The organism is Streptomyces sp. Isolate_45 (assembly GCF_024721315.2).
Lineage (GTDB): Bacteria > Actinomycetota > Actinomycetes > Streptomycetales > Streptomycetaceae > Streptomyces.
In genome coordinates this window covers 1-42,183 of record NZ_JANFAK020000069.1, presented here as the reverse complement: position 1 = coordinate 42,183, position 42,183 = coordinate 1, and the positions used below count along the sequence as shown (strand labels likewise).

Annotated in this window: 37 protein-coding genes; 9 read left to right on the top strand and 28 right to left on the bottom strand. The window is 73.9% G+C overall.

Translation table 11 applies throughout. The features are described from left to right. Positions 1-98: 98 nt before the first annotated feature. Both NOD94_RS22250 and NOD94_RS22245 read right to left on the bottom strand, forming a co-directional pair. A complete protein-coding gene (locus NOD94_RS22250) occupies positions 99-467 on the bottom strand; it encodes a hypothetical protein (RefSeq protein WP_281207798.1) in 369 nt (122 codons plus the stop codon). 262 nt (positions 468-729) lie between these two features. Then, positions 730-1,836, bottom strand: coding sequence for a mechanosensitive ion channel domain-containing protein (locus NOD94_RS22245; protein WP_281207797.1), 1,107 nt, complete (start codon positions 1,834-1,836; stop codon positions 730-732). Between the two features lie 481 nt (positions 1,837-2,317). Between NOD94_RS22245 and NOD94_RS22240 the strand changes: the two genes are divergently transcribed. Both NOD94_RS22240 and NOD94_RS22235 read left to right on the top strand, forming a co-directional pair. Further along, complete coding sequence (locus NOD94_RS22240; protein ID WP_281207796.1) at positions 2,318-2,773, top strand: SRPBCC family protein; 456 nt, start codon at positions 2,318-2,320, stop codon at positions 2,771-2,773. Next, entirely contained in the window at positions 2,773-3,594 is an 822-nt protein-coding gene (locus NOD94_RS22235) for a DUF1206 domain-containing protein (protein ID WP_281207795.1), read from the top strand. The genes NOD94_RS22240 and NOD94_RS22235 overlap by 1 nt, the downstream gene beginning before the upstream one ends. Before the next feature lie 173 nt (positions 3,595-3,767). Here NOD94_RS22235 and NOD94_RS22230 read toward each other — a convergent pair whose 3' ends face one another. From NOD94_RS22230 to NOD94_RS22170, 13 genes are all read right to left on the bottom strand, one after another. Then, positions 3,768-4,217, bottom strand: a complete 450-nt coding sequence (locus NOD94_RS22230) for a MoaF N-terminal domain-containing protein (RefSeq protein WP_281207794.1) — start codon at positions 4,215-4,217, stop codon at positions 3,768-3,770. 86 nt (positions 4,218-4,303) lie between these two features. Beyond that, the gene (locus NOD94_RS22225) at positions 4,304-5,170 is read right to left on the bottom strand and encodes a tyrosinase family protein (RefSeq protein WP_281207793.1); all 867 of its coding nucleotides are present in this window, start codon (positions 5,168-5,170) and stop codon (positions 4,304-4,306) included. A 19-nt stretch (positions 5,171-5,189) separates the two neighbouring features. Further along, positions 5,190-5,627, bottom strand: coding sequence for a tyrosinase family oxidase copper chaperone (locus NOD94_RS22220; RefSeq protein WP_281207792.1), 438 nt, complete (start codon positions 5,625-5,627; stop codon positions 5,190-5,192). After that, positions 5,624-7,156, bottom strand: a complete 1,533-nt coding sequence (locus NOD94_RS22215) for an FAD/NAD(P)-binding protein (protein WP_281207791.1) — start codon at positions 7,154-7,156, stop codon at positions 5,624-5,626. Before NOD94_RS22215 ends, NOD94_RS22220 begins: the two co-directional genes overlap by 4 nt. A 57-nt stretch (positions 7,157-7,213) precedes the next feature. Then, a complete protein-coding gene (locus tag NOD94_RS22210; protein WP_281207790.1) occupies positions 7,214-8,230 on the bottom strand; it encodes an ABC transporter permease in 1,017 nt (338 codons plus the stop codon). 54 nt (positions 8,231-8,284) lie between these two features. Next, positions 8,285-9,085: a class II aldolase/adducin family protein gene (locus tag NOD94_RS22205; protein WP_281207789.1), complete on the bottom strand. Its 801-nt coding sequence runs from the start codon at positions 9,083-9,085 to the stop codon at positions 8,285-8,287. Between the two features lie 346 nt (positions 9,086-9,431). Further along, positions 9,432-9,962 carry a chloramphenicol phosphotransferase CPT gene (gene cpt / locus NOD94_RS22200; RefSeq protein WP_281207801.1) on the bottom strand — a complete coding sequence of 177 codons (531 nt, stop codon included), beginning with the start codon at positions 9,960-9,962 and terminating at the stop codon, positions 9,432-9,434. A gap of 62 nt (positions 9,963-10,024) precedes the next feature. Beyond that, positions 10,025-11,215 (bottom strand): acyl-CoA dehydrogenase family protein, encoded by a 1,191-nt coding sequence (locus tag NOD94_RS22195; protein WP_281207788.1) that lies wholly within the window; start codon positions 11,213-11,215, stop codon positions 10,025-10,027. 177 nt (positions 11,216-11,392) lie between these two features. Next, positions 11,393-12,202, bottom strand: coding sequence for an ATP-grasp domain-containing protein (locus NOD94_RS22190; RefSeq protein ID WP_281207787.1), 810 nt, complete (start codon positions 12,200-12,202; stop codon positions 11,393-11,395). Between the two features lie 325 nt (positions 12,203-12,527). Then, a complete protein-coding gene (locus tag NOD94_RS22185; protein ID WP_281207786.1) occupies positions 12,528-12,926 on the bottom strand; it encodes an LLM class flavin-dependent oxidoreductase in 399 nt (132 codons plus the stop codon). Between the two features lie 116 nt (positions 12,927-13,042). Then, positions 13,043-13,585 carry a hypothetical protein gene (locus NOD94_RS22180; protein WP_281207785.1) on the bottom strand — a complete coding sequence of 181 codons (543 nt, stop codon included), beginning with the start codon at positions 13,583-13,585 and terminating at the stop codon, positions 13,043-13,045. Between the two features lie 74 nt (positions 13,586-13,659). After that, positions 13,660-14,496: a class II fructose-bisphosphate aldolase gene (locus tag NOD94_RS22175; protein ID WP_281207784.1), complete on the bottom strand. Its 837-nt coding sequence runs from the start codon at positions 14,494-14,496 to the stop codon at positions 13,660-13,662. Next, entirely contained in the window at positions 14,493-15,395 is a 903-nt protein-coding gene (locus NOD94_RS22170; RefSeq protein WP_281207783.1) for an SIS domain-containing protein, read from the bottom strand. The genes NOD94_RS22175 and NOD94_RS22170 overlap by 4 nt, the downstream gene beginning before the upstream one ends. A gap of 143 nt (positions 15,396-15,538) precedes the next feature. Here NOD94_RS22170 and NOD94_RS22165 point away from each other — a divergent pair, with 143 nt between their 5' ends. Both NOD94_RS22165 and NOD94_RS22160 read left to right on the top strand, forming a co-directional pair. Continuing rightward, the gene (locus NOD94_RS22165; RefSeq protein WP_281207782.1) at positions 15,539-16,318 is read left to right on the top strand and encodes a DeoR/GlpR family DNA-binding transcription regulator; all 780 of its coding nucleotides are present in this window, start codon (positions 15,539-15,541) and stop codon (positions 16,316-16,318) included. A 138-nt stretch (positions 16,319-16,456) separates the two neighbouring features. Continuing rightward, a complete protein-coding gene (locus NOD94_RS22160; RefSeq protein ID WP_281207781.1) occupies positions 16,457-19,852 on the top strand; it encodes a hypothetical protein in 3,396 nt (1,131 codons plus the stop codon). A 129-nt stretch (positions 19,853-19,981) separates the two neighbouring features. Here NOD94_RS22160 and NOD94_RS22155 read toward each other — a convergent pair whose 3' ends face one another. From NOD94_RS22155 to tdh, 3 genes are all read right to left on the bottom strand, one after another. Then, positions 19,982-20,896, bottom strand: a complete 915-nt coding sequence (locus NOD94_RS22155) for a LysR family transcriptional regulator (RefSeq protein ID WP_281207780.1) — start codon at positions 20,894-20,896, stop codon at positions 19,982-19,984. Between the two features lie 12 nt (positions 20,897-20,908). Beyond that, complete coding sequence (locus NOD94_RS22150) at positions 20,909-22,117, bottom strand: glycine C-acetyltransferase (RefSeq protein WP_281207779.1); 1,209 nt, start codon at positions 22,115-22,117, stop codon at positions 20,909-20,911. Between the two features lie 103 nt (positions 22,118-22,220). Next, complete coding sequence (gene tdh, locus NOD94_RS22145; protein ID WP_281207778.1) at positions 22,221-23,249, bottom strand: L-threonine 3-dehydrogenase; 1,029 nt, start codon at positions 23,247-23,249, stop codon at positions 22,221-22,223. A 214-nt stretch (positions 23,250-23,463) separates the two neighbouring features. Between tdh and NOD94_RS22140 the strand changes: the two genes are divergently transcribed. Continuing rightward, the gene (locus NOD94_RS22140; protein WP_281207777.1) at positions 23,464-24,381 is read left to right on the top strand and encodes an alpha/beta hydrolase; all 918 of its coding nucleotides are present in this window, start codon (positions 23,464-23,466) and stop codon (positions 24,379-24,381) included. 61 nt (positions 24,382-24,442) lie between these two features. Here NOD94_RS22140 and NOD94_RS22135 read toward each other — a convergent pair whose 3' ends face one another. Continuing rightward, positions 24,443-25,171 (bottom strand): class I SAM-dependent methyltransferase, encoded by a 729-nt coding sequence (locus tag NOD94_RS22135; RefSeq protein WP_281207776.1) that lies wholly within the window; start codon positions 25,169-25,171, stop codon positions 24,443-24,445. A 125-nt stretch (positions 25,172-25,296) separates the two neighbouring features. Between NOD94_RS22135 and NOD94_RS22130 the strand changes: the two genes are divergently transcribed. Continuing rightward, a complete protein-coding gene (locus NOD94_RS22130) occupies positions 25,297-27,465 on the top strand; it encodes a SpoIIE family protein phosphatase (RefSeq protein ID WP_281207800.1) in 2,169 nt (722 codons plus the stop codon). A 10-nt stretch (positions 27,466-27,475) separates the two neighbouring features. Here NOD94_RS22130 and NOD94_RS22125 read toward each other — a convergent pair whose 3' ends face one another. The 3 genes from NOD94_RS22125 to NOD94_RS22115 form a co-directional block, all read right to left on the bottom strand. Then, entirely contained in the window at positions 27,476-28,840 is a 1,365-nt protein-coding gene (locus tag NOD94_RS22125; RefSeq protein WP_281207775.1) for a serine hydrolase domain-containing protein, read from the bottom strand. 264 nt (positions 28,841-29,104) lie between these two features. Then, entirely contained in the window at positions 29,105-30,907 is a 1,803-nt protein-coding gene (locus NOD94_RS22120) for a glycoside hydrolase family 15 protein (protein ID WP_281207774.1), read from the bottom strand. A gap of 46 nt (positions 30,908-30,953) precedes the next feature. Beyond that, positions 30,954-31,529, bottom strand: coding sequence for a DoxX family membrane protein (locus NOD94_RS22115; RefSeq protein ID WP_281207773.1), 576 nt, complete (start codon positions 31,527-31,529; stop codon positions 30,954-30,956). A 110-nt stretch (positions 31,530-31,639) separates the two neighbouring features. Between NOD94_RS22115 and NOD94_RS22110 the strand changes: the two genes are divergently transcribed. Together NOD94_RS22110 and NOD94_RS22105 are read left to right on the top strand one after the other, a co-directional pair. Continuing rightward, positions 31,640-32,104 (top strand): MarR family transcriptional regulator, encoded by a 465-nt coding sequence (locus tag NOD94_RS22110; RefSeq protein ID WP_281207772.1) that lies wholly within the window; start codon positions 31,640-31,642, stop codon positions 32,102-32,104. A 17-nt stretch (positions 32,105-32,121) separates the two neighbouring features. After that, a complete protein-coding gene (locus NOD94_RS22105) occupies positions 32,122-32,412 on the top strand; it encodes a YkvA family protein (protein ID WP_281207771.1) in 291 nt (96 codons plus the stop codon). Between the two features lie 123 nt (positions 32,413-32,535). On the opposite strand, the gene NOD94_RS22100 is transcribed toward NOD94_RS22105, so the two are convergent. The 6 genes from NOD94_RS22100 to NOD94_RS22075 all read right to left on the bottom strand — a co-directional run bounded on the left by NOD94_RS22100 (position 32,536) and on the right by NOD94_RS22075 (position 40,102). Next, entirely contained in the window at positions 32,536-33,174 is a 639-nt protein-coding gene (locus tag NOD94_RS22100) for a fasciclin domain-containing protein (RefSeq protein ID WP_281207770.1), read from the bottom strand. Between the two features lie 117 nt (positions 33,175-33,291). Further along, a complete protein-coding gene (locus NOD94_RS22095) occupies positions 33,292-34,860 on the bottom strand; it encodes a molybdopterin-dependent oxidoreductase (protein ID WP_281207769.1) in 1,569 nt (522 codons plus the stop codon). Between the two features lie 367 nt (positions 34,861-35,227). Further along, a complete protein-coding gene (locus NOD94_RS22090) occupies positions 35,228-35,863 on the bottom strand; it encodes a hypothetical protein (RefSeq protein ID WP_281207768.1) in 636 nt (211 codons plus the stop codon). A gap of 51 nt (positions 35,864-35,914) precedes the next feature. After that, positions 35,915-37,048: a hypothetical protein gene (locus NOD94_RS22085; protein WP_348652345.1), complete on the bottom strand. Its 1,134-nt coding sequence runs from the start codon at positions 37,046-37,048 to the stop codon at positions 35,915-35,917. Positions 37,049-37,193: 145 nt separating this feature from the next. Next, a complete protein-coding gene (locus NOD94_RS22080; RefSeq protein ID WP_281207767.1) occupies positions 37,194-38,642 on the bottom strand; it encodes an NADH-quinone oxidoreductase subunit NuoF family protein in 1,449 nt (482 codons plus the stop codon). Next, complete coding sequence (locus NOD94_RS22075; RefSeq protein WP_281207766.1) at positions 38,639-40,102, bottom strand: hypothetical protein; 1,464 nt, start codon at positions 40,100-40,102, stop codon at positions 38,639-38,641. The genes NOD94_RS22080 and NOD94_RS22075 overlap by 4 nt, the downstream gene beginning before the upstream one ends. A 580-nt stretch (positions 40,103-40,682) precedes the next feature. Here NOD94_RS22075 and NOD94_RS22070 point away from each other — a divergent pair. Next, positions 40,683-41,969: a PucR family transcriptional regulator gene (locus NOD94_RS22070; RefSeq protein ID WP_281207765.1), complete on the top strand. Its 1,287-nt coding sequence runs from the start codon at positions 40,683-40,685 to the stop codon at positions 41,967-41,969. The last annotated feature ends 214 nt before the right edge of the window (positions 41,970-42,183 follow it).

Below are 42,183 nucleotides of genomic sequence, written 5' to 3'. Positions count from 1 at the left end.
GTCGGGCCGGCCGCCGTGACCGGCACGGCTCTGTGCCCGTGACCGTCGGCGCGCCGCGGGACAGGCCGCCACGGGCCCGTCCCCCACGGCCCGGCCGGTCAGGAGCGGACGCGCAGTCCGATCTCCTGTTCCTGGTCGCCCGAGACGGCGCCCGTGTCCTCGACCGTGAAGTGACCGGCGAGTGCCGCCTTCACCCGCTCGACCGCGCGGGGTCCTCCTTGGAGGGTGACGCTGACGGTGTCCGTGAGCCGAACGGGGTTTGCCTGTCCCGCCGTCGGCTTCGCCGCGTCGAGGGTCGCGCTCCACACGGTCGCGCTGCGACCGGATCCGGCGGACCGGCCGGCGCCGGACTCCGCGGAGAAGGAGTGTTCGAGCAGGTCGAGGACGGTGTGCGCGTCCTCCGGAGAACAGTCGCCGACCGTCACTCCCACTTCGGCCACGGGGTTGTCCTTGTCCTGGCTGGTCATCGGGTGCCACCTCTCGTGTCGCGTCGCGTCGTGCTGTGCTGTGCTGTGCTGTGTCGTGCCGTGTCATGTCGTTCTCGGGCGGAACCTCGCCGGGCTCGGAACCTGTTCGTCCCGAACGTGCGGCAGTGGCAGGGGTCCGGTCGGGCCGTGCCGCCCGCCGGACCCCTGCCACACGCGCGGGGGTTCGCCCCCGCTCCTGGACCGGGCACCTCCACGCTCACACAGAGGGCCCCTCCGTGCACCACGTGGTGGACGGAGCCGGTCAAGCCGGCCCGCCCTTCGTACCGCGCGGGGCCGCCCCGCCGAACGGCCCGTCGAGTGACGGGCCCGCGGCCTCGGGTGCCGCGGCGAGGACCAGCCGGGGCAGGGCGTCCGGGTGCTTCTCCGTGAGCCAGGCGATCAGCTGTTCCCGTACCGCGCAGCGGACGGTCCACAGGTCGTCGGCGTCCTTGGCCGTGACGATCGCGCGCACCACCATGGTGGAGGGGGTCGTCTCGGTGACGGCGACGTCCCAGCCCCGGCCGTCCCACTCCGGGCAGTGGTGCAGGATCTCGTGCACCTTGTCGCGCATGAGGTCCACCGGTGCGGAGTGGTCGCAGTGGAAGAAGACGGTGCCGGTCATCTGGACGCCGCCCCGGGACCAGTTCTCGAAGGGCCGGGTGGTGAAGTACGAGACGGGCATCGTGATCCGGCGTTCGTCCCAGGTCCGTACGGCGAGGAACGTGAGGGTGACGTCCTCGACCACTCCCCACTCACCGGCCACCACGACCGTGTCCCCGATGCGGACCATGTCTCCGAACGCGATCTGGAATCCGGCGAAGAGGTTGCCGAGGGTGGACTGGGCGGCGACGCCGGCCACGATTCCGATGATTCCGGCGGAGGCGAGCATCGAGGTGCCGAGCGCGCGGAAGCTCGGGAAGGTGAGGAGCATCGCGGCGATGGCGACGACGGCCACGACGACCGTCACGACCCGCATGATCAGCGTCACCTGGGTGCGGACACGGCGCACCCGGGCCGGGTCGCGGGTGCTGGTCGCGTAGCGGGCGTACGCCGACTCGACGACGGCGGAGGTCACGGCCACGATCAGCCAGGCCCCCGCGCCTATCAGGGTGAGCGAGAGGATCCGGCCCACGGTGGCGGCGTTGTCCTGCAGCGGTGGCCAGGCGATCTGCCGGTACGCGCCCCGCAGCAGGGCGGCGAGCAGCACGATCTGCAGGGCACGGCGGCAGCGGCGCAGCAGGTTCCACAGGGGCGTTTCGGGGTGGCGCGCGTCGGCCCGGCGCAGGAGCAGGTCGACGGCCCAGCCGGCCACGAAGGTCAGCAGGAGCGAGCCCCCCAGGACGGTCAGCAAGCGAAGAGCGCTGTTCATATCTCCTCAGCGGATGTAGGCGGCATGGACTTCACGCGCTTGCCCCGCCGGGTGGAGCCGACACCGGGGGTCCGGCCCCGGGGTGGGCGCGACAGCGGCGCGGAGGCCGGGGCGGGGGCTGCGGCGGGGGCTTGGGTCGGCCACCGTCAGGAGATTTTTCGCGGGCTCCTGTTTCGGCCTCCGGATCCGGGCCATACGGGTGAGTGTCGGCGAGTCACCGTTCGAGCGGGGCGGTGAGTCGCCGAGATCGGCGGTCGCACGCCGGTGTCCCGTCCCCCCGGGCACCGCGTGCGGCCGCCGTCCTGCTTTACCGGTGCTCGTACGACCGCCGGTACGCCTGACCTGGCCCGGCGCCCGACAACCCGCGCATGCGGCGCATGCGGCCGGGTAGCCGAGTAGTCGGGCCCTGAAAGGCCCTCGGATCGGCGCTCCGCACCGCACCGCCGGGGTGCGGGCAGCCGACGACACGGAAGGGGTGCGCATGTCGCACGTCGAGGAGTACGTGGAGGTCAACGTCCCCGTACGCACGGCCTACAACCAGTGGACGCGGTTCGACGCGTTCCCGGCCTTCATGGAAGGCGTCGAACGGGTCGACCAGCACACCGACACCCTCACCCACTGGGTGACGAACGTGAACGGGGTGCACCGGGAGTTCGACGCGCAGATCACCGACCGGCACCCGGACCGGCGCGTCGCGTGGATGACGGTGGACGGTGAACCGCGTCAGGCCGGCATGGTCACCTTCCAACCGATCGACGCGAGCACCACCAAGGTTGTCCTGCACATGACTTGGATACCGGACGGGGTGGCCGAGACCGTCGCCGACAAGCTCGGCATCGTCAAGCGCCAGGTCGCCGGCGATCTGAAGCGGTTCAAGGTGTTCATCGAGTCGCGCGGAACCGAAACCGGCGCCGGCCGGGGCGAGGTCCGGCCGTGATGAACAACGTGATCGCGAACAAGGGCGTGCGGACCGCTTCTCGTGGCGGCGACGGCCGGGAGGTCACCGCCCGCAGCGGACTCGTGGCACGCGGGGTGCTCTACGCGCTGATCGGGCTGCTGGCCCTGCGCGTGGCCTTCGGTGGCGGGGGCCAGGAAGCCGACCGGCAGGGCGCCCTCCAGGAACTCGCGGGCAAGCCCTTCGGCGTCGTCCTCATCTGGGCCGTCGGCATCGGGCTCGTCGGAATGATGCTGTGGCGCCTGTCGGAGGCGGTCTTCGGCGCGGCCGGACCCGACGGCGGCAAGCCGACGAAGCGGCTGGCCTCGGCCGGCCGGACGGTCTTCTACGCGGCGGTCGCGTTCTCCGTCCTGTCGTTCGCGGCGGGCGGTGGCGGGAGTTCCGGGGACCAGCAGTCCCGCGATGTGACGGCGAAGGCGCTGGACCTGCCCGCCGGTCAGTGGCTCGTGGGTGCGGCCGGCCTCGGGATCGCCGTCGCGGGTGTGGTCATCGCCGTGCAGGCGATCAGGCGCAGCTTCCTCAAGCACCTCTCCATGAACGGTGTGTCGCAGGGGTTGCGCAAGGCCGTCACCTTCATCGGGGTGGCCGGTGGGGCGGCCCGGGGCGCCGTGTTCACCGCGGTCGGGGGCTTCATCGTGTACGCGGCGGTGCGCTACGACCCGGCGCAGGCCAAGGGCACGGACGACACGCTGAGGGCGTTCACCCAGACCGCTGCGGGGCCGTGGCTGCTGGTCGTGGTCGCCGTCGGGCTGATGCTCTTCGGAGTGTTCTCCTGGGCGATGGCCCGGTGGCGCGAGGTCTGATCCCGAGCGGGCGGCACGGGCCGCGGCCGGGAGCTCCCCCGGCCGACGGCGGCCGCGAAGCGCCGCGCCGCGCCCGACGGGACGCTCCCCGCGGCGCGGGATCCGTCCCGGGCGGGGGGGGGGGGGGGGCGCCCCGGGGGGGGGGGGCCCCCCCCCCCCCCTCACCGTGCCGGTCAAGAAGAGGCGCGCTGGAGCGTCGCCGTGTGCAGTTCGCCGACGCGGCCGCCGTCGGGGGTCCCGTACGTCCAGTAGACGCTGACGGTGCCGCGGCCGAGGTCCATGACGTGGCTGACGGTCATGCCGGAGGCTTCGACCCAGTTGACGAAGTACAGGCCCTCGCCGACGGCCCGGACGGAGAGCCGCTCCTGCCCGCTGTGCCCGGCCATCGGGCCGGCCAGTGCGGTCCAGTCGAGGGTGGAGCCGTCGGCGGAGTACGTGTTGCGCAGGACGGCGCCGTTGTCGAGCGTCAGGACGTACGTGTGGCCCGCGAACGCCGGGACCTCGGCGCGGACACCCGCGCCGGAGGCGGCGGGCGCCGGAGCGGTGGCGGCCTGTGCGGCCGGGGTCCCGGCCAGGGCGATCAGGGCGGCGGCGAGGGCCGGGACGGTGTGACGGATGCGCATGACGGTTCCTCCGTGTGTGCGGCCGTTGGTGGGGCCGTTGTGGTTTCCGGTGGGGTGCGCGGCCGGGGTTCGGACCCGGTCGCGCGTCATTCGGCGTACTGGTAGAAGCGGGTGTGGTCGAGGAGCGCGGAGGGCCGCACCTGCCAGGGCGACATCGGCTCGTCGAGGCTGATGACCCGGCCGTGCTGGGGGTCGCCGGCGGGTACGGGCCGGCTCGGCTCGTAGCCCGCGCCCGGGTGGCGGCGCTGCCAGCGCGCCCAGATCAGGTCGATGAAGGTGTGGTGGAGCCAGAAGACCGGGTCGTTGGGCGAGGTTCCGCCCGTCATCTGGCCGCCGACCCACAGGTGGACGCGGTTGTGGTTGTGCCAGCCCTCCGCCTCCCCGACCGTCCAGCCCTCGACCTTGTTGCGGAAGCCCGCGGTGGTGGAGGTGGAGTCCCAGGGGGAGGTGTCGTACACCGGGTCGTCGACGGCCAGGGCCAGTTCGGCGGGGGTGGGGAGCGCGACCGGGTCGGCCGGCCGGCCGAAGTCGCGCATCAGGTACTTCTCCTCCGTGACCCCCACGTTCACGGACCAGCGGCCCGCGTCGTGGGCGAAGGGCCCGGTCATGACCCGGCGGTCGCCCGCGCGGCCGTTGCCGCCGAGGAAGTCGTCGGCCCACAGTCCCGAGGTCGTCGACCGGTCGACCGTCCAGTCCCAGTAGGGCAGCGTCACCTTCGGGTCGACCTGTTGGAGGGCCCGTTCGAACTCCAACAGGTACTGGCGGTGCCACGGGAAGAACGACGGGGACATGTGTCCCACCCGCTGTCCGCCCTCGCCGTCGGACACGAAGTACTGGCCGTGCAGCCGCACGAACTCGTCGTAGACCCCCCGCCGTTTGATCTCCAGGACCGCGTTGACGAAGGCCGCGCGCTCGTCCGCGGTGAGGTCCTTCTGGTTCTTGCGCGTGTACACGTGTGCTCGTTCCTCGACTTCATGCCGTGTGCTGGTGGAGTCGCGCCGTCGACAGTTGCGCGGTGCCGATCTCGTCGACCGCCGCCCGGGCCACCTCCAGGGGGGTCGCGAAGGACTGGTAGTGGTTGACCAGGCTGAGGTAGGTGCCGTCGGCCCGCCGCATCACGTGCAGGGGGCGGCCGTCGATGCTGACCTCGATGCCGGGTCCGGTCGCCGGGGCGCCGCTGCGGGAGGAGGCGTACCGAACGGGCGTCGGCCCGCCCTGGATGCGACGGCCGCGGTACACCTCGTCGAAGGTTTTGGCGGGCGGCACCGGATCGGCTCCGCCGTCGGGGCGGGTTCCGCTGCCGGGGGCCGGGTCGGCCAGGACGATGGGCGCGACGGCCGCGCTGGTTCCGAGGACGACGGCCGTGGTCATGGCGGCCCTCACCACGTCCCTGCGGGTAATCGTGTTCACGCGGCCTCCTCCCCCGTCCTCGTCGCGGTGATGTCCTCGACGACCGCCCGGACGATGTCGTCCGCCCGTTCGAGTACCGAGGGCATGCCGGAGGTGAAGAACAGCGTCCCGGCGCCCATGTCGCCGATCGCGTGCATCCGCCGGTGGGCCCGGCCCGCGCCCACCGCGCGGCTGGTCGACGGCTCGATGTGCAGGCCGCCGTGCGGGTGGTACTCGCCGATGCCGTCCTCGACGAGCGAGTCGACGAACGGTCGGGCCTGGGCCGGCACCCGGTGGGAGGGGGCGCTGACGGCGTTGATGACGACGTCGGTGCGGTAGTCGTCGCCCTCGGCCCCGACGTGGAACCCGGAGTCGGACAGCGCCTTGACGTTCCACAGGCCGCGCAGGACCCGCAGCCGGCCGGCCTCGCGCAGTTCCAGCAGCTTGCGCGCGTTGGCGGGCGGCATCGGGCAGCACAGGCTCATCACGGCCCGGTAGTGGGTCTCCCGGATGAACTCCTGGTCCTCGGGGCGCAGCAGGGTCCACGCGTCGGGGCCGCTCTCCGGGACGACGTGCTGCATGACCCGCATGCCGGTATCGGCCGCGTCGATGCAGTCGTACTGGCGGCTCAGCCGGTCCAGCGGTGCCTCCACGCCGAGGGAGAACAGTTCGGCGAGGACGACGGACGGGTCGGACCCGTGTTCCGCCAATTCCCTTACCAGGAGGTCCAGTACGTCGCCCAGGCCGATCCGCCCGTCGTCGCCGCGGGCCGCGGCGGCGTGCAGGGCAGCGGGGGTGAAGTGCGCGATCTCCGGGTGGACGGGCCGCTGGCGGACGGCCGGCAGGGCGCCGTTGCGGGACGCCATGGTGACGCGGCCGCGGTGCCCGTGGGCCTGGAGGGTGACGACGGCGTCCACCGCGGCCAGTCCGGTGCCCAGGACGGTGACGTCGGCGCCGCGCGGAATGCCGGCGACCGTCGTGTTCAGCGGGTACGGGTCGCCGAAGTAGCCGGGGCTGCCCGCCAGTTCGTAGTGGTCGGCGGGGCGGCCGGCGCCGACGGCGCAGATCACGTAGTCGAAGGTGTGCGTACGGCCGTCACCGCTGGTCAGGACCACCTCGTCGGCCGCCTCCCGGGCGGCGACGACGGTGTCGCGGACGATCCGGACGGGCCGGCCGCCCAGGGAGAGTTCACCGATGGCGTTCTCGGCGGTGCGCTCCAGGTAGTCGCCGAAGACGTGACGCGGCGGGAAGTAGCCCTCGGCCGCGTAGTCGCCCTCCCCGTGGGGGAGCCCGGACGCGTCGAGCCAGCGCCGGAAGTCGTCGGGGGCCCCGGTGCGGGCGCTCATCTCGGCCGGGATGATGTTGGCGAGGACCGAGTCGGCGTCGTGCTGGTAGGCGCGGCCGCGCCACAGGTTCCGCGAGGGTTCGAAGACGGTGATCGGTCCGAGGCCGCGGCCCGGGGTGCGGGAGAGCCGGTCGAGCAGGCACACGGCGGCGGCCCCTCCGCCGACCAGGCCGATGCGCGTCGGCGGGCGGTCACTTGTGTTCATGGTGATGTCGACCTTCATGAGGTGGTGTGGAGGCGGGCGCCCCGGGGCGCCGGGAGTTCAGTGCGCCGAGGCGGTCGCGGGACGCGGTTCGCCGGCGGGGGCGGAGTCGCGGGCGGCGCCCTGCGGCGGGCCGGCGGGCTTGCGCCGGGAGCTCGCCCAGAGGAGGGCCAGGCCGATCAGCGCCCAGGCGACGAGGACGAGCACGGGTCCGCCCGCGCCCGCTCCGTCGAAGGGGCCGACGGTGCGCAGGAGTCCGGCCGCGGCGCCGGCGGGAAGGAACTGGCCGAGGGTGCCGAGCGGCTGGGGCAGCATCTCCGGGGCCGAGGCCAGGCCGGAGAGCGGGTTGCCGATGACGAACATCAGGACCGCGCCGACGGCGATGCCGGGCGGGCCGATCAGTGAACCGAGACCGGTGATGACGCCGACCATGGCGAGTTCCAGCAGGGCGATGATGCCGGCGTTGACGAGGTAGTCGCCGGGCAGGACCCCGCTCAGGTGGGTGAGCATGAGGGAGCTGAGCAGGCCGGAGACGACGGCGAACCCGACGGTGCCCATGAGCTTGGCGGCGGCGGAGCGCACCTTGAGGACGAAGAGCAGACCGGCGATGACGGCGGTGATGAGCAGCGGCAGGAAGCCCATGGACAGGCCCGCGCCGTGCGGGTCGTCGGGGTCGGCGGGCACCACGTCGGTGACGCGGACCGGGCCGGCGGCGAGTGCCTGCGCCCGGCCGGTCAGGGTCTGCGCGACGGTGGGCGAGGCGGCGGAGGCGAGGTGGAGTTCCAGGCCGCCGCCCGCGGTGGGCAGCAGGGCGCCGTACGCATCGCGTTCGCGCAGGGCGGCGTCCGCGTCCTCGGCGGTGGCGACGTCCTTGACCTCGTACGCACCCGGGGCGCTCGCCAGCAGCCGCTCGGTGAGCTGGTCGGAGCCCGGGGCCGAGACCACGAGGACGGGCAGGTCGCGCGGCGCGGCGTGGGAGGCCGACCACGAGAACCAGCCGCCGATGACGAACTGCACGATCGCGACGATGATGAGGATGGTGCGCGCTTCCGCGCGCGGTGAGGCGGTTGAGCTCATGATTGCTTCCTGGGATCTGGTGCGGCCGGCGGGTCTGCGCGTCGCTGCCCGGTGCTATTCGTCGAGCAGGTCGGGCTGTTCGGCCGTGATCTCGTCCCACATGATCTGGAAGCTGTAGCGGCCCAGCTGCTGGTCACCGAAGCCGTCGCGGGCCAGCAGGGCCTGCTGGTGGGACATCGGGACGGGGCGGCCCGCGGCGAGGGCGAGCAACTGGACCTGGGCGCAGCTCTCGTAGGTGAAGAACCAGTGGACGGCTTCCTCCAGGGAGCCGCCGACGGTGATCAGTCCGTGGTGGCGCAGCAGCATGGCGCGCTTGGCGCCGAGGCGGTCCGCGATGTCCTCGCCGTGCTCGATCTTGATGGCCGGGCCTTCGTAGTCCCCGTAGAGCACCTGGTCCTGGTAGAAGGCGGCGGATTCCTGGTCGTAGGGCTCCAGGAGCCGCTCCAGGGCGCCGAGGGCGCGGGCGTGGACGGTGTGGCCGTGCGCGATGGCGTTGGCCTCGGGGCGCTCGTGGATCTTGGAGTGGATGGTGAAGGCGCTCGGATTGACCTTGCCGGTGCCGTCGACGACGCGGCCCGCGGCGTCGACGCGGATCAGGTCGGCGACGCGGACGCGGTTGAAGGAGACGCCGAACGGGTTGACCCAGAAGGTGTCGAGGTCCTCCGGGTCGCGTACGGAGATGTGGCCGGATATGCCTTCCGCGTAGCCCGCCTTGCCGAACAGTCGCATGGCGGCGGCGAGTCGCTGCTTGCGGTGGCGGCGCTCGTCCGCGACGGACGCGAAGACCGGGTCGGCCGGGATCGGCAGGCCGGTGTGGGTGTCGGCGATGAAGGCGGCCGCGGTGGTGGTGGACACGTTCATGTCTCCTGGAAGGGTCGGTGGGGCCCCGTCCCCCACCCGCGCGAGGGCATGGCAAAGCCGCGGCGGGTGCGGGGGTCGACAGCGAAACCCCTGGTCAGGGGGTCGGCGGGGCTACTGCGGGTGGCGGGGGCATTCGCTCCCGCACATCTGAATCCTGACCCACGGGGACGCGCCTTTTCGGCCTCGACGGCCGCTGCGCGGCTTCATAACCGTGCGATTCACCTTTGCGCAGCGCACCCGATCACCAACATATGCACATAAAACGCCGCGACCCGGCGAAGCGGACCGCATGATTCACGCCGCCGGGGGCACCCGGGCCCGATGGCCGGGCCGTCGTCGATCACCCGACGTGTGCGGCGATGGTCCGTGCGCACTCCAACGCCTCGGCGTGCGTGGTGTCCACCTCCAGGTCGTAGGTCACGCCCCGGTGGACCAGCTCCGCCTGGGACGCGGCCATCCCGACGACCCGGTCGCCCCGTGCGACCTCACGGCCCGCGGCGACCGCGCCGTCGCACCGGACGCCGACCCACAACACCCGTACGTCGCGCAAGGCCTGTTGCCACCGCCGCTGCGAATCCGCTCCGCCGAGGAAGACCTCGTCGACGATGACCCGGGCCCCCGCCCGGGCCATCGCGGCGACCCCCGCGATCCATGCCGCCTCCAGCGTCCGGAATCCGGGCCCGACGATCACCGCTCCGTCCGGAGCGAACTCGATGCCGGCGTCCGACGCCCGCATGGACGCCGGCATCGCGTCGACCAGCGTGTCGGTGCCCAGGGCGAGCCACGGATCCGGCAGGACGTCCTGCAGGCACCGGACGATCCCGGACTTGCCCGAGCTGGAACCACCGTTGAGAACGATCACCTCAGTCATCACCGCGCCACAGTAGGGCGCCCCGGAAAGCGCCGAAACGGACTTCCGCCGTGGCGGCCGGGTCAGCGGCGGACGCGGGGCATGCCCAGGCCGATCCAGGAGATGATCTCGCGCTGGATCTCGTTGTTGCCGCCACCGAAGGTGAAGATCACGGCGCTGCGGTAGCCGCGTTCGAGTTCACCGTGCAGGACCGCTCCGGCGGAGCCGTCCTTGAGGGAGCCGGCCGCGCCGACCACCTCCATCAGCCAGGCGTAGGCGTCCCTGCGCGCCTCGGAGCCGTAGACCTTGACGGCGGAGGCGTCCTGCGGGGTGAGCGTGCCGGACTGCACGGCGTTCACCATCTGCCAGTTGAGCAGCTTCATCGCGTCGAGGCGGGTGTGGGTGCGGGCCAACCGGCCCCGCACCCAGGGCAGGTCGATGACCCGACGGCCGTCGGCGAGCTTCGTCCCGGCGGCCCAACGCTGCACGTCGTGCAGGGCGCGGATGGCCATGGTGCCGTGGGCCGCGAGGGTGACCCGTTCGTGGTTGAGCTGGTTGGTGATCAGGCGCCAGCCCTTGTTCTCCTGGCCGACGCGGCGGCTCGCGGGGACCCGGATGTCCTCGTAGTAGCTGGCGGTGGTGTCGTGCGAGGCGAGGGTGTTGATGAGGGTGCAGGAGTACCCGGGGTCGGCGGTCGGCACGAGGAGCATGGTGATGCCCTTGTGCGCGGGGGCGTCCGGGTCGGTGCGGACGGCGAGCCAGACCCAGTCCGCGGTGTCGCCGTTGGTGGTCCAGATCTTCTGCCCGTTGACGACGTAGGTGCCGCTCTCCTCGTCCCCCTCGCGAACGGCCTTGCACTTGAGCGCGGCGAGGTCGGTTCCGGCGTCGGGCTCGCTGTACCCGATGGCGAAGTCGATCTCCCCGGCCAGGATCCGGGGCAGGAAGTACGCCTTCTGCTCCTCGGTGCCGAACTGCATGATGGTGGGGCCGACGGTGTTGAGGGCCATCAACGGCAGCGGGACGACCGCCTGCGCGGCCTCGTCGAAGAAGATGAACTGGTCCATGGGCGACATGCCGCGCCCGCCGTACTCCTCGGGCCAGCCGACGCCGAGCCAGCCGTCCGTTCCGAGCCGGCGGATGGTCTCGCGGTAGAAGCGCTTCTGGGCGGCCGGGTCCTCGTAGCGGGCGTAGACGTCCTGCGGCACGAGCTCGGCGAAGTAGGCACGCAGTTCGGTGCGCAACTGCTGCTGCTCAGGCGTGTATTCGAGGTGCACGGCCCCTCCGGGAGTCTCGCGGTCCAGCCGGTCTCTGTGGTGGCGGCGGTCAGACTAGAACCCGTTACAAGAATTCGGAAGGCCCCGGAGGCCGGCCGGCCCGCGCACGGGGCCGGTGCTCCGCTCCGCCGTGAACGGGCCCGTGTTCCGGGCGCCGCGCCGACACCCGTCCGGCGGTCACGGCTTCGCGGGGCCGCCGGTGGGTACCGGCCGGGCGAAGGGCGCGTCCGCGGCCGCCGCCTCGGCGGCGGGTCCCGCCGCGCGGCACACCACGTCCAGCACCCGCTCCGGGTCACAGGCGTAACCACCACTGGCCCAGGCCGGATTCGCCTCCACGGCAGCCCAGCCACCGTCCTGGAGCAGGCCCACGTCGACCACCGCGGCCGAGGGCAGCCGGCAGGCCGGATCCGTGAGCAGTTCACCGGCGAAGGCCCGCGCCTCGGCGGCGTACGGGTCCTCGTCGAGCGGAAGCGGATCGAGGGCGGGGCCGAGGGCGTAGCGGCTCCCGGTGTGCACGGCGCCGTCCAGGACGAACAGCCGGTACTCCCGGGCGAAGCCCGCGATGTCGCTGACCAGCACGGGGAGGTCGTCGTCGAAGGCGTCGGGGCCGGGCAGCCGCGAGCCGTCGGGGTAGATCCGCGCCGGGAAGAACTTGTCGGTCGGCGGCTTGACGAAGGCCGGCCTGCGCAACCGGCGGGCCTCCGCGAGCGTGACGGACTCGACCTGCCGCCCCGACAGCGCCCGCGGCAGCCGGGCCAACCAGTCGGCCGGGGGCTCCAGCGCGAGGATCCCGAGCTCCCCGGCCACGGAATCGGCGAGCAGCGGCCCGCCGTACAGGTGCGCCCGTACGCCGTCGGGCGTCCCGGCCGGCGCCTTCCAGTCCGGGGCGGTCAGGGCGCGGATCCCCCGGCGGGCGGCGGCCGCGCCGAGGCGGGGCGCGGTGTCGTTGGGGCGCGGGGCGAGAAGCAGCAGGCGGTCGGTGTTCATGGCCCCATCCTCGCCCCCGCCCGCGCGTCCTCCGGCGGAGGTGCCCGGTCCGGCGGGGCTGCGGGCGACGTTGCCGAAACCGACGGCCAGGGGTTCGGTGAGCGCGGCGAGGGTCAGGTCCAGGGAGAGTGGGACCGGCAGCAGGGCCTGCGCCTGGACGACGACGCGCTCGCCGAACCCGCCCGGGAAGGCATTGCTGTAGCCGACGGTACGAACGTCCCCGCCGGGGTCGAGTGCCCAGGGCAGGGCGACGACCCCGGTGCCCGGTTCGGGTCCGCTCGCGCCCGGGCCGTAGGCCAGTACCCGGCCGGAGAACTCGTGGCCATCACCAGGGGACGGGCCGGGTCGAACAGGAAGCCGGTGGTTCCGCCGTCCCGGGAGGCGCGCAGGAGCTCGGCGGTGTGCTCGACGGCGCTGAGGTCGGAGCCGCAGATCCCGCAGGCGTGGGTCTCGACCAGGGCCTGCCCCGGTCCGGGCGTCCTCGGCGGTGCCGATGACGGCCCGCCCGAAGGTCGGAAGGCCTTCCCCGGTCCAGCGCGTGCGAGGCGATGATCTCGTAGCCGGCGGAGTGGTGTTCACCGACCCACACCTCCTCGTACCCGAGCCGGTCGAGCGCTTCCACCAGGTCGAGGTCGCGGCGGAGCTGGAGGGCGGGGTCGCGGTCGGGGCGGTGGTAGGGGGCGAGGAACACCCCGAACCGGGAGGGGAGGTACGGCTGCGGCATGGGCGGTGCCCTTCGGTCGGCGAAGTACCGGCCGTCCGACGAAACACCCCGCCCGGCGCCTTCAATGCCCGGGGGGACGTCCTCCCGCTCAGTGGGATGTCCGGGGGCGCCGCCGCTCAGGTGTGGAGGAGCAGGACGTCGAACCAGACGAGGTCGAGGGCCGCGTCGAGGCGGTGGGTGCCCGACGGCACGACCGACGGACCGGGCCGGTTCGCCGCCGCGTCGAACCCCGGACCGGTCCGCCACCGCGCCCCGGCCGGCACGTGGACCCGCAGCGGGCCGGGTGGGTCGGGGAGATCGACGGGAGCGAAGACGTGGCCGGAGCGTTCGAGGATCCCCGCGGCGGCTCCGGGTCGCATCCGGGCGATGCCGACGAGCCGGATGCGGGAATCGGGGCCGGGGAGGAAGCGGTCGGAGGAGGAGGCGTCGATGTCGTAGCCGAGCCAGTGGGGGTCGGAGAGCCTTCCGAGGGCGTGCTCGAAGCGGCTGTTCAGGGGGGCGGGGTCGGTACGGACTCGCCACCGGTCGGGCGCCGGATCCGGTTCCGCTCCGGGCCACGGGGCGGCCGCGCCGGCGGCGGCGAGCAGCAGCGCGGCCCCGCCGGCGAAGGCGAGGAACCGGCGGCGGTCGGTACGTCCGGGGGCGCGCCGTTCGTCCATGGTCCCGCCCCCGCTCCCCCACCGCCGGCCGTCGCGGCCACCGGGTCCGTCGCGCCGTGGCCGGTCGCGTCCCGTCAGTTCAGGGCGCTGATCATAGCCTCGGCCGTCTCCGCCATCGCCGTCCGGGCGGCCGTGAGGTAGGGCCGGGGGTCCGCGGGGGTCAGGTGGGTGCGGATGGCTTCGGTCATGGCCACGTTCAGGGCGGTGCCGATGTTGACCTTGCGGATGCCGCCGGCCACCGCCGCGGCGAGTTCGGCGTCCGGCAGGCCGGAGGAGCCGTGCAGGACCAGGGGTACGTCGACCGTCTTGGCGAGCCGGGCGAGCAGCGCGTGGTCCAGCGCGGCGGTGCGGCGGGTCATGGCGTGGCTGCTGCCGACGGCGACGGCCAGGGCGTCCACCCCGGAGTCGGCGACGAATCTGCGGGCCTCGTCGGGGTCGGTGCGGGCGCCGGGTGCGTGCGGGTCCAGCGGGGCGGCGCCGTTCTTCCCGCCGACCTCGCCGAGTTCGGCCTCGATCCACAGCCCGTTGTCGTGGGCCCAGTCGGCGGCCGAGCGGGTGGCCTCCAGGTTCTCGGCGTACGGCAGGTGCGCGGCGTCGTACATCACCGACCCGAATCCGGCGTCCACGGCCCGGCGCAGCAGGTCGGGGCTCTTGACGTGGTCGAGGTGCAGGGCGACGGGGACCCGGGCGGCCTCGGCGCAGGCCGCCGCGGCGCGGGCGATGGGCAGCAGGGCTCCGCCGCGGAACTTCACCGCGTTCTCGCTGAGTTGGAGGATGACGGGGAGTCCGGCCCGTTCGGCTCCCTCGACCACGGCCTCGGCGTGCTCCAGGGTGATGATGTTGAAGGCGGCCACGGCGCGGCCGGCGGCGGCCGCGTCCGCGACGAGGGTCCCGGTGGTGGCGAGGGTCATCGGAGGGCTCCCTCGGTGTTCGTGAGGACGACCGAGCGGGTCAGGTTGCGGGGCGCGTCGGGGTCCAGGTCCCGGTGCTCGGCGACGGCGACGGCGAGCCTGTGCACGCGGACCAGTTCGGCCAGCGGGTCGAGCGTGCCGGCCACCCAGGCGGCGCCGGTGCCGAGTACCTGTTCGGCGATGCCGTCGGGGGTCCCGCCCAGTGACCAGGTGAGGGAGCCGGGTCCGGTGACGCTGACGGGGCCGTGCCGGTACTCCATGGCCGGGTAGGACTCGGCCCACGACAGGGAGGCCTCGCGCATCTTGAGGGCGGCCTCGTGGGCCAGGCCGACGCTCCAGCCGCGGCCGAGGAAGGTGAACTGGCCCCTGGTTTCGGCGCCGGCGGGCAGCGGGGTGCCGAGCGCGGTGCGGGCGTCGGCGACGGCGGCCGGGGTGTGCGCGCCGACGTGGGCCCGGAGCAGGGTGAGGGCGGTGGTGGCGAAACGGGTCTGGACGACGGAGCGTTCGTCGGCGAAGTCGAGGACGACCAGTTCGTCGGCGAGGGCGATCACCGGGGTGTCGGGATCCCCGATCACGGCCGTGGTCGCCACCCCCGCTTCCTTCAGTCCGGCGAGGAGGTCCAGCACCTCGGTGGTGGTCCCGGAGCGGGTCAGGGCCACCACCCGGTCGTAGCGCCGGTGGCGGGGGAACTCGGAGGCGGGGAAGGCGTCGGTCTCGCCCTGTCCGGCTTCCTCGCGCAGCGCGGCGGCCGCCTGGGCCATGTAGTACGAGGTGCCGCACCCGACGATGGCGGTACGTTCTCCGGGCTTCGGCAGTACGGCCCGCCGGGACGGGGCCAGTGCGGCGGCCCGCTCCCAGCATTCGGGTTGCGTGGCCAACTCGTACGCGACGTGACTCATGCGGGCTCCCTGCGCGTTGGGTGCGTGTTCCTGCAAGGTAGCGGGCTCTTTCGCGCAACTTCAAGCATCTTCGGGGTGGCGGCCTGGGTTAATCTCGACGACTGGGCCGAAGCGGCGGCCAGGGGAGAACTCGGGAGGGCGCCATGACCCGCAAGGAACGCTGGCAAAGACTGCTGGACCTGCTGGTGGAGCGGGGCGGGCTGGAGGTGGAGCCGGCCGCCGAGGCGCTCGGCGTGTCCGCCGCGACGATCCGGCGCGACCTGGACCAGCTCGCCGAGCAGCAGTTGCTGGTCCGCACGCGCGGCGGGGCGGTGCCGCACGGGGTGTCGTACGAACTCCCCCTGCGCTACCGGACCTCCCGCCGGGCCCCCGAGAAGCAGCGGATCAGCGAGGCGGTCGCCGCCCTGGTCGCACCGGGCGAGGTCGTCGGCCTGACCGGCGGCACCACGACGACGGAGGTGGCCCGCGCGCTGGCGGCCCGCCCCGACCTGGCCACGGGCTCCCCCGCGCTCACCGTGGTCACCAACGCCCTGAACATCGCGGGCGAGCTGGTCATCCGACCCCAGTTCAAGATCGTGCTGACGGGCGGGGTGGCCCGCCCCCAGTCGTACGAACTCACGGGCCCGCTCGCCCAGCAGACGCTCGGTCAGCTCACCGTCGACACGGCGGTGCTCGGGGTCGACGCCTTCGACCCGACGGACGGGGCGGCCACCCGGCACGAGGACGAGGCGGCGGTGAACCACCTGCTCTGCGAGCGGGCCCGCCGCGTGATCGTCGCGGCGGACTCCTCGAAGCTCGGGGTCCGCGCGTTCGCCCGCATCTGCCCGACCGCCGCCGTGGACGTCCTGGTGACGGACACCGGGCTCCCGGCCGGGGTCGCCGCGGAGTTCGAAGCGGCGGGGGTCCAGGTGGTCCGCGTCTGACCTCGGGGACCCGAGGCCGACCGGCACGCCCCACCCGGACGCCCCGCGCTCCGGCGGCGGTGCCGGGCACCCGGCACCCGGCACCCGGCACCCCCATAATCGATCGCGCATACGGATCGCCCCGGGCACAATCTCCGGATGCCCACCACCGCGGAGCAGCTGCTCTCCGTACTCGAACCGCTGCCCTTCCCCGCGCGCCTCACCCTCACCGCGCAGACCGCCCACCGGCTCGCCACCGCGGGAGAACTCGGCCCTCTGCTCGCCGAGTTGGACGCGCTCGGGCCGTACGAGCGGCGGCTCGCCGCACTCGCGGCCTTCGCCGGGCGGGACACCGACTTCCTCGCCGCGCGCCTGGCCGACCCCGACCGGTGCGTCGCCTCGTACGCCCTGCGCGCGGCCCGGCGCCTGCCCGTCCCGGACGGAGCGATCGAGGCCGCGTACGAGGACGCCCCGACCGCCGTGCGGCAGCGGCTGGCCCGGCTGCTGCTCCGCGGCGGCCGGACCGCGCTCACCGAGCGACTGGTCGAGAGGCTCCGCGGCGAATGGGGGGACGCCGAGGCGGCACGGCTGCTGCCGGCCTGCTCGGCGCCCTTCGTGGCCCGGCACCTGCCCTCCCTCGCGCACGCAGTGGACGGCTGGCCGGGCTTCGCCCGCCGTCATCCCGACGCGGTGCTGGACCACTTCGGGACCGCCCTGGCGGAGCGGTCTCCCGGCCACGAGCGGGACACGTGGTGGCGGGTGCACGCCACGGCGGTCTCGGCCCTGGCGCCCCAGCGCCCCACCAGGGTGCTGGACCTGCTGGAGCGGTACGGGCCCGCCGCCCTGCCGCACCCGCTGTACGACGGGTTGGGCGCCCTGATCGACGTCGACGCCGACCGCGTCGTCCGCTGGATCACCTCCCCCGACCGCCGGGCGGAGCGCTACGAACGGGTGCCGCCGCCGCGGGTGACGCACCGGCTGGTCCGGGCCGCTCCCGTTTCCCTGCCCGCGCTGGGCCGCCACTGGGGACACCGCGACCGGCACTACACGGCGCTCCTGAAGGCCCTGCCCCCCGGCTCTCGGCAGGCCTTCCACGCGGAGGTCACCGCCGGCGCGCCGGGTACGTGGCCGCACGTGGACGTGCTCGCCCTGCTGCCCCGAGAACAGCGGTGGGCCGCCGTACGGCTGGCCGAAGCCGAGTTCGACCCTGCCGAGGAGTGCTGGTGGGAGGACCTGGACGTGCTCGGGCACGGCCCGTTCACCCGGTCGCGGACCGCCCTGCTCGCCGCCGTCGTGCGTTCCGACGCCGACGACCGGGAGACCGCCTGGCCGCTGCTGGTCGCGGGAGCCACCCGCGACGGCGGCCGCGCGGCGGTCGCCGAGATGCTGGAGGCGACGCGGCGCCTGCGCAACGACCGGGACCCCGTGCGGCTCGCCGCGCTCCGGGCTCTGGCCGCGGAGGCGCCCCGCGTGCTCCACGCCGATGACGTGGCGGCGCTGGAGCGGATCGCCACCGACGCCCTGGAGGCTCCGGACGGCTCGGATCGGAGCCGGACGGCCCTGCGCACGCTCGCCGAGCGCGTGCTCGTCGAGCACGCGCTCGGCCCCGACACGGCGCTGTCGTCCTGGGCTCTGGACACCCTGGGCCGGATCACGGGCCTGGAGGGCGTCCCCTCCTTCGGCCCCTTGTACCGGGTCCTGCGCCGCGGCCAGGAACACCAGGTGTTCGACGCCCTGCGCCCCTGGCTCGAAGGCGCTGCCGCGCGGGCCGACTTCCGCCTGCTGCTGGGCCTGGCCCGCGCCCTCGGGCCCCGGGCCCGACGGATGCCCGACCTTCAGGACATGCTGGTCACCGCGCTGGAGCGGGGGGATGACGCCACCTTCCGGGCAGCGGTGGAACTGCGGCTGGACGAGCCCGGGACCCGCGGACCACGGGTGGCCGCCATCATCGCCCTGGAACCCTCGGCGGTCGTCCTGCCTCCCGTACTGGACGTCGTGTCCCGGTCGCGCACGGACCTGCTGGACGCGCTGCTCGACGACGCGCCGCCCCAGGGCCGGTTCCTGCTGCCCGGTTCCCCGCCCCCGCTCCCGGACCTCGACCACAGCGGCCGGTGGCTGCCCCGCCAGCAGGCGGCGGCCGTACGGATCGCCGCCGCGGCGGCCGCGGACGTCTCCCTCCCCCTCGCCGCCCGTGCCGCGGCGATCCGGGCCGCCGCCCCGGTCCCGGGGCTGGGGTACGCGTCCGTGATGGCCCACACGGAAGCCCCGGACGTGGTCCTCGCCGAGGCCGCGCTCGGCGCCCTGCCCCGGACCGACCGACCACGGGAGGCCGTGGCGGTCCTGCTGGAGCGGGCCGGCACCGACCGGGCCAGGGTCGCCGTGTACGCGGCGGCGCGCGCCGCCGACCACACCGCCCCCTCCGAACTGGCCCTGCTGTTGGGACCGTTGCTGACCGGCGAGCAGCCCGCGAAGGTGACCTCCAGGAAGGAGGCGGTCCGTCTCGCGGCCCTGCACCTGCCCCCGCGGCGCGCCGCGGCCCTGCTGGCGCACGCGTTCCGGGCTCCCGACCGTCACCCGGACGTCCGCTCCGCCGTCGTGCGGGCCCTGCCCGTGCTGCTCGGTGTCCCGGAGGCGTGGCAGCTGCTCGACGAGGCCGCCCGCGAGGGCGATCCCGCCGTGGTCGCCGCCCTGGTGGCGGTCGGCCCCCGACAGCTGCCGCGGGAGCACCGCGCCCGCTGGGCCGGGCTCGTCGACTCGCTGTACGACGCCGTGCTGAGCCACACCGCGAGCGGCTTCTGGGGCCATTCTTCGATCCGGAGCCTGGGTGACTGGGCCGCGCACGCCCCCGGACTGGCCGAACGCCTCTCCCGTACGGTCTGCGACCTCGACCGGCGGGCGCACTGGGCGGGCGTGGCCTCGGTGCTGCGCGACCTGGCCTCCTCGACGTTGCCGCACCCGCTGGGCGGCGGGGCCCCGGGCAGCGTGCTGCACGGCGCGGTCGCCGAGTTGCTGGTCTCGCTGGACGGCCCCGTCGGCGGCCTCGACGCCACCGGCGACCGCGACCTGCCGGCTCTGCAGCGACTGCGCTCGCTGGTGTACACGTCCGCCGTGCACGAAAGCGGGCCCGAGCTGCCGGAGGCGCTCGCCGGGCAGTTGGCGGGGCATCCGCTGCTCGCCCCGGAACGCGCGGACCTGCTGCGATCCCTGGTGGACCTCCATGCCGAACCCTATGACCTCGCGCGCCGCCTGGAGGACCTGGCGGGGGCCCTGGAGGACGCCGGCGTGGTCGTCGCGGGGCAGGTGGCGGGGCGGCTGCGGCCCCACTGGGGACACCGCGTGCTGCCGGCGCGTGCCGCGTCCCTGCTGACGGTCGCCGACCGGCTGGCCCGGGACGGCCGGGTCGGCGCGGGCCTGCTGGCCGCCGCCCTCGTGGCCGGGATGGGCACCGTGTTGAGCTGGCCCGAGGAGTGGCGGGTACTGCTGCGCGCGCTGCGCCGGCACCCGCGCCCCGACGTACGGCGCGAGGCGTTCCACACCCTGACGGAGTCCGAGTGACGGCCGTGGCGTGACGGGGTCGCCGGCGCCGGGGCCCGGATCCGCTCGGGGCGGGCCGTGCGACCGGTCCGCACCGCCGCCCCGTCGGCGTCGCCGGCGGTGCGGTCCCTGCCGTCGACCCGGGGTCGGTCAGTGCGCCGGCAGCCGCTCCGCCTCGCGGACCAGGGCGGCGAGCACCGGGGCGATCAGCGGGTGGGACTCGGCGCCGCGCCGGGTGGCGGCGAAGACCCGGCGGGTGGCGGCGGGCCCGGCGACGGGCAGCACGCGGGCCTCCTTGAGGTCCATGCCGCGCAGCGCCGAACGTGGGACGAGGGCCACCCCGGCCCCGGCCCCCACCAGGGCGGTGACGGCGCGGAAGTCGTCGGAGGAGTGCACGAACCGGGGCTGGAAGCCCGCCAGTTCGCAGGCCAGCAGGGTCACGTCGTAGCAGGGGTTGCCCGGGTGCTGCCCCACCCAGTCGGCGTCGGAGAGGTCCGCCAGCGCCACGGTGGGCAGGTCGGCGAGGGGGTGCCCGGCGGGCAGGACCGCGTCGAAGGGTTCGGCGTACAGCGGGAGGACGGACAACCGGGCGTCGTCGGCGCCGGGTCCTCCCCGGTACTCGACGGCCAGGGCGACGTCCGCCTCCCCGTCGAGCAGCATCGGCAGGCTCTGGTCGCCCTCGGCGTCCCGGACGCGGAGCCTGATGCCCGGGTGTTCCCGCCCAAGCCGGGCGATGGCGGGGGCCAGGACCTCGGCGATGCCCGTCGCGAACGCGGCGACGGTGACCTCGCCCGCCGCGCCGCCCGCGTACGCGGCGAGTTCGGCCTCGGCGCGCTCCAGCTGGGCCAGCACCTCGTGGGCGTGCCCCAGCAGGATCTCCCCGGCGGCGGTGAGCCGTACGCCCCGGCCGCTTCGGGTGAGCAGGACGTGTCCGGTCTCCTGTTCCAGCGCGGCGAGCTGCTGGGAGACGGCGGACGGGGTGAGGTAGAGGGCTGCGGCCGCGGCGGTCACCGTACGGTGGTCCGCCACGGCCCGCAGGATGCGCAGCCGGCGGGGGTCGATCACGCCCCCATGATGTCAGCCCCGATCAGCGACGAGAGCCGCGCGGGCGTCCACGAAGGCGGCCACCGCGCGCTCCACGTCGGCCGTCGAGTGGGCCGCCGAGAGCTGGACGCGGATGCGGGCCGCGCCCAGCGGGACGACCGGGTAGGAGAAGCCGATCACGTACACGCCGCGCTCCAGCAGCAGCTCCGCCATCTTCGCCGCCTCGGCCGCGTCGCCGATCATGACGGGGGCGATGGCGTGGTCGCCGGGCAGGATCTCGAAGCCCGCCTCCGTCATCCGCGAACGGAACAGCGCGGTGTTCGCGGCGAGGTGCTCGCGCAGGTCACCGGCCGACTCCAGCAGGTCGAGGACCTTGAGGGAGGCCGCCGCGATGACCGGGGCGAGGGAGTTGGAGAAGAGGTACGGGCGCGAGCGCTGGCGCAGCAGCTCGACGATCTCGGCGCGGGCGGCAACATAACCGCCGGAGGCTCCGCCGAGGGCCTTGCCGAGGGTGCCGGTGATGATGTCGACGCGGTCCATGACGCCGTGGAGCTCGGGGGTGCCGCGGCCGCCGGGGCCGACGAAGCCGACGGCGTGCGAGTCGTCGACCATGACCATGGCGTCGTACCGCTCGGCGAGGTCGCAGATCTCGGCGAGGGGGGCGACGTAGCCGTCCATGGAGAAGACGCCGTCGGTGACGACGAGCTTGCGGCGGGCGCCGCCCTCGGTGGCTTCCTTCAGGCGGGCTTCGAGCTCGCCGAGGTCGCGGTTGGCGTAGCGGAAGCGGCGGGCCTTGGACAGGCGGATGCCGTCGATGATCGAGGCGTGGTTGAGGGCGTCGGAGATGACCGCGTCCTCGGCTCCGAGCAGGGTCTCGAAGACGCCGCCGTTGGCGTCGAAGCAGGAGGAGTAGAGGATCGTGTCCTCCTGGCCGAGGAAGGCGGACAGCCGCGCCTCCAGCTCCTTGTGCACCTCCTGGGTGCCGCAGATGAAGCGGACGGAGGCCATGCCGTAGCCCCAGCGGTCCAGTGCGTCCTTCGCGGCGGCGACGACCTCGGGGTGGTCCGCGAGACCGAGGTAGTTGTTGGCGCAGAAGTTGAGGACCTCGCCCGGGGCGCCGCCCGCGGTCACGGCGACGGCGGCGTTCTGCGGGGTGCCGATGACACGCTCGGGCTTGTGCAGGCCCGCGGCGCGGATCTCGTCGAGGGTGGTGCGCAGGTCGTCGCGGACGGACTCGAACATGTGCGGTGCTCCTTGTGCGGCGAAGGGGGGCCGGGCCCCGCGGAGGGGGGAGGGTGTGCGGGGCCCGGCCGGAGGGAGATGGTCTCGGGGGGCCGGTCCGGCGCTACGCCGTCCAGTCCAGGATGATCTTGCCGCTGCGGGCGGTGGCGGCCTCGTCGAAGGCGGCTTCGAAGTCGCGGTGCGAGTAGCGGCCGGTGATGACCGGGGACAGGTCGAGCCCGCCCTCCAGCAGCACGGTCATCGCGTACCAGGTCTCGAACATCTCGCGGCCGTAGATCCCCTTGATGGTGATCATCGAGGTGACGACCTTGGCCCAGTCGACGGCGAACTCCTGCGCCGGCAGGCCCAGCATGGCGATGCGGCCGCCGTGCGTCATGTTGTCGATCATGTCGCGCATGGCCTCGGCGCGGCCCGACATCTCCAGGCCGATGTCGAAGCCCTCGCGCAGACCCAGCTGTGCCTGGGCGTCGGCGATGGAGGACTCGGCGACGTTCACCGCGAGCGTGGCGCCCGCCTTGCGGGCGATCTCCAGCCGCTCCGGGCTGACGTCGGTGATGACCACGTTGCGCGCGCCGGCGTGCCGGGCCACGGCCGCCGCCATGATGCCGATCGGGCCGGCGCCGGTGATCAGGACGTCCTCGCCGACCAGCGGGAAGGACAGCGCGGTGTGCACGGCGTTGCCGAACGGGTCGAAGATGGCCGCCACGTCCAGGTCGACGGCCGTGCGGTGGACCCACACGTTCTGCGCGGGCAGGACGACGTACTCCGCGAAGGCTCCGTCGCGCCCGACGCCGAGACCGATCGTGCTGCGGCACAGGTGGCGACGGCCGGCCAGACAGTTGCGGCACCGCCCGCACACCAGGTGGCCCTCGCCGCTGACCAGGGCGCCGACCTCGATGTCGCGGACGTCCGCGCCCAGGGCCGCGACCTCGCCGACGAACTCGTGGCCGAGGACCAGCGGGGTCCGGACCGCGCCCTGCGCCCAGCCGTCCCACGCGCGGATGTGCAGGTCCGTCCCGCAGATGCCGGTCCGCAGCACCTTGATCAGCACGTCGCCGGGGCCGTACTCGGGCTCGGGAACGTCCATCAGCCACAGCCCGGGCTCGGCCTTGTGCTTGACGAGTGCCTTCATGGGGTGGCTCCAGGCATGCGGAAGGGGGCGCCGGGGCCGGTGGGGCCCGGGTGGCGTCGTTGACGTGCACCAATGTGCCGATTCGGACGGTGATCAGTCCATCGAGACTTTCTTAAGCGGGTCGACAGCGCAGCTTCACGCCTATGCTCCTCAGGTGACGGGGCAGGGGCCCGGGACCGGGGCCCGGGGCAGGGGAAAAGGGGAGGTGAGGGGCGTGCCGAGTCTGCGCAGCAGGGCGCTTTCGGCCGCGCTGATCGCGACGGGGCGGCGAAGACGGTTCGCCAGCGCGGAAGCGGTACGGGCCCGGGTGGCGCAATCCTCCCGCCGGCCGTCGTCGCACCTGCCGCCGCGGTCGCTGGGCCGGGTCGCCGAGGTCTCGCGGACCTTCGTCGGGGCCTGGCCCGTGTACGACGTGTCCCCGCGCGGGGAGGAGCCCGTGACGCGGGTGCTGTACGTGCACGGCGGCGCGTACATCAACGAGCTGGTCCGGCCCCACTGGTCGATGATCCGCACCCTGGTCACCCGGGCGCGGGCCCGGGTCGTCGTACCGGCGTACATCCTCGCCCCGCGCGGCACCGCCGACCGGACGGTCCCGGTGGCCGCCGACCTGCTGAGCGGTCTGATCGAGGACGGCGGCGCGGGCGGGACGGTGCTGATCGGGGATTCCGCGGGCGCCGGGCTGGCCCTGGCCGCCGCGCAGCGGTTGCGGGAGCGCACCGGTGCGCAGCCGTCCCGGATCGTGCTGATCTCCCCCTGGCTGGACCTGACGATGAGCCATCCGGGCCAGGCCGCGATCGAGGCGGGCGACCCGATGCTGGCCCGGCCGGGTCTGGTGGAGGCCGGCCGGCTGTACGCGGGTGTCCTCGCCGCCGACGATCCCCGGGTGAGCCCGTTGCACGGCTCCTTCTCGGGGCTCGCGCCGATGACGGTGTTCACCGGCACCCGTGACGTGCTGACGACCGACAGCCGGGAGCTGCTGCGCCGCGCCCGCGAGGTCGGGGTGGACGTGGAGTGGCACGAGGAGCCCGGCCTGCCGCACGGCTACCCCCTCATGCCGGTCCCGGAGGGCCGTGCGGCCCGGGACCGGATCGTGGAACTGGTGCGGCTGTCGGCCACGGACGGCTCTCCTTGAATCGGTGCCGGCGGGACCCCGGCCGGCGCGGGGCCGCCGGCAGCACCGGACGGCCGCCGCGTCAGGCCGTGCAGGTCATCAGGGAGCTGACCGGCCAGGCGCGGTAGGCCGTCCAGTAGGCCTCGTCGCGGGAGGCGTCGGCGGGCGGGGTGCGGCTGGGGTGCCAGCCGACGGTGGTGAAGCCGGCGTCGACGGCGGCTTCGGCGAAGTCGGCGTGCGCCCATTCCCGGTACTCGAAGTGCAGCGGCGGTTCGGTCAGGAACTGCGCCTTGAGCAGCGCCGGCGCGTCGCCGTCCGCTACCCGGTCGAGGATGCGCATCCCGTACGGGGACCAGTCCACGCGCGGGAAGGCGCCGGGGTTGCGGACGAGGGAGAGCAGCCGGCCGCCGGGCCGCAGGTTGGCCCGGATTCCCCGGAACATCGCGTGCAGGGCGGTCCGGTCGGGGGCGTGGCTGAACAGGTAGACGGCGGTGGCGAGGTCGAAGGGGCCGAGTTGCGGCATGGAGGCCGCGTCGGCGACGACGTACTCCACGGTGCCCGGGGCGCCCGCGCCGTGCCGCTCCCGGGCCAGCCGGACGCGGTCGGGGCAGTTGTCGACGCCGACGGTCCGCCGTGCTCCGCCGCTCATCAGCAGCCCGGCGGAGCCGCCGTGGCCGCAGGCGACGTCGAGGGTGTCGAGGTCCCGGACCCCGCCGAGGGCGTCGAGGGCCGTGCGGAGCGTGAAGGCGTCGGCCGCCGAGAAGGCCGCGCCGGGCGCGGGGTGCGCGAGGGTGTCGTACGGCTGGTGCATGCCGGCATGCCTCCCCGCCGCAGGCCCGGGTGACGGCCGCGCCGGCGGGTGCGTCCCTCGGACGGGGGAGGCGTTCGGGTCAGTCGGTAAGGCGTACGGGGCGGGTGCGGCGGCGCGCCGCCGGGATGCAGTGCCCGGCGGCGAGGGCGCATGCTGACTGTGTGACGGCGAGACCGGACAGCGGCGGCCCAGCCTCCGACGCCACGGCCGGGGTGCTCGCGCGTGCCACCGTCGGCGCCGTGAAGGACCTGGGCGGGTTCGCGGGTGGGGTGTACCTGCGCTCGGACAGCGAGGGCCTGCTGCGGATGGCCGTGCTCGCCGGACTGCCGGGCCGGCTGTTCCGGCCCTGGTGGCGGATGCATGTGAACCGGCCGTACCCGGTCGCCGAGTCCTACCGCTCCGGCCAGTCGGTGCACCTGCACGACGGCGAGGCGTCGATGCGGCGGTTCCCCCAACTGATGGCCGGCCTGCCCTTCACGTTCGCCTCCCTCTACGAGCCCGTCACCGCCGGGCCCGAGCGGTTCGGAGTGCTGCTGGTGATGCGCCCGGCGACCCCCGGGGTGCCGGTCGGGACGGAGGACCGGGACCGGCTGCGCAGGGCCGCCGATCGGCTGGCCTGGGACCTGGCCGCGCTGGCGGCCCGCGGCGAGCGGATCTCCTGGAACACCGACCCGATCTGCCTGCCGTCACCCATGCCTCCCGGGGACGCCCGGGAGGCACTGGACCACCTCGCGCAGGCGGTCCTGTCCGTGGACCGGCAGGGCCGGATCGGCTTCGCCAACACCGCCGCCCAGGAGCTGCTCGGCGTGGGCGAGACCCTGCTGCGGGGCCGGCTCCTGTGGGAGGCGCTGCCCTGGCTGGGGCACCCCGCCTACGAGGACCACCTCAGGGCCGTGTTCATGTCCGGCGAGCCGGTCCACTTCGCCGCCCGGCGCACGGCCGATCCCGAGCAGGACTGGCTGTCGGTGGGCCTGCTCCCGGGGCCCGGCGGGGTGACGGTGACCATCGGCGCCGCCGAGAAACCGGCCTACGCGCCGGGGTCGGTGACCAGTCCCGGCTCCGGGCTGGGTTCGCCGGCAGACCGCGCCGCGGCCCTGTACCGGCCGGTGGCCCTCGCCATCGCCCTGACCGAGGCCGTCACCGCGCGCCAGGTGTCGGCCGTGGTCACCGACGAGCTGCTGCCCGCGTTCGGCGGCCGCCAGCTGGCCATCTACCTCCTGGACGAGCGGCACCTGTACCTCGCCTGGGAAACCGGCTTCCCCTCCGGCTTCCTCGACCGCTTCGACGGGGTCTCCCTCGACGCACGGCTGCCCGGGGTGGAGACCCTGACCTCCGGCCGGCCGATGTTCTTCGAGTCGATGCAGCACCTGGCCGAGGCCTACCCGGGGATCCCGCTGGACGCGGACGTCGGGGCCCGCGCGTTCCTCCCGCTGATCGCCTCCGGCCGGCCGGTGGGCTCCTGCATCCTCGGCTTCGACGCGCCGCGCGGCTTCAGCCCCGAGGAGCGTACGGTCCTCACCGCGCTGGCCGGTCTGATCGCCCAGGCCCTGGAGCGGGCCCGGCGCTACGACAACGAGGCGGCGCTGGCCCGCGGGCTCCAGGCGGCCCTGCTGCCGCACCGGCTGCCGGTACTGGGGAACGTGGCCACCGTGGCCCGGTACCTGCCCGGGACCGACGGCATGGACGTGGGCGGCGACTGGTACGACGTCATCATCACCGGCGCGGGCCTGCTGGCCCTGGTCATCGGGGACGTCCAGGGCCACGGGGTGTCCGCCGCCGCGACCATGGGCCAGCTGCGCAGCGCCGTACGGGCCTTCGCGCTCAGCGGCAACACGCCGGAGGAGGTGATGCGGGGCACCAACCAACTGCTGATCGATCTGGACCCCGGACAGTTCGCCAGCTGCTGCTACGTCCTGCTCGACCCGGAAACCGGCCGCGCCCTGGCCGTCCGAGCCGGCCACCCCCAGCCGTTGCTGCGTCACGCCGACGGCCGTACGGAGGTGCTGGACCTGCCGGGCGGGGTGGTCCTCGGGATCGACGCCGGCGGGGACTATCCGGTGACCGAGCTGCGGCTGGAGCCGGGCGCGGTGCTCGCGCTGTACACGGACGGGCTGGTGGAGACACCGGGCACGGACATCGACGCGGGCGTGGAACGGTTGCGGGCGGCCCTGGCCGCCGCCCGGCCGTCCCCGCTGACGGAGATGGCCGACCGGCTGGTCGGCGAGGCCGGCAGCACCGCCGACCGGCCCGACGACATCGCGCTCCTCCTCGCCTCACGCACGGGAACCGCGTAGGCCGGGGCGCCTACTCCGCGCGCTGACCGGAAGCCGCCGGCCGGGTCGCGGCGTCCGTGGCGGTCGGGGCGGTCAGGGCGTCGGGCAGGCGCGGGAGGACCCGGGGGGCGTCGGTGCGCGCCGTGGGCGCGGTGCCGCCGCACAGGGCCTGGTCGAACAGGGCGGCCTGGGCCGCGTCCACGGGGTGCGGTACGGGATTGCCGTCGGGATCGGTGCGCTGGTAGCCCGTCAGGTTGAAGCCCGCCGCGTACTGCCGTTCGCCGTCGGCGGTGGACATCGCCGTGGTGGTGGCGCCGAAGACGCCGCCGTCGTGTCCCCAGACGGGGCCGCAGGGGGTGTCCAGGCTGTAGATGCCGAGTCCGTAGCGCAGCAGGACGGTGCCGTTCTCGTCGTGGTAGGGGACGGTCGTGCGCATCTCCCGCAGTTGCGCGGCCGGCAGCAGACCGCCCTGGAGCAGGGTCCGGTAGAAGGTGTTGAGGTCCTGGGTGGTCGAGATGAGCGCGCCGGCCGTGCCCGCCATGGTCATGTTGTACTCGCCGAAGTCGCGCGGCGGGGTGAGGACGCCGCCGAATCCCTCGTACATCCGTGAGTGCGGGCCCCTGATCCGCGGGTCGGTCCCGGGGAACCAGGTGTCGCGCAGCCCGGCGCGGCGGATGACGTCGCGGGTGATGACGCGTTCCGGGTCCTGTCCGGTGACCTTGCGGAGCACCTCGCCGAGCAGGATGTAGTTGGTGTTCGAGTACGACCATGACGTTCCCGGTTCGAACAGCTGCGGGAGGTTGACCCCGTACCCGGCCAGGGTGGCCGGGGAGATGGTGCGGTGGCGGAACTCCTCCAGGCTGCTCGGTGACCCCTGCTTCACCGACGGGAAGGCCTCCGCGATGTAGTCCGCGATGCCACTGGTGTGGTTGAGCAGCATCCGCACGGTGATCTTCCGGCCGCGTTCGCCGGGCACGAGTTCGGGCACGTGGTCGCCGACGGGGGAGTCGAGCCGGATGCGCCCGGCGGCGCTCTGCTGGAGGACGGCGACGGCGGTGAAGGACTTGGTGACGCTGCCGACCCTGTGGCGCATGTCGGGGGCCGTGCGGCGGCCCGTGTCGACGTCCGCGAGGCCGGTGGCGCCGGTCCACCGGGCCCGGCCGTCGCGCACCGACGCGTACGCGCCGTACATGCCGGCCGCGTGGACCGCGTCGAGCCGCTGGGCCAGCGCCCGCCGGTCGAGGCCGTTGTGTCGGGACACGGCCGCGGGGTCGTCGGTCCCCGCGGCGGGAACCGCCGCCGCCGTTCCGGCCGTTCCGGCCAGGAGGGCCAGGGCGATGCCGGTGGCGGCGGTGGTGGCGCGTAACCGGCCGCGCCGGCCGTGGTGTGAAAGCACAGGATCTCCCCGAGTACGGGCGGCCCTTCGCGGGGCCGCCGTTCGACCTTGTGCCTCGATTCTTCCGAGTCGCCGGGGGCCGCCCATCGTCCGGGGGAACGATCCCGGGGCCCGCCGCATGGGCCCCCGGTATCAGGGGCGCCTCCCCCGTTCGGGGCTCTTGACGCCGGGCGGAGCGGGGCCCGGGGGGCGGACGGCCGGGTCGGACGCCCTGGTTCGCCGGTCCGCCCCGGGGCGGCCGCGTCCGGAGTCAGCGCTGCCGGGTCACTGCGCCACGTCCCTCCCGGCCAGGGTCAGGGCGCTGTTGACGAGGCCGACGTGGCTGAACGCCTGCGGGAAGTTGCCGAGTTGGCGTCCGGCGACGGGGTCGTACTCCTCGGCCAGCAGGCCGACGTCGTTGCGTACTTCCAGGAGTCGTTCGAACAGTTCGCGGGCCTCCTTGCCGCGGCCCGTCATGTGCAGGGCGTCGACCAACCAGAACGAGCAGGCCAGGAAGGCCCCTTCGTCACCGGGCAGCCCGTCGACGGACGGGCCCTCGGTGGTGTAGCGGCGGACCAGGCCGTTGCCGCCCAGCTCCGCCCGGACCGCGTCGACGGTGCCGATCACGCGCGGGTCGTCGGGCGGCAGGAAGCCGACCCGGGGGATGAGCAGGGTCGCAGCGTCGAGCTCGCGCGAGCCGTAGTACTGGGTGAAGGTGCCCCGCTCGGCGTCGTAGCCGTGCTCGCACACGTCGGCGTGGACCTCGTCCCTTATGGCCCGCCAACGCTCCACGTCGCCCGGGATCCCGGGGTCGCGTTCGATGGTGCGGACCGCCCGGTCGGCGGCGACCCAGGCCATGACCTTGGAGTGCACGAAATGGCGGCGGGGGCCGCGCACCTCCCAGAGGCCCTCGTCTGGGCGGCGCCAGTTCTTCTCCAGGAAGTCGAGGAGGGCGAGCTGGATCCGCCAGGCGTGCCGCTCGGCGGGGAGTCCGGAGGACCGGGCGAGGTGGAGGGAGTCGATGACCTCGCCGTACACGTCGAGTTGGAGCTGGTCCACCGCGGCGTTGCCGACGCGCACGGGCGCGGAGGAGGCGTACCCGCGCAGCCACGGCAGGTCGGTCTCGGGGATCCGTCGCTCGCCGGCGATCCCGTACATGATCTGGAGGTCGGCCGGGTCGCCCGCCGCGGCCCGCAGCAGCCAGGCCCGCCAGGCGCGGGCCTCGTCGAGGAACCCGGTGGCGAGGAGGGCGCCGAGGGTGAGCGTGGAGTCGCGGAGCCAGCAGTAGCGGTAGTCCCAGTTGCGGACCCCGCCGAGCTCTTCCGGCAGGGAGGTCGTGGCGGCGGCGACGATGCCGCCCGTCGGCGCGTACGTCAGGCCCTTGAGGGTGATCAAGGAGCGGGTGACGGCCTCCTTGTAGGGGCCCTCGTAGTGGCACTGCGAGGACCACGCCCGCCAGTCGGCGAGGCTCTGTTCCAGCGCCGCGTACGGGTCCACGGGCTCCGGGCGCGGCTCGTGCGAGGGGTGCCAGGTCAGCACGAAGGCGACCTTCTCCCCCGCGTCGACGGTGAACTCCGAGCAGGTGCTGTTCTCCTCGCCCCACGTGCGGACGGGCGGCTCGCTGCGGAACCAGGCCGAGTCGGGACCGGCGACGGCGACCCGGTCACCCTCGCTGCGCCGGACCCAGGGGACGACGTGGCCGTAGTCGAACCGCAGGCGCAGCGTGCTGTGGAGGGTGACCCGGCCGGTTACGCCCTCGACGATCCGCATCACGTCGGGTGCGGTGTCGCGCTGCGGCATGAAGTCGATGACCTTGACCGTGCCGTCGGACGTCTCCCAGTAGGACTCCAGGATGAGGGAACTGTCGACGTAGGCGCGGCGCGTGCACGGTTCTCCGTCGGCGGCGCCGGTCGGGGCGATGCGCCAGTGGCCGTTCTCCTGGTCACCGAGGAGGGCGGCGAAGCACGCGGCGGAGTCGAAGCGGGGCAGGCACAGCCAGTCGATGGACCCGTCGCGACCGACCAGTCCGCTGGTCATGAGGTCGCCGATGAGTGCGTAGTCTTCGATCGCCTGTGTGGGGTGCGTCATTCATCCGCTGTTCCCCCAATTTCCCGGGGCCAATCAGCCCGACCGATCAGTTGCGCACGAGGAGTGTCACCGCCGCGAGGACGACGCCCAGGGCGAGGGCGAACGCGCCCTGCTTCAGGCCGTGGGAGCGCAGCGCGGCCACGGGCAGGACGCGGTCGACGGCGAGGCGGCCGGGACCGGTGAGGGTGAGGGCGGCGGCGGCCACGGCCAGGATCAGCTCGTACTCCATCCCCTTGGGCGCGAAGAAGGAGCCGGTGCCGTGGACGGCGATGGCGTTGATCATCGTGCCGGTGACGGCCGCTCCGGCCAGCGGGGTGAGCAGGCCCGCGGCGAGACCGAGGCCGCCCAGGGTCTCGGTGAGGCCGGCAAGGACGGCCATTGCGTCGCCCGCCGGGTAGCCGACGGAGGTGAAGAACCCGCCGGTGCCGCTGAGTCCGCCGCCGCCGAACCAGCCGAAGAGCTTCTGGGTGCCGTGGGCCGCGATGGTCAGGCCGAGGACGAGGCGCAGGAGCAGCAGTCCGGCGTCCTGGGGTGCGGTGACGGCCGCGGGGAGGGCGGCGGTCGGGTGAGCGGCCGGTGCGGTGGCCGGGGCCTTCGTCGAGGTGGCGGAGGCGCTGGTCATGGGGGGTTCCTTCCGGTCGGGCCGGCCCGACACGGGTTGTTCAAATTCGAACCGGCTGCCCCGACCCTAGCTACTGATTCAAATTGGAACAACCCGTGTAGGCTTGAACCATGGACGGGACGAGATGGCTGGACGAGCGCGAGATGCGGGCCTGGAACGGCTTCCTGGCGGCATCGGCCCTGGTGAACCGGCGCCTCGACCAGCAGCTCAAGGACGACTCCGGGTTGTCGCACCCGCAGTACGAGATCCTCGTCCGCCTCGCCGCCGCGCCCGGCCGCGAGCTGCGCATGACCGAACTCGCGAACGGACTGATCAACTCCAAGAGCGGGCTCACCTACCAGGTGACCCAGATGGAGAAGGCCGGGCTGGTCCGGCGCCGCAGCTGCCCCTCCGACGTCCGCGGGGTCTTCGCCGTCCTCACCGACACGGGGCTGGCCCGGCTGGAGGAGGCGGCCCCCGGGCACGTGACCACGGTCCGGGAGATCCTCGTCGACGTCCTGACCCCCGAGCAGCTCGACGCGCTCTCGGCCGGACTGGGGGAAGTCGGCCGCCGGTTGCGGGAACAAGGCGCCTGAGCGGGTAAGGGGATCCCATGGACGGAAAAGTCTGGCTGGTCATCGCGGCGGTACTCGCCGTCGCCCTGGCGATCGCGGCCGCGGTACTGCTGGTACGGGTGTTCGCGGCCCGGAAGCTGCTGTTGGACGCCGGGATCCCGCTGCGCGACAAGGCCCTGTTCTGGGTCGCGGTCGTCTACACCATCTCCCCGGTCGACCTGATCCCCGACCCGGTCTACCTCGACGACGTGGGCGTGCTCCTGCTCGCCCTGCGTTCCCTCCACGCGGCGGCCCAGGCCGCCGGAAGGCCCACCGACCGGATCGCCTGACGGCTCGGGGCCGCGATCGCCCGACGCCTCGGAACCGTACGCAGGACGCTGCGCGGCCCGTTCCCCGGGGCCACGCAGCGTCCGTACGGGCGCGCCGCGGTGGGCGCTCGCGTACCGCCCGCGCTACTTCGGCATCAGGACGGTGTCGACGATGTAGACGGTCGCGTTGGCCGTGGGCACGTTGCCGCAGACGACCGCGGAGCTGCCGTTGACCTTGTAGGACTCACCGGAGCCCGCCGTGGTGATCTTGCCGGTCTCCAGGGTGTCGAAGGAGCCGTTCTCCAGCTGGCGGGGAGCCAGCTTCTGGCCCACGACGTGGTAGGTGAGGATCTTGGTGAGGGTGGCCTTGTCGGCGAGGACCTTGTCGAGGTCGGCCTTCGGGATCTTGGCGAACGCGTCGTTGGTGGGCGCGAAGACGGTGATGTCCTTCGCGTTGTTCAGGGTGTCGACGAGTCCGGCCTGCTTGACGGCCGCGACCAGCGTGGACAGGGCCGGGTTGTTCGAGGCGGCGGTGGCGACGGGGTCCTTGGCCATGCCGTCGAAGCTGCCCGCGCCGTCCTTCGGCACGCCGGCACAGGCCGGGCCGAAGGGGCCGTCCGCGGCGGCGGAGGCCTCCGGAGTGGCCGCCTGGGAGGCGGTGGTGTCCGCGGCCGGACCGGCGGCGGAGTCCTTGCCGGACTCCGAGCAGGCGGCGAGGGCGAAGGGAAGGACTGCGGCCGCGGTGACGGCAACGGCGGTACGACGGAACTGACGGGTGTTCATCACGGTTCTCCTATGGACTTTCACGATCGGAAAGGAACGGTCTGGAAGGGAAAGGACGGGGAGGGAAGGAATCGGGAGGGGCGGACGGGGACGGGTGGTCAGGGGCGGTGGCCGGACTCAGGCGACACTGACGACGACCGAGTGCCATCCGCTGGCGCCGTCGGGGATGGTCCGCGCGCGTTCCTCGGTCTGGACCGCGCCCGTGCCGTCGGTGGCGCGGACGGTGAGCGTGTGGCCGCCGGGCGTGGCCTTCCAGGGGTGGGACCACTGGCGCCAGGTATCGGTGCCGGCCTGCGCGGCGAGGTCGGCGTACTGCCAGGGGCCGTCGTCGATCCGGACCTCGACGTGCCGGATGCCGCGGTGCTGGGCCCATGCGACGCCGGCGATGGTGACGGTCCCGGATGCGGGCCGGGCGAAGGGTTTGGGGGTGTCGATGCGGGCCTGCGTCTTGATGGGCGCCTTGCGGGCCCACTTCCGCTTGACCCAGTAGGGGTCGTAGGCGTCGAAGGTGGTGAGTTCGAGGTCCTCGATCCACTTGCAGGCGGAGACGTACCCGTACAGTCCCGGGACGAGCATCCGCACGGGGAACCCGTGGGTGAAGGGCAGCGGTTCGCCGTTCATGCCGACCGCGAGCATCGCGTCCCGGCCGTCCATGACGTCCTCGACGGGCGAGCCCAGGGTCATGCCGTCGACCGAGCGGGCGACGAGTTGGTCGGCGGGACCGTTGTCGGAGGGCGGCCGGACCCCGCATTCGCGCAGCAGGTCGGCGAGCGGGACGCCGAGCCAGCGGGCGCTGCCCGCGTACGGACCGCCGACCTCGTTGGACACGCAGGTCAGGGTGATGTCGCGTTCGATCAGGTCACGGGCCAGCAGGTCGGCGTAGGTGTAGGTGCGCGGGCGTGGCACGCCCTTTCCGTGGACGCGCAGGCGCCACGTGTCGGCGTCGACCTTCGGAACCACCAGCGCGGTGTCGACCCGGTAGAAATCCGCGTTGGGGGTGGTGAAGGGGGTGATGCCCGGGACGCGCAGCGCTACCCCGCGGGGCAGCGGCGCGGCCGGTGAGGCGGGGGCGGGCAGCCGGACCGCGGCACGGGACGCCTCGGCGCCCCGGCCCCGGGAGGAGTTCAGCCCGCGCCCGAGGGCGCCCGCCGCCGTCGAGGCCAGCGCGGCGGCCCCCGCGGCGACGAGGAAGCCGCGGCGGCTCCAGCCGTCCGCCCCGGCGGTCTCCTCCCGTACGGCGGGCAGCCGCCCGACCAGGAAGTACAGCAGTCCGGCGCCGACCAGGGCCCCCACCAGGGAGGGCAGGGCATCGGCCGGACCGGCGGAATCGGGGCGGTTCAGGGCCGCCGCGCCTGCGACCAGGCCGAACAGCAGCACCCCGGCGGCGCCGGTGCGCCGATGGCGCAGGGCCAGCAGGCCGAGCGCCATCGCGAGGAGGCCGAGGGTGACCAGGATCCCGAGTTGCAGGACCAGCTTGTCCGCGGCCCCGAACTGGCGGATCGCCCAGTCCTTGACCGCTGCCGGGGTCCGGTCGATGGCCGCGCCGCCCACCGCCGTCACCGGACCGGCCTCGGGGCGCACGGCGGCCGAGACCAGCTCGGCGACCGCCAGGGCCGCGTAGCCGGAGAGCAGGCCGCTCAGCGCCGCCGGGGCGGTGCGGGCGAAGGTGCTGCGGTTGATCCTCACACCGGGTCTTCGGCACCATCCGGTCGGCGGATTGGCCATTCAGCCACCCGAGTGACATCCGACCCGACGTTGACGCGTGGAACGCGGGCTCAGCGGTGCTGGTCCACCAGGACCGGACTGCCGTCCGGGTCGATGATCAGGAAGCTGCCCGGGCGGCGGCTGGGCGGACGGAGAACGCCCCAAGATCCATGACCGCTCCGCTCGTTGATTGCGCGACGTACCGCTCGACCGGGCCGGTCTCCGGGCGGGGCCGGGGTTCCGCCCACCGGGACGGCGGACCGCTCCGCACGGACCGAGGACTCCCACCGGGGTCCCGGTAGGAGGACCCCGGTGGGAGGTACGGGTGCGCCCCGCGGGCCGACCGGGCTCAGGGCCCGGCGGGGCCCGCCGGGGCGGAGCCGGAGCCCTGGCCTCCGGCGGCGTGACCCTCCCCGCCGTGACCTCCGGTGTCGTGGCCCTCGGCAGCGGGGGCCTCGGCGCCCTGGTCCCCGGCAGCGGGGGCCTTGGCGTCGTGCTCCCCGGGGTGGCCCTCCGCCGGTCCGGACGCGGCGTGCGAGGCACCGTTCGCGACGGTTCCGCCGAGGCGTTCGCGCAGGGGTGCCAGGGCTTCGGCGGAGGCGGCGGTGACGACCCAGCGGTTCCCCACGAGGTAGGTGCCGCCGTACATCGCGGATTCCGCGAGCCACGCGCGCTGGCCCTGGTCGGCGGCGAAGGTGGTCATGCGGTAGGAGTCCTGCCCCGACCCGCACGCGGCCTCCTTGAGCTCCTCCGCGTCGACGGTGACCTCGGCCGTGCAGCCGAGGACCGCGGCGATCTCCTGGACGGTGGCGGTGCGGGCCGTGGACACCGGGCCGAGGTTTCCGGGGACGTCCTGGCGGGTGGCCGCGGCGCCCCGGTCCGCCTTCTCCTGCTGGCCGGCGCACCCGCCGCACAGCAGGGAGGCGAGCAGGACGACGGCACACGGCAGGAGGTGGCGGGCTGTGATGCGGGCTGGGTCGGACACGTCTGCCTCACTGGGGTCCGGAGCGGGCTGGGTGGACACCTCCGAAACGGACTACTGGACGGGCGCGACCTTCTTGCCGGCGTCGTTGACCGCGAACCAGAGGTTCTGCTTGCCGTGTCCGTTCGTCTGACCGGGAGCGGTGTCACCGGTGAACGTGTAGACGGGCCAGCAGTCGATCGTCAATTGCATGCTGCCGTCGGGCCGCTTCACCGATCCGATCCATTCCTGGGGAATTCCCGACACCTTCGTCTTGTCCACGACCGGTGCGGGCTTCCAGGTGTCGAGGCAGGCTCCGAGGCAGCCGAGTTTCATCGGCCACGCACTGTCCTTGTCGAACCGGTAGAGGGTGTTTCCCTTTCCGTCGACGAGAATCCTGCCGAGCTTTTCGTTGGACGCGACGGCGAGTTCGGCGGCGGCTCCGGGCTTCGCGTCGCCCGTTCCGCCCTGGCCGCCCGCCCCGGGCTTGGCCGCGTCGCCGGTCGCGCCTCCCTTGGCGTCGTCCGCCTTGTCGTCCGCCTTGTCGTCCGCCTTGTCGCCCGCCTTGTCGCCGGCCTTGTCGCCCTTCGCGCCGCCCTTGGCGTCGATGGCCTTCTTGCCGTCCGGCGCCAGCGCGTGCCAGGTGCCGCCGACGCCCTCGCCCTTCGCCTCGCCCGGCTTGGTGTCCTTGGCGTAGCGGTAGACGGGCCAGCCGGCGAGGGTCAGCTGGCGGCTGCCGTCGGTGCGGGTCACCTCGCCGAGGAGGCTCGCCTCCATGCCTTCCGACGCGGTGGCGTCGTCCGCCGGGACCGGCGGCCACACCGTGGCGCAGTCCCCGTCGCAGGAGGACTTGGGGGGCTCGGGCGTGTCCTTGTCGAAGCGGTAGAGGGTGGCGCCGGCGCTGTCGGTGACCACGCTGCCCACCGAGGCGATGGCCCGGACCGCGAGCTTCCCCGCCGCGCCCGCCTTCTCGGCGGCGGAGCCCCCGGCCTCCGATCCGTACCCGGAACCCGACCCGGCCGCGGCGTCCGATCCGTACCCGCCCGAGCCGTACGCCGAGTCGTTCCCCTTGCCGATGGCTTTTCCGTCTCCGGCCGGCTGCACGGAATTCAGATTTCCGGCGGCGTTCGTACCGCCCCCGCAGCCCGCCGCGAACATGATTACCGCGGCTACCGATCCGACAGATATCGCACGACGCTTGCTGATCACGATCACTCCTTCGGTTCCTGCCCGGCGCTTTTGCGTCCTCGGTCATTCATAGGGCCTACGGGGTCCGTCGAATTCGAATGGCCTCGAATTTGTCAGATCGCGCTAACGGCTGAACTCCATATCGCGGGGCCCGCTCACAGCGGGCTCATTCCTGGATGCGCAGGGCGAGCGCCGGGCAGCGCCGCACGGCGCGCAGGGCCTTCGGGCGCAGCCGGCCGGGTACGGGCATGACGGCCTGCGACGGGTACCCGTCGGCGTCCAGCCGTACGACCTCGGGCAGCAGGTCCACGCACAGTCCGTGTCCCTTGCAGAGCGTCCAGTCGACGACGAGGCGTTCGGGGTTCTCGTCGGCGGGGAGCGGCAGGGCCCCCAGGACGCGGCGCCCGCAGCCGCTGCCGAGTGCGTGGTCGCGCAGTTCCTCGGGGAAGGTGGCGAGCGCGGACGCGACGAACGAGGAGGTGCCGTCGGGGTGGCTGCACGCGCCGCGGCCGCGTACGGCGCGCATGCGGGCCTCGACCGCCTCCAGGGCGGCGCTCCCCCCGCCGCCCACGATCTTCTCCACGGCGTCGGCGAGGGAGGGCAGCCCCCGGACACAAGGTCCGCACTGTCCCGCGGATTCGTCCGCCATCCAGCGGGTGACCCGGGCGACCTCGCCCGCCGGGCAGGTGTCCTCGGGCAGCGGGAGGACCGCGCCGGCGCCGAGGACCGCGTCGTACGCGGCGAGGGACTGGCGCGACAGCGCCGCCGAACGGGCCGCGGCCGGGGTCAGCCACCGGCCGTGGTAACCGCCGACGAGCACTCCCTGGCCGGGATCCGATCCGCACAGTTCCAGTACGTAGGCGAGGGAGGTACCGGTCGGCACCTCGACGGCGGTGGCGCCGCCGACGGTGAGCATGATGGTGCCCGGTTCCGCGGGAATGCCGACTTCGCAGTAGGCGTCGGCGCCGAGTCGGGCGGCGACGGCGAGCTGGGCGTAGGTCTCGGTGTTGGAGAGCAGCGTGGGCAGGCCGCCGAGGCCCCGGTCACTGGTGCGCACCTTGCGCCCGGACGGGAGGGCGGGGCCGCCTTCGATGCCGTTGATGAGGGAGGTCCCCTCGCCCGTCACGAAGCGTTCGGGGAGGCGGGCGACGCGGACCCGGCTGCCGACCGGGCCGCGTTCGGCGATGGCGGCGCGCAGCGACTGTTCGACGTCGTCCCGGGTGACACCGACGACGACGTCCTCCGCTCCGAGTGCGGCGGCGGCCAGCAGCGCCCCGTCGAGCACCAGGTGGGGTACGTGCAGCAGCAGGGCGGTGTCCTTCAGGCAACTCGGTTCCCCCTCGCTGCCGTTGACGACGACGGCGGTACGGCCCTCGCGGGCGGCCGCGGTCCGGGTGACGGCCCGGAGCTTGCGGGCGAAGGGGAAGCCCGCTCCGCCGCGACCCCGCAGGTCGATGCGCTCGGCCAGTCGCGTGAGCTCGTCGGAGCGGTACGGGGGCAGCGGGCCGTGGACGCTCAGGTGGGCCTCGCGGTCGAGGCGCGTCGCGGTGTCGAGTCCGGCCAGCAGGCGGGGCTGTCCGACGCAGCCGAGGGCCGGCCGCGTGACGCCGGTCATGCGCGCCCCCGCCCGCCGTCGAACGGGGCGCCGGCACGATCGTTCGTGGCGGTGGGGCCGCCGGGGACGAACATCATGGCGTAGGGGGCCCGTTCGGGCCCTGTCGGCGGGGCGGCCCGCGCCGCCACCACGGGGCCGACGGCCCCCGTCGGTATGAGCAGGGTGTCGGCGAGCGGGTCCGCACCCTGGGAGAGGATGCCCGGCAGCGGGATGACGGGGGGCGCGGCGAACTGCTCCCGACCGACGGGCTGTCCGGCGAACGAGGGCGGAAAGCCCGGCGCGGCGGCGGGGGGTTGGACGAACCCGGAAGGTACGAACCCCGGGGGTACGAACCCCGGCTGCGCGAAGGCGGTTTGGCCGAAGGCGGGCTGCCCGAAATCGGGTTGACCGAAGTCGGGCTGCGCGGGACCGGACTGGCCGAACACGTTCTGCCCGAACGCGTTCTGTCCGAACACGTTCTGTCCGAAGGCGTTCTGGACGAAGGCGGGCTGGGCGAAGGCGGGATCGGCGGGGGCCGGCTGCGGGAAAGCGGTCGGGGTGTAGGCCGGTTGGGCGGGGACCGGCGGGGTGAACGGGGGCTGTGGGGAGGTGGCCTGCCCGGCGGGGGCCTCGACGTACGTCGGGATCCGGGTGGTGGCGGCCTCGGCGAACGCGGTCCGCACGGCTTCCCGTTCGGCGTCGGGGGATCCCGAGCGGCGGTCCAACTGCCTCGCGAGGCGGGCCGTGAGCCGCTCCCCGGACTGCTCGGCGGGCTGGCGCACGAAGGGCTTCGGGTTGCGCGGGGGCGCCTGCCCGGGGGACTGCGGAGCGGAGGGCTGCGGGGCGGGGCGGGCCGGCGCGGCGCGCAACCGCGCCCGCATCCGCAGGAAGAGGACGCCCGCCACGCCGGCCAGGCACAGCCCGTAGGCCACGGTCACCCACGCACTGGCCGGGCGTCCGGCCTTCAGGCCGTGCACCAGCGAGGCCCCCCAGGCCGGGTACGCGCCCATGTGCAGGGCCCGCCACCACATGGACCGGCCCTTGGTGGCGAAGGCGCTGCGCACGGCGCCGGAGACCGCGACGGAGACGAAGAGGTAACCGGCGAGGGTGCCCAGCCCGATGAGCACGGGCTGTTCCCGGTCGGTGAACGGAACGAACGCGGCGCCGGCCTCGGTCTGCGATTCGGCGATCTTGACCCAGACGTGCAGGGCCAGGAAGCCGAGCCCGGAGACGGCGAGTCCGCGGTGGGCGCCCTGCGCGAGGATCCGGTGACCGGACGTCAACAACGTACGGTCCGTGGCCGCGAGTCCCCACAGCACGGCGGAGGTGAGCGATACGAGGGAGAGGACGCCGGCGCCGTAGTCGAGGAAGTCGAACAGGCGCGTCAGCGCGCCCGCCCTGGCCGCGACGCCCAGGGCGAGCAGGGCGGCGAAGGCCGCGGCGCAGACGGCGGCGGGGTGCGGGCCCCCGGCGGCGGACAACAGGGGCGGGCGCCGGAAGGCCCTTCGGCCACCGGCCTCCGCGGGGGCCGCACCGGCATGCCGTCTGGTGCGTCGGGCCCGGTGAGAGCGTGGCGTACGGGTCTGGGACAGGGGCATCGGGTTCTCCCATACGCCCGGGCCCGAGCACTCCACCTCGCACTCGGCGCCCGGGGGTAGTCGTCGGAACTGCTCCGCGGCGGGCGGGAGATGGATGCCTCGCCGGCCGGGAGCGGGGGCCGGAGTGCAGAAGCATCGTGGAGGTTCGCAATCCCTCCACAGTATTTATCTAATCGTGACAACTTCTCGCGGCCACGGCATCATCAGCTCGAACACCCCCGGAAGATTCCCTTCCAACGGTGCGGTGCCGACCTGGCTCACGTCTTGTCGGCCGCCACACCTACCCGTCGGCAAAATCGAGGCAAAGTCGCGGGACTGCAAGTGGATGGCACGCTCCTGGAGGGAGTAGAGGTGCTGGACTCCCCTCTCGGCACTGGCGCCGACGGGGGGAGGGAGGCAGCTTCCACGAGGCTGGTCACCCCTCCACGGGACAGGCCGTACCCCGGCATGAACGAGGTAACAAATGTGCGAACTTCTGAACCGCATCTGGTCCCGCCCCCGCGGCGAATGGACCCGCGTCCTACGAAGGGAACTACCCGCGCTGGCCGCCGGAATAGTGGAGGAACTCCGGGAAGGTGTCCCCGGATTCGCCGAACTGGTGGAGGACGTCGGCGAGGAGGTGGTCAGACGGCAGGTGGAAGCGGGCCTGCTCACCACCCTCGGCTACCGCGAGTCCACGGCAACGCACCACGACCGGCCGGTGGAAGGGGAGAAGGAGGGGGACGGGAGCATCGACCAGGAGCCGGCGCGCGCGCCGGCCGGCGCCGACCGCGGCCCGCTGCGCCCCGGTTCCCGCTCCGGCCCCGGCTCCGACTCCGACTCCGGCTCCGGCTGCGACGGCGGGGCGGGTCACGATCCCGGACGGGGCTCCGACCGGGAGGACCAGGTGACGTCACATCGGCGCGGCCGGTCCGCCCCGCTGACCGTCGTCCCCACCAGCGGGCCCGGCCCGGCCACCGAACGTGCCCGGCGCGAGCTGTTCACCGCCCTTACGGGTGACATGTCCATGTCTGACCTGGCTTTGGCCGAACTGGCCGCGGCGGCCAACTGGCCCCTCCCACCGGCGGTCCGGGCCATCGCGATGACCACCATCGGGGAAGTCCAGCAATTGGCCGCCGCTCTGGACGACGGGCTCCCAGGGCTGGCCGGCGCCCAGCCCTGCCTGCTGGTCCCCAGCCCCGAGCCCGAGGCGCGCACCGCCCTGGAGGCCGTACTGCGCGGCCGGGTCGCCGCCGTCGGCCACCCCGTCGCCGTACGGGACACCGCCTCCTCACTGCGGTGGGCCCTGCGGCTGCTCACCCTCACCCCTGCCCGCGCCGGCCTGGAAGCGCGGGCGGTCTTCGTCGACGACCACCTCTCGACCCTGCTGCTCCTCCAGGACGAGCCACTGGCCCACGCCCTGGCCGCCCGCTGGTTGCGGCCGCTCGCCAGCCTGACCCCCCGCCAGAGCGAGCGCCTCGAAGTGACCCTCCTCGCCTGGCTGGAGGGCGGCGGGGCACCCGAGGCCGCCAAGGCCCTGAGCGTGCACCCCCAGACGGTCCGCTACCGCATGCGCCAGCTGGAGAAGCTCTTCGGGCCCGGACTGCGCGACCCCCGTACCCGTTTCGAGCTGGAACTGGCCCTGCGCAGCCGCCGCCTCATGGCCCAGGTCCGGCGCCAGCACTCCCGGGTCGGCCGCAGGGCACGCGCCGTCGCCACCGATTTCGGACCGCTCGGCGTGGGCCGCATGGCCCGCGTGAACGGCCTGTAACCCTCCCCCACACCGATCCCCCACCTCCCCCCACAAACTTCCCGGCGCCCGGCCCCTCCCCGAGGGACCGGGCGTCGACGTGTCCCCCGGCCGGGCACCCGCACCAGCCGGTCCCGCCGGAGCCCGGGGTGGAACGTACGGCGGCGGCGATGCGCACACGGCCGGGGGCGCGGGCCCGGCGGCGCGACCTCCCCGTCACGGCCGCGGAGTCACG

Excerpts from the sequence above, each read along its gene's own strand:
- NOD94_RS22105 (WP_281207771.1), top strand. The coding sequence starts at position 32,122 with ATGGACGGAAAAGTCTGGCTGGTCATCGCGGCGGTACTCGCCGTCGCC.
- NOD94_RS22100 (WP_281207770.1), bottom strand. The coding sequence starts at position 33,174 with ATGAACACCCGTCAGTTCCGTCGTACCGCCGTTGCCGTCACCGCGGCC.
- NOD94_RS22240 (WP_281207796.1), top strand. The coding sequence starts at position 2,318 with ATGTCGCACGTCGAGGAGTACGTGGAGGTCAACGTCCCCGTACGCACG.
- NOD94_RS22165 (WP_281207782.1), top strand. The coding sequence starts at position 15,539 with ATGACCCGCAAGGAACGCTGGCAAAGACTGCTGGACCTGCTGGTGGAG.
- NOD94_RS22185 (WP_281207786.1), bottom strand. The coding sequence starts at position 12,926 with ATGCCGCAGCCGTACCTCCCCTCCCGGTTCGGGGTGTTCCTCGCCCCC.
- NOD94_RS22245 (WP_281207797.1), bottom strand. The coding sequence starts at position 1,836 with ATGAACAGCGCTCTTCGCTTGCTGACCGTCCTGGGGGGCTCGCTCCTG.
- NOD94_RS22160 (WP_281207781.1), top strand. The coding sequence starts at position 16,457 with ATGCCCACCACCGCGGAGCAGCTGCTCTCCGTACTCGAACCGCTGCCC.
- NOD94_RS22115 (WP_281207773.1), bottom strand. The coding sequence starts at position 31,529 with ATGACCAGCGCCTCCGCCACCTCGACGAAGGCCCCGGCCACCGCACCG.
- NOD94_RS22190 (WP_281207787.1), bottom strand. The coding sequence starts at position 12,202 with ATGAACACCGACCGCCTGCTGCTTCTCGCCCCGCGCCCCAACGACACC.
- cpt (WP_281207801.1), bottom strand. The coding sequence starts at position 9,962 with ATGACTGAGGTGATCGTTCTCAACGGTGGTTCCAGCTCGGGCAAGTCC.
- NOD94_RS22250 (WP_281207798.1), bottom strand. The coding sequence starts at position 467 with ATGACCAGCCAGGACAAGGACAACCCCGTGGCCGAAGTGGGAGTGACG.
- NOD94_RS22180 (WP_281207785.1), bottom strand. The coding sequence starts at position 13,585 with ATGGACGAACGGCGCGCCCCCGGACGTACCGACCGCCGCCGGTTCCTC.
- NOD94_RS22170 (WP_281207783.1), bottom strand. The coding sequence starts at position 15,395 with ATGAGTCACGTCGCGTACGAGTTGGCCACGCAACCCGAATGCTGGGAG.
- NOD94_RS22230 (WP_281207794.1), bottom strand. The coding sequence starts at position 4,217 with ATGCGCATCCGTCACACCGTCCCGGCCCTCGCCGCCGCCCTGATCGCC.
- NOD94_RS22210 (WP_281207790.1), bottom strand. The coding sequence starts at position 8,230 with ATGAGCTCAACCGCCTCACCGCGCGCGGAAGCGCGCACCATCCTCATC.
- NOD94_RS22175 (WP_281207784.1), bottom strand. The coding sequence starts at position 14,496 with ATGACCCTCGCCACCACCGGGACCCTCGTCGCGGACGCGGCCGCCGCC.
- NOD94_RS22080 (WP_281207767.1), bottom strand. The coding sequence starts at position 38,642 with ATGACCGGCGTCACGCGGCCGGCCCTCGGCTGCGTCGGACAGCCCCGC.
- NOD94_RS22135 (WP_281207776.1), bottom strand. The coding sequence starts at position 25,171 with ATGCACCAGCCGTACGACACCCTCGCGCACCCCGCGCCCGGCGCGGCC.
- NOD94_RS22070 (WP_281207765.1), top strand. The coding sequence starts at position 40,683 with ATGTGCGAACTTCTGAACCGCATCTGGTCCCGCCCCCGCGGCGAATGG.
- NOD94_RS22120 (WP_281207774.1), bottom strand. The coding sequence starts at position 30,907 with ATGACGCACCCCACACAGGCGATCGAAGACTACGCACTCATCGGCGAC.
- tdh (WP_281207778.1), bottom strand. The coding sequence starts at position 23,249 with ATGAAGGCACTCGTCAAGCACAAGGCCGAGCCCGGGCTGTGGCTGATG.
- NOD94_RS22235 (WP_281207795.1), top strand. The coding sequence starts at position 2,773 with ATGAACAACGTGATCGCGAACAAGGGCGTGCGGACCGCTTCTCGTGGC.
- NOD94_RS22130 (WP_281207800.1), top strand. The coding sequence starts at position 25,297 with ATGCAGTGCCCGGCGGCGAGGGCGCATGCTGACTGTGTGACGGCGAGA.
- NOD94_RS22150 (WP_281207779.1), bottom strand. The coding sequence starts at position 22,117 with ATGTTCGAGTCCGTCCGCGACGACCTGCGCACCACCCTCGACGAGATC.
- NOD94_RS22215 (WP_281207791.1), bottom strand. The coding sequence starts at position 7,156 with ATGAACACAAGTGACCGCCCGCCGACGCGCATCGGCCTGGTCGGCGGA.
- NOD94_RS22110 (WP_281207772.1), top strand. The coding sequence starts at position 31,640 with ATGGACGGGACGAGATGGCTGGACGAGCGCGAGATGCGGGCCTGGAAC.